At 43.0% G+C, this 57671-nt stretch carries 51 protein-coding genes (2 of these 51 running past the window's edge); 18 read left to right on the top strand and 33 right to left on the bottom strand.

The features are described 5' to 3' along the window. The 4 genes from A8O23_RS13625 to A8O23_RS13640 form a co-directional block, all read right to left on the bottom strand. Positions 1-584: the 5' portion of a LytR/AlgR family response regulator transcription factor gene (locus A8O23_RS13625; protein WP_066622131.1), read on the bottom strand. It extends 175 nt beyond the left edge of the window; only the first 584 of its 759 coding nucleotides appear in the window; it begins with the start codon at positions 582-584; the stop codon falls past the left edge of the window. Next, positions 581-1654 (bottom strand): sensor histidine kinase, encoded by a 1074-nt coding sequence (locus A8O23_RS13630; RefSeq protein WP_066622132.1) that lies wholly within the window; start codon positions 1652-1654, stop codon positions 581-583. Before A8O23_RS13630 ends, A8O23_RS13625 begins: the two co-directional genes overlap by 4 nt. Before the next feature lie 193 nt (positions 1655-1847). Then, positions 1848-2852 (bottom strand): Kelch repeat-containing protein, encoded by a 1005-nt coding sequence (locus A8O23_RS13635; protein ID WP_066622133.1) that lies wholly within the window; start codon positions 2850-2852, stop codon positions 1848-1850. Positions 2853-2870: 18 nt separating this feature from the next. Beyond that, positions 2871-4187, bottom strand: coding sequence for a DUF4270 family protein (locus A8O23_RS13640; protein WP_066622138.1), 1317 nt, complete (start codon positions 4185-4187; stop codon positions 2871-2873). Between the two features lie 779 nt (positions 4188-4966). Here A8O23_RS13640 and A8O23_RS22100 point away from each other — a divergent pair. Beyond that, on the top strand, positions 4967-5278 hold the full coding sequence (locus A8O23_RS22100) for a site-specific integrase (protein WP_394365315.1): 312 nt from the start codon (positions 4967-4969) through the stop codon (positions 5276-5278). Positions 5279-5797: 519 nt separating this feature from the next. Here the strand turns inward: A8O23_RS22100 and A8O23_RS13650 are convergent. The 4 genes from A8O23_RS13650 to A8O23_RS13665 form a co-directional block, all read right to left on the bottom strand. Beyond that, positions 5798-7714 (bottom strand): DUF4365 domain-containing protein, encoded by a 1917-nt coding sequence (locus A8O23_RS13650; RefSeq protein ID WP_066622142.1) that lies wholly within the window; start codon positions 7712-7714, stop codon positions 5798-5800. 259 nt (positions 7715-7973) lie between these two features. Further along, positions 7974-8798 carry a hypothetical protein gene (locus A8O23_RS13655; protein WP_066622144.1) on the bottom strand — a complete coding sequence of 275 codons (825 nt, stop codon included), beginning with the start codon at positions 8796-8798 and terminating at the stop codon, positions 7974-7976. 97 nt (positions 8799-8895) lie between these two features. After that, the gene (locus A8O23_RS13660; protein WP_066622146.1) at positions 8896-9717 is read right to left on the bottom strand and encodes a hypothetical protein; all 822 of its coding nucleotides are present in this window, start codon (positions 9715-9717) and stop codon (positions 8896-8898) included. A 122-nt stretch (positions 9718-9839) separates the two neighbouring features. Next, entirely contained in the window at positions 9840-10589 is a 750-nt protein-coding gene (locus A8O23_RS13665; protein ID WP_066622148.1) for a hypothetical protein, read from the bottom strand. A gap of 745 nt (positions 10590-11334) precedes the next feature. On the opposite strand from A8O23_RS13665, the gene A8O23_RS13670 reads away from it, so the two are divergent. Further along, the gene (locus A8O23_RS13670) at positions 11335-13011 is read left to right on the top strand and encodes a hypothetical protein (RefSeq protein WP_066622150.1); all 1677 of its coding nucleotides are present in this window, start codon (positions 11335-11337) and stop codon (positions 13009-13011) included. Positions 13012-13361: 350 nt separating this feature from the next. Here A8O23_RS13670 and A8O23_RS13675 read toward each other — a convergent pair whose 3' ends face one another. From A8O23_RS13675 to A8O23_RS13735, 13 genes are all read right to left on the bottom strand, one after another. Further along, positions 13362-13802 (bottom strand): hypothetical protein, encoded by a 441-nt coding sequence (locus tag A8O23_RS13675; protein ID WP_153042206.1) that lies wholly within the window; start codon positions 13800-13802, stop codon positions 13362-13364. 53 nt (positions 13803-13855) lie between these two features. Continuing rightward, positions 13856-14491: a recombinase family protein gene (locus A8O23_RS13680; RefSeq protein WP_066622153.1), complete on the bottom strand. Its 636-nt coding sequence runs from the start codon at positions 14489-14491 to the stop codon at positions 13856-13858. A 224-nt stretch (positions 14492-14715) separates the two neighbouring features. Beyond that, positions 14716-15366 (bottom strand): helix-turn-helix transcriptional regulator, encoded by a 651-nt coding sequence (locus A8O23_RS21335; RefSeq protein ID WP_082883053.1) that lies wholly within the window; start codon positions 15364-15366, stop codon positions 14716-14718. After that, on the bottom strand, positions 15366-16445 hold the full coding sequence (locus A8O23_RS13690; RefSeq protein ID WP_066622155.1) for a site-specific integrase: 1080 nt from the start codon (positions 16443-16445) through the stop codon (positions 15366-15368). The genes A8O23_RS21335 and A8O23_RS13690 overlap by 1 nt, the downstream gene beginning before the upstream one ends. Positions 16446-16605: 160 nt before the next feature. Then, positions 16606-17985: a tRNA uridine-5-carboxymethylaminomethyl(34) synthesis GTPase MnmE gene (gene mnmE / locus A8O23_RS13695; protein WP_066622157.1), complete on the bottom strand. Its 1380-nt coding sequence runs from the start codon at positions 17983-17985 to the stop codon at positions 16606-16608. Between the two features lie 119 nt (positions 17986-18104). Further along, positions 18105-18608: a thioredoxin family protein gene (locus tag A8O23_RS13700; protein WP_082883054.1), complete on the bottom strand. Its 504-nt coding sequence runs from the start codon at positions 18606-18608 to the stop codon at positions 18105-18107. Between the two features lie 322 nt (positions 18609-18930). Continuing rightward, positions 18931-19830, bottom strand: coding sequence for a metal ABC transporter permease (locus A8O23_RS13705; RefSeq protein ID WP_066622165.1), 900 nt, complete (start codon positions 19828-19830; stop codon positions 18931-18933). Next, positions 19827-21119 (bottom strand): metal ABC transporter permease, encoded by a 1293-nt coding sequence (locus A8O23_RS13710; protein WP_066622170.1) that lies wholly within the window; start codon positions 21117-21119, stop codon positions 19827-19829. The genes A8O23_RS13705 and A8O23_RS13710 overlap by 4 nt, the downstream gene beginning before the upstream one ends. Further along, positions 21116-21919 carry a metal ABC transporter ATP-binding protein gene (locus A8O23_RS13715; protein ID WP_066622172.1) on the bottom strand — a complete coding sequence of 268 codons (804 nt, stop codon included), beginning with the start codon at positions 21917-21919 and terminating at the stop codon, positions 21116-21118. Before A8O23_RS13715 ends, A8O23_RS13710 begins: the two co-directional genes overlap by 4 nt. A 92-nt stretch (positions 21920-22011) precedes the next feature. Then, on the bottom strand, positions 22012-22959 hold the full coding sequence (locus tag A8O23_RS13720) for a metal ABC transporter solute-binding protein, Zn/Mn family (protein WP_066622175.1): 948 nt from the start codon (positions 22957-22959) through the stop codon (positions 22012-22014). 20 nt (positions 22960-22979) lie between these two features. Then, positions 22980-23639, bottom strand: a complete 660-nt coding sequence (locus A8O23_RS13725) for a metal-dependent transcriptional regulator (RefSeq protein WP_066622176.1) — start codon at positions 23637-23639, stop codon at positions 22980-22982. A 12-nt stretch (positions 23640-23651) separates the two neighbouring features. Next, entirely contained in the window at positions 23652-24662 is a 1011-nt protein-coding gene (locus tag A8O23_RS13730) for a 3-oxoacyl-ACP synthase III family protein (protein WP_066622177.1), read from the bottom strand. A 69-nt stretch (positions 24663-24731) separates the two neighbouring features. Continuing rightward, positions 24732-25871: a glycosyltransferase family protein gene (locus A8O23_RS13735; protein ID WP_066622179.1), complete on the bottom strand. Its 1140-nt coding sequence runs from the start codon at positions 25869-25871 to the stop codon at positions 24732-24734. Between the two features lie 46 nt (positions 25872-25917). On the opposite strand from A8O23_RS13735, the gene A8O23_RS13740 reads away from it, so the two are divergent. Continuing rightward, a complete protein-coding gene (locus A8O23_RS13740; protein WP_066622181.1) occupies positions 25918-26736 on the top strand; it encodes a 2,3,4,5-tetrahydropyridine-2,6-dicarboxylate N-succinyltransferase in 819 nt (272 codons plus the stop codon). Positions 26737-26974: 238 nt separating this feature from the next. Here A8O23_RS13740 and A8O23_RS13745 read toward each other — a convergent pair whose 3' ends face one another. Then, on the bottom strand, positions 26975-27865 hold the full coding sequence (locus tag A8O23_RS13745; RefSeq protein ID WP_066622183.1) for a 3-hydroxyacyl-CoA dehydrogenase family protein: 891 nt from the start codon (positions 27863-27865) through the stop codon (positions 26975-26977). 230 nt (positions 27866-28095) lie between these two features. Between A8O23_RS13745 and A8O23_RS21465 the strand changes: the two genes are divergently transcribed. Both A8O23_RS21465 and A8O23_RS21470 read left to right on the top strand, forming a co-directional pair. Next, positions 28096-28248 (top strand): lmo0937 family membrane protein, encoded by a 153-nt coding sequence (locus tag A8O23_RS21465; protein ID WP_153042207.1) that lies wholly within the window; start codon positions 28096-28098, stop codon positions 28246-28248. Between the two features lie 51 nt (positions 28249-28299). After that, the gene (locus A8O23_RS21470; RefSeq protein ID WP_153042208.1) at positions 28300-28449 is read left to right on the top strand and encodes a lmo0937 family membrane protein; all 150 of its coding nucleotides are present in this window, start codon (positions 28300-28302) and stop codon (positions 28447-28449) included. 87 nt (positions 28450-28536) lie between these two features. Here the strand turns inward: A8O23_RS21470 and A8O23_RS13750 are convergent, their stop codons facing one another. Further along, positions 28537-30168 (bottom strand): ABC-F family ATP-binding cassette domain-containing protein, encoded by a 1632-nt coding sequence (locus A8O23_RS13750; protein ID WP_066622184.1) that lies wholly within the window; start codon positions 30166-30168, stop codon positions 28537-28539. 315 nt (positions 30169-30483) lie between these two features. Between A8O23_RS13750 and A8O23_RS13755 the strand changes: the two genes are divergently transcribed. After that, positions 30484-30948 (top strand): DUF4199 domain-containing protein, encoded by a 465-nt coding sequence (locus A8O23_RS13755; protein WP_066622186.1) that lies wholly within the window; start codon positions 30484-30486, stop codon positions 30946-30948. Positions 30949-31524: 576 nt separating this feature from the next. Next, entirely contained in the window at positions 31525-32082 is a 558-nt protein-coding gene (locus tag A8O23_RS13760; protein WP_066622193.1) for a hypothetical protein, read from the top strand. A 57-nt stretch (positions 32083-32139) separates the two neighbouring features. Here the strand turns inward: A8O23_RS13760 and A8O23_RS21475 are convergent, their stop codons facing one another. Continuing rightward, entirely contained in the window at positions 32140-32370 is a 231-nt protein-coding gene (locus tag A8O23_RS21475) for a hypothetical protein (RefSeq protein ID WP_153042209.1), read from the bottom strand. Between the two features lie 489 nt (positions 32371-32859). Between A8O23_RS21475 and A8O23_RS13770 the strand changes: the two genes are divergently transcribed. After that, the gene (locus A8O23_RS13770) at positions 32860-33519 is read left to right on the top strand and encodes a murein L,D-transpeptidase catalytic domain family protein (protein ID WP_153042210.1); all 660 of its coding nucleotides are present in this window, start codon (positions 32860-32862) and stop codon (positions 33517-33519) included. 76 nt (positions 33520-33595) lie between these two features. Here A8O23_RS13770 and A8O23_RS13775 read toward each other — a convergent pair whose 3' ends face one another. Next, entirely contained in the window at positions 33596-33802 is a 207-nt protein-coding gene (locus A8O23_RS13775) for a hypothetical protein (protein WP_066622199.1), read from the bottom strand. A 469-nt stretch (positions 33803-34271) separates the two neighbouring features. Here A8O23_RS13775 and A8O23_RS13780 point away from each other — a divergent pair, with 469 nt between their 5' ends. Continuing rightward, on the top strand, positions 34272-35153 hold the full coding sequence (locus tag A8O23_RS13780; RefSeq protein WP_066622201.1) for a diacylglycerol/lipid kinase family protein: 882 nt from the start codon (positions 34272-34274) through the stop codon (positions 35151-35153). Positions 35154-35166: 13 nt separating this feature from the next. Here the strand turns inward: A8O23_RS13780 and A8O23_RS13785 are convergent, their stop codons facing one another. Beyond that, the gene (locus A8O23_RS13785) at positions 35167-36360 is read right to left on the bottom strand and encodes a metallophosphoesterase (protein WP_066622203.1); all 1194 of its coding nucleotides are present in this window, start codon (positions 36358-36360) and stop codon (positions 35167-35169) included. Between the two features lie 109 nt (positions 36361-36469). Continuing rightward, positions 36470-37105: an LON peptidase substrate-binding domain-containing protein gene (locus A8O23_RS13790; RefSeq protein WP_066622205.1), complete on the bottom strand. Its 636-nt coding sequence runs from the start codon at positions 37103-37105 to the stop codon at positions 36470-36472. Positions 37106-37342: 237 nt separating this feature from the next. On the opposite strand from A8O23_RS13790, the gene mtgA reads away from it, so the two are divergent. Continuing rightward, positions 37343-38068, top strand: a complete 726-nt coding sequence (mtgA, locus tag A8O23_RS13795) for a monofunctional biosynthetic peptidoglycan transglycosylase (RefSeq protein WP_066622207.1) — start codon at positions 37343-37345, stop codon at positions 38066-38068. A gap of 122 nt (positions 38069-38190) precedes the next feature. After that, positions 38191-38526: a YybH family protein gene (locus A8O23_RS13800; RefSeq protein ID WP_239693407.1), complete on the top strand. Its 336-nt coding sequence runs from the start codon at positions 38191-38193 to the stop codon at positions 38524-38526. 59 nt (positions 38527-38585) lie between these two features. Here the strand turns inward: A8O23_RS13800 and A8O23_RS13805 are convergent, their stop codons facing one another. Continuing rightward, positions 38586-39791, bottom strand: a complete 1206-nt coding sequence (locus A8O23_RS13805; protein WP_066622209.1) for an App1 family protein — start codon at positions 39789-39791, stop codon at positions 38586-38588. An 86-nt stretch (positions 39792-39877) separates the two neighbouring features. Further along, a complete protein-coding gene (locus A8O23_RS13810; protein WP_066622212.1) occupies positions 39878-40720 on the bottom strand; it encodes a M48 family metalloprotease in 843 nt (280 codons plus the stop codon). Positions 40721-40926: 206 nt separating this feature from the next. Between A8O23_RS13810 and A8O23_RS13815 the strand changes: the two genes are divergently transcribed. Further along, positions 40927-41991 carry a DNA topoisomerase IB gene (locus A8O23_RS13815; RefSeq protein WP_066622217.1) on the top strand — a complete coding sequence of 355 codons (1065 nt, stop codon included), beginning with the start codon at positions 40927-40929 and terminating at the stop codon, positions 41989-41991. Between the two features lie 147 nt (positions 41992-42138). After that, the gene (locus A8O23_RS13820) at positions 42139-42654 is read left to right on the top strand and encodes a GNAT family N-acetyltransferase (RefSeq protein WP_066622219.1); all 516 of its coding nucleotides are present in this window, start codon (positions 42139-42141) and stop codon (positions 42652-42654) included. Between the two features lie 57 nt (positions 42655-42711). On the opposite strand, the gene A8O23_RS13825 is transcribed toward A8O23_RS13820, so the two are convergent. After that, a complete protein-coding gene (locus A8O23_RS13825; RefSeq protein WP_082883055.1) occupies positions 42712-44259 on the bottom strand; it encodes a hypothetical protein in 1548 nt (515 codons plus the stop codon). 261 nt (positions 44260-44520) lie between these two features. On the opposite strand from A8O23_RS13825, the gene A8O23_RS13830 reads away from it, so the two are divergent. Beyond that, complete coding sequence (locus tag A8O23_RS13830) at positions 44521-46035, top strand: hypothetical protein (protein WP_066622222.1); 1515 nt, start codon at positions 44521-44523, stop codon at positions 46033-46035. Positions 46036-46211: 176 nt separating this feature from the next. Here the strand turns inward: A8O23_RS13830 and A8O23_RS13835 are convergent, their stop codons facing one another. From A8O23_RS13835 to A8O23_RS13845, 3 genes are all read right to left on the bottom strand, one after another. Further along, positions 46212-47612 (bottom strand): exonuclease domain-containing protein, encoded by a 1401-nt coding sequence (locus A8O23_RS13835; protein ID WP_066622226.1) that lies wholly within the window; start codon positions 47610-47612, stop codon positions 46212-46214. A 185-nt stretch (positions 47613-47797) separates the two neighbouring features. Continuing rightward, on the bottom strand, positions 47798-48268 hold the full coding sequence (locus A8O23_RS13840) for a ferritin-like domain-containing protein (RefSeq protein WP_066622278.1): 471 nt from the start codon (positions 48266-48268) through the stop codon (positions 47798-47800). 160 nt (positions 48269-48428) lie between these two features. Then, on the bottom strand, positions 48429-49529 hold the full coding sequence (locus tag A8O23_RS13845) for an AI-2E family transporter (RefSeq protein ID WP_066622228.1): 1101 nt from the start codon (positions 49527-49529) through the stop codon (positions 48429-48431). Positions 49530-49843: 314 nt separating this feature from the next. Between A8O23_RS13845 and A8O23_RS13850 the strand changes: the two genes are divergently transcribed. From A8O23_RS13850 to A8O23_RS13865, 4 genes are all read left to right on the top strand, one after another. Further along, positions 49844-51724 carry a DNA topoisomerase IV subunit B gene (locus A8O23_RS13850; RefSeq protein WP_066622230.1) on the top strand — a complete coding sequence of 627 codons (1881 nt, stop codon included), beginning with the start codon at positions 49844-49846 and terminating at the stop codon, positions 51722-51724. Next, on the top strand, positions 51717-54479 hold the full coding sequence (locus A8O23_RS13855) for a DNA gyrase/topoisomerase IV subunit A (protein WP_066622232.1): 2763 nt from the start codon (positions 51717-51719) through the stop codon (positions 54477-54479). The genes A8O23_RS13850 and A8O23_RS13855 overlap by 8 nt, the downstream gene beginning before the upstream one ends. Before the next feature lie 66 nt (positions 54480-54545). Further along, on the top strand, positions 54546-55334 hold the full coding sequence (locus A8O23_RS13860) for a tetratricopeptide repeat protein (protein WP_066622234.1): 789 nt from the start codon (positions 54546-54548) through the stop codon (positions 55332-55334). A gap of 425 nt (positions 55335-55759) precedes the next feature. Further along, positions 55760-57671, top strand: partial view of a DUF5686 family protein gene (locus A8O23_RS13865; RefSeq protein WP_161486739.1) — the 5' portion only. 563 nt of this gene lie beyond the right edge of the window; only the first 1912 of its 2475 coding nucleotides appear in the window; its start codon is at positions 55760-55762; its stop codon lies beyond the right edge, outside the window.

Here is a 57671-nt window from a genome sequence, read left to right on the forward strand (position 1 = left end):
CAAATGGCCTCCATCTCTTCAAGGTTGTGGCTCAGCGTAAACTTTCTCTGGTCAAAAGTGAGCACGTGGGTGATTAGGTTTTGGGAGTAGCAAACGGCGATCTGGTCTACAGGCAGCGGAATGATCTTGTCGCGCTGAAACACCAACACGGAGCTGGGCTTCTGGGAAAGGCGGTTGTCGAGCATCTGCAGGAGTGCTTGGTAGTCTGGTTTAGAAGTGGCTAAACTGGCCTGCAGTTGCTTGAACTTCTGCAGGGTTTTCCGGACGGTGTCTTGGCTGAACGGCTTCAGAATATAGTCAATGCCGTTGGCCCGGAAAGCGTCTAGGGCGTACTCGTTGTAGGCGGTGCAGAACACTACAGGCTTGGAGATTTCCATGGCGCTGAACACCTCAAAGCTCAACCCGTCGCCCAGCTGAATATCTGAGAAAATAAGATCTGGGGCGGCGTTTTCCTTAAAATAAGCAATGGCCGTCTTTACAGAGGGTAATTTGGCTTGGATATTTACACCCGGTTCAACTTCCAAAAGCGTATCAGAAAGGTCCTCGGCCATCAGGGCCTCGTCTTCAATGATAACAATGTTCATGAAAATATTAATTTAAGTTCTACTGAAAATGACTTATCCATCTCAATAACTTTTATGCCATGCCCACTAATGACTTGGTACCGCTCCATCAGGTTTTTGAGTCCGATCCCTGAGCTTGGCTCCAGAGTTTGCTTTGGCTTTTTGTTGTTCCAGACCAAAATGGTGTCATCTGTTCTGTAAGCGATCCGGATGGTGAGGGGTTCTTCTACAGTAAAGGCATTATGCTTGATGGCATTTTCCACTAGCAGCTGCAACGAAAAAATGGGTAGGCAGCCGGTGAGCAGAATGGGCTCAGGTATGTCAATAATGTAAGAAAAAGAATATTTGAAACGCACTTTCTGCATCTCCAGGTAATCAACGCAGAGCTTTAGTTCCTCTTTCAGCGGAATGGTGGTTTCGTCCTGTCCGGTGATGGAGGCCCTGAGCAAATCTGACAGCCGCACCAGGTATTCCTCGGCCTCGGGCCGCTGCTTTTTAATGAGCGATTTCAAGGTGTTGAGCGAGTTGAACAGGAAATGCGGCTGCAGCTGGTGTTTGAGGTGCTGGTGCTGGGCAATGGCGTGGTTCATCTTCAGCTGGCTGTTCTCAACGGCTATCTGGGCACTTTTACGCTGCAGAATGAGCAGGTCCATGAGCACTAGAATAATGGTGTTGTTGGTGAGCGCTACCACTAAGGGAAACATACGGGGGCGTCCACCTTCATAGAATGCCAGGAGCAAGGCAGAATGACCGTAGTAAATACCGACAGTGAGCAAGTAACTGGTTACATACCGGATACTGTTCTTTACTTTTTCGCTGCGGTTAAACCGTTCAACCCAACCGTACAAGTACATGTTGATGAACCATAGGCTAAACATTAACAGTGAAATGCCCGCCACAACAAGCAGGATTTCCTGATTGGAAGGCTCAAAAGGGAAATTGGGGGGACGGTGAACTCGGAGAGGGCGTCTCTGCAGAAATAAGGGTTTGCCAGCGTTAACCAAAGGGAAAATACTCACCACGCCCCACGCCACAGAAGTAATTAACGCTATTTTCCACAAGCTCTTCATATGGCCTTCGGATTTTAACATAAGATTCTGGCTTTTTGTCTTGAAGGTAACACTTGGTTGCTAACTTGCCCATAGTGCCGGAACATTTTGAGCAGGATATAAAAGAAGAGCCCTCTTGTATAAGGGCTCCTCAGTAAATGAACAAATTGGGATGACAGCAAGCCCTTTTTATTTTCTACAAGGGTAAGTAGTCAGATATTGAATAGTGAGGAGGTTATTCGTTGTCCATGGTGGGGTCAAACTGCCATAGATCATCAAAGCGGGTAGAGCCGTAAGCACCGGTGGTGACGAAGCCGTAGTTACCGATGGCAAAACCGACGGCTCCTTCGCGGGCGTACCCTTCAAAGGCGTTCATTGCTGTCCAGCTGTCGCCGGAGGCATCATACTGCCATACTTCTGAAAGGGTTGCGCCGTTTGTACCCACGCACAGATACGCTTTGCCGTTGATGGTAAAAGGAACTGCTGAGCCTCTAGGCGTTGGATAGGCTTCATCCTCCCGGTCTGTGGAATTCAAGGCTTTCAGTCTCGTCCAGGAATCGGCGATTGGGTCATATTCAAGGAAATCATCTTCGTAAAGACCGTTATTCTGACCACCGCCTATGTAGCCTTTTCCGTTGAGTGAAAACGCGAAGCCGTTAAATCTTTTGGCACCGCCCAGCCCAACTTTCTCGGTCCAAGCGCCGGTGGAAGGGTTGTACTGCCAGAAATCTTTTTGATAGTTTCCGTCATAGCCAGCCCCTACATACCCATTCTCATTGATGGAGAGAGCAAGAGCTCCGTAACGGGCTGAGCCCGGAAAATCTGCTATTTGGGTCCAGGTATTAGCTTCTGGGTCATACTCCCAAAAGTCTTTTAAATAAGTTTCACCGTTGTAGCCGGTGCCTACGTAGCCTTTCCCGTTCGCGCTGAAGCTGACTGCCGCGCTTCTGGCCACCCCTGGAAACTCTGCTATTCTGATCCAGGCGCTCTTGCTGGGGTCGTACTGCCAGAAGTCTTTGAGCCTGTTCTTGCCGTCATAGCCGGTGCCCACGTATGCTTTATCGCCTATGGCAAACCCAACGGCACCGCTGCGGGTAACGCCGGCAAATTCAGACTGCCTGATCCAATCACCCATCACGTTGTCGGTATCAGAATCGTCAGAGCTGCAAGCGGTGGTCAGGAAAAGGGTACTGAGGAATAGGTACACGTAAAAGCTTATTCTGTTAATAGGTTTTCTCATGGTTGGGTTTAACTAAAATTAAAAAGATTTGGTGTAGAAGATGCGAAGTCTTACTTTATTACTGGCGTGCGCTGGGCCGCCCACGCACAGTCTGTTCACGGTAGAGATAAATGATTCTGGCGCGGCAGCCAGCAGAAGGCCATTGTTCTCAATGTTTCCACTGAGCAACTGCGTCAGGTAATCAGTAATCTGGAACTGGTACTTTGACATCATGTCATATTCCATATCCGGGGCGTAAATAGCCGATTGGTATTCTGACCCTGAGAAGTCTTTCAGGAGCTGTCCGGCAGGTACATTGGTTTTGCTGGATTGGTACAAGACAATAGTTTCCGGCGGCAAGGTGGGGTAGCGGTTGGTGTTGGTGACAGGAACAATTTCCAGAACCGCCTTATTGATTAAGTTTAACTTCATCTCGTCTTTCAGGCTGGCCAGATTTGGGAAATCCAGTTTTACCATAATGCCCGTACCAGATTGCGTGAAGCTTATGTCATTGGTAAGGCTGCTGCTGATGGACTTTCCTCGCTTCAATTCCTGAAAAGCCGTTTGGCTGAAGTTACCTTTTATCTCATTGAACTGCGTACTGCCGGTGATTAGCGGAAAATCATGAATAGCAGCAGTGGTGGTAGCCGAGGTAGAGGAGTAGTAGAGCCGTATTTTTACGCCGCTAGCCGTTCCGCCTAAAATGACTTTCTGCCCCATCCCGCTAATTCGGAAACCATTTAAGAGGGGAGCATAGTTTGGGGTGTTTAAGAGTGAGCTGCCGTTTTTCTTGAGTTCCGTCAGTTGCTGGCCTAGTGCTGCGGGCAACGGTATGGCTATGCTGTCTCTGCCTACTGGCCGGGGTGAGAAAGTATAGGTAGCCAAAGGTTGGGATTCAGTTTTAAAACTGGAGGCATTGTACAAACCAGAGGAGGCGTAGAAATAAGAATTGGGAGCCTCCGTGCCTATGTAAGGCGGCAAGGCCTTGGCTTCAAGAATCTCTTCCAGCAGCTGCAGCTGCAGTGTCATGCTGGCGGTGGTATCTCCGTAGGAATAGCCTGAGTAAGGCAGTATAAGCTCGGCGGAGTCATAGGTGGCGCTTGCATCTGTGAAGCCGATAGCAGAAAAGTCTATATAGAAATATGAATTGGCGGTCACTTCTCCGGTCATTGCGTCTGGATAGCTGCCGAATAGCATGGTGCCGGTTCCGGAGGTCATTACAGAGTCGAGGTAAACGGTAGAAACGCCAACAGTGGCCGTGTCTGTATACAGCACTTTCACACTGCCGTCTTCCAAAGCCAAGCCGATGCTGGTATTGTCATCGCAGGAGGAGAAAAAGGGTAGTGCCAAAAACATCAATAGGCAGCTGAATCGGTATGTTTGGGAAAGGCCTTGTATTACCATGTAGTTAAGTAGGGTTCTAAGGCACAAACTTTCAATTTTTAAGCAGGCAGTACCATCAATAAAGAAGTGAAATGGACAAAAAGGCAGGTGAAGCGGACACGGTTGTCCTTAGAGAGAAATGCCTGTTGGATACAAGAGAAGTATCCAGAAATATTAATGGTACATGTAATTTCTAGACTAGAAGTAGTTGAAATGGAGCGAACCTGCAGTGGAGATAGAAATATTCCTAATCGGTTTTCAAAACGAAGTAACTCCGTTTTACTAAAATGTAAAGGACCGCTCCTTCAATTGATTACATATTTCTTTATTAAATAAACCTTAATTTGCTAATAAGTACTACATGTAGTAAAAGAGGAATTGCCTAAGCGGTTAAATTATTTCAAGACACGGCTTACTAAAAGATTTGTCTAATATAACGGCTACTTATTTTTACATTTTTCCAATTCATTATAAAGTTTAATTAAATGCCTTCACTAATATCTACTTGGTTTTACTGGGTCACGGTTTCGGATTATTGTATCAAGCGCCAATCTTGCTAATGATATGACCTTAAAAGGATCGAGCACAACTTGCAGTGGATTAGAGTGAAATACATTTCTCGGGCTGCTCCATTTTTTAAAATGCGACTAAACCTAAAGGTCTATTTAGTATTCTCTACTGAGTGTTATTTAGTACTTAGGGCTTAGGATTTGCTATCGCTTAGATGGAAAGACCTGCTTGGGAAAGATGATTTGATAATTGTAGAAAGAAAAATCAAGAAGAAGCGTTGCCTGATCATCAACCAGAACCTGAGGGATGCTTTGGCCCATTTCAAAGCAGAACTGGGAGAGCAAGGTAAGTTCAACCCGCATGAATACCAATTTAGGAACAGGAGAGGGGAAAAGTTTACGATACAGCACCTGAATGCGATTTTGAGGGATACCTTCACCCAATACCGGATAAGGGTACAGAACAGCAGTTCGCATACTCTACGGAAAACATTCGGGAACCGGGTTTGGGAGATGGACAGGAAATCGGAGAGGAGGTTAGTGTATTTATCGTAGGTTTTCTCCCGCTCTACCTTAGCAATTACAAAAAGGTAAATCGGCATTATCTAGGAGGACATCCAGAATGTCTATCTTAACTTATAATATAAAAGGCCTGTTCCTTTGGGACAGGCCTTCCTTCAACTCTTGTTATTTTTATAATGCTCTAAAGGTTTTGTTACATATGTGAAAGCAACTGCGTTTGCTGAAAAATGCTTCCGGAGTTCCTGGTTCAATAATACAGGTCATTTAGAGAGAAAGCCGGGAGAGTTACTCGAGGACCGAGTAACAACAGGGTAGCAAAAAATGGGCAACCATAGGCTAAATATAACAAACTAAGGCAAAGCTGATTTATTGTAACAGGTTGATTAAGTTGTTGTATATCATTGGCTGCCTCATTTTGCAAAACTTATTTACCGATGCAGAAAGTGAATAAAGGGGGTATATATTTAAAAATCAGACTGATAAGATTGTTAAGGTAACATAAGGGTAACAAGAATTTACTGTAATGCCCTTCCATATTACCTTTTTAAGGAGCTATTTATCACCAAAAAAGCGCATAACCATGGGTGACGGTATATAAATATTATCCACCACACTCTCATTCAAATCTTTGGCACTCTCTAAAAGATTGTCAATGAGTACTTCTTTTTGTTTGAAAGGTATGTCTGTAGAATTACTTAATAAATCGTTTATGTCATTTAAAATAGAATCTCCAAACTGGAACAGAAGCTGAACAAACACTAAGTTGAAAAATTCAGCCTGTTCAGCACGTATACACATAAAGAAAAAATGAACCCATGTTTCTCTATCTACTTCACTTAAAATAGCAGCGTTTTTCAGAGCATAAAATGCCTCATAGAATTCACCCTTACTTTCATATAAATACCCTAATTCCCTCCAAGCATAGTAATTAAGTGGGTAAGCTTCAATTGATTTTTTATATATATCTATGTCTTTAGACTCATAAGCATTATGATATAGCTCATTTGAAAGTGACTTATCTAAAGCAGTTTCATTAAATCCCATTTTGATAAATTCGTTGCACATATCATGTAGCATAGATTGGTATGGACTTGGCATTTTATCCATTTCAACTACTTCTTTCAAAAAGTAATGATAAGATTCTTTTGCATCCTTATACTTACCTTGCCACAGCAAACAATCCGCATACAAAGCATGTGTGAAGGGTAAATTTAATTTTTCTGTATCCAGTTCAATAGATTTTTTATAAAAACGTTCTGCATAAAAATAATGTTCACTAACGAATAGCATACCTGCAAATTCATGCCACCAGTAATACCTATTCAAATATTCTGGATTATGTTTCCTTGCTAAATTATAATAATGAACAGCAAAAAGGAATTCATTCTGAATCCTATATACATTTCCTAAATTATAACTAGTAACACCTTTATCTTCTGAATCTGGGAAGATATTATTTGCGCGGATAAGGTTATCCTTGTAAGACTCGATAGTTATATTATTTCCAAATAGTGCAGAATTTAGACAATTGAAATCTTTTATTAGTTTTTCTTTAAGTGTTACTTCTATTAATTTCTGTAATTCGAACATATAGTTCTTGCTAGCTGCAAAATACCCAATCTCTAATAGTGTAAACTCATTTTTATACGCTCCATTATACAGGGCTAAAATCTTTTGCAATAATTGCAAACTACTTTGAGGGGATAAATGTAAGAAAGCAGAAGTTATAAAGAATAATATCTCAGATTCAGCTTTGTTCATTGCGCTACTATCTACAATTGGGCTAGTAATAAAGCTATACTCTTTGTCACTTATATTTTCTAAAACATATTTGTCTCCATTTATATCAATCTTTACTTTTAAACCTTTGTCATACTCGTTTAAGCTTATACTAATCTTAAAAGGATAATACGCGCAATCCAAACCATACGAATTCGGATAATATTTTTCAATCCATCGAATGATTCTACGTTCAAATGCTTTCTCATAGTTACTTTTAGAATTAAAAACTACTTGAATACGTTTAGATATTTCCTTAGTAAAACTACTTTCCAATCTGTTAAAAAAATCTCTATCTATAAAATGCTTTGTATCCAATTTTATAAGCACAGTAGCTTGACCTTCTTTTATTTTTAAGCAGTCAAGTAGGTTATTTGCCCAAATACCCCAAAATCTTTTTTCATTAGTACTATAAAAGACAAGCAATACTGGGTAGTCTAAGCTTTTGTAATAAGAAAGCATATCAACAGCTAATGGTATAGCTATTTTCCCTTCTTTTATATTTTGGCTTGTTCCTTTTAGTTGAACAATGAAGGTTTTACCAGTAGAATTGTGGTTTGTAAAGATTTCAATATGGATATCTTTGCCATAGTCCTTTGTAAAGTCATTTGCTACCCAAGCATCTGGAACTAATAATGCAAAGGCCTTCCTTGACTCTTCTTCTATGATATGTTGTTCTACTCTTTTCATTTAATTCATTAAATATTATAAATAATTGTATGCCGTTTTCTCTTATGTATTTATCTTAAAATGCATTGAAAAAATTTATAATTATTTCACAACCTTCATGATAAAAGAAAAATAAAGTTAAATTCTATATGGTAATAATATGAATGCCCCTACAACTGCCCTTTATTGGAGCGCTTGGAAGGGCATTTTCTGTTCCATTAAATTATTTAACGTGCGAGGCCGTCGGCCAAAGCATGGCTTATGCACCTTGTTACAGAAGTTATTTTTTATAAATTATATCCTTTGGGATAAATTTTTGTTTATTGAATTCTGCTATTGATTCTTCTATACCCTCTATTTGCTTAAATGCTTTGGGTTTATGTCCAGTTTTTAATGTCAAAAACTCTGTAAGAAATTTTTCTCCAAAAGTATTTACAAAAGAATAAAGTTCATCAGATACGATTGTCTCCCCTTGGTCATCCACTTTAGTATAGATTGGCACCCAAATAGTGTGGTCCAACTCGGAATCTTCTTTGTAAGTTGCTTGATTGATTGTTAAATAAATTATTACATCAAATGAAGACTCCTTGAATTTTCGTCCTATCAAGTCAGATATCACGGCAAGGAACCCTTGATTTGTAAAAAAATAATTTCCATCATTTATCAAGAATACAATTCCATTTGCGTTCTTTTTATTTAATGTCTTTTTAGTTTCTTCTATTTGTTTGTTTGCTTTGTAAATGGCACGCTCGATTGTTTTAGATGCTCTTTCAATCATATCATCAATACACTTCTGAGGTAATTGATTACCTCTAAAAGTATATTCTTTCAGGTCTTCTCCTGTCATCAAACCATTTGCTATCCATTTTTCAAATAATTCCATTAAACGAGGAATATCTTCAGGCTCTGAAAAAATGTCTTTTTCAAATGTCTTTAATTCTGCAACAATTACTGGATGTTCAAAAAAGAAATCTGCATTCTGTCGGTCTGTTTTATAGCTTTCTAATTTTTCTACTACTGTACCGCCATAATATTCGACGTATTCTGAAAATAGACTTTCAACATCAGGAAAAAAAGGTCTGGTAAATTCTTGAGGTTCGTTCATATAATTTCTGCTAATGGTTAGGCTAAACGGCGGCGGAGACCGTCGTGAGATGCTGCCGTTTAGGTGTCGTTATACGATATTTTTTTTCAATAACAAATTAACTTCTCAAAAGGCGATTAGTCCAATTTGCATCAAGTGAACTAAGTCTGCTCTTTTTAATTCCAAGCCAGTTACTTCTTGAAAAGTATTCTGCTCTTAGTAAAAAGCGACTAAGCTTAATGGCTAATAATAATTTAGATAAGCCATTTATTCTGATTGTTTCAGAAAACACACGAGTTCTATTTAATTTGCCAGTAACTTTTTTTGAGTTTGCAGCACTCTGCATTTCATCAGGAGGTAAATCTTCTAATCGAGCTGCTTCCGCCCATAACAAGTCTATTAGAATTAGGCATCTTCTGCGAAGCCCGTCGTGGTATACAAGCCAATCCTGCATTTCATTTCTAATTGAGCTATGCTTTTCTGACTCTAATTCTGATGAGAAATAATGTTGGTAACTTGGTTCTAGCAACTGCCTTAATGGTCTACTTTGTCGTAAAAAACCAGTCCCAAAAATTGGATATGTATCTGAAACGGTTAAATGACCCTGTAATATTCTGGTTGAAACTTCTCCTAAAAGGCCGAAAATATTTTGGACACTTTCAAGTGCCCAAATTGTTGGGGCTGAATAACTATGTTGGTCGGTAAGTTCTTTAAGTTTGCTTAATCTTTTATTATTAACTACTTGGTAATATTCTCCTTCAACTCTTCCTATAAAAATAACATTTCCCCAATAGGGCTTTAATTTATTCCAAAGTTGTCTGTATTCTGTAATTAATGCTATTCTTGTTTGACGTTTTTGAGATATAAGAACAAAAACCTGTGCAAGTCCAACAATTACTAATAATACGGTTGCTAAGGCAGTCAATGTAGCGTCACTCATTTGCTTATTCTATATTTTAGTAAGCTTTAATTATTTAAATACCGCATAATGGCCTAGTTAATGAGTCGTGCAAGACCTTCGGCTGTAGCATGGCTTATACACCTTGTTATAGGCTGTGCTTTTTATACGTACTTTATTAATTTTTCTGTTGTTAAATTAGCGAGTTCCCCGTTTTTAATTGTTATAAGAAAGCGGTAATTTATATTTCTAAAACAAACAACTTCTACGCCAGTCTTATTCTTGTTATAACTTTCAAGAAATAAACTTTCAGGTAGTATGTTGTATTCATTAGCAATTTTTTTTCTAATTTGTGTTGGCAACTTAAATCGCTGTATGCTGCTTTTAGGAAAGCCCAAGGATACTAATTTATCAATTATCAAAACCGACATACTGGAGGCAATACCAATTAAATAATTATCCCAAAAACCAGTTGCACCCCATTCATATAAATATTCTGATTTAATAACAGTCTGCTGATAGTCATGTAGAAAATCTAAATCCTTTTCTGAATAGTGCCCAGCGACAGCATCATCTCCAATAATTAAATAATCTGGTTCATGGTCCGTTGTGAATAGATTATCAATTAATTGTTCGTTAGTTACAAGTAAGTCTTGGCTCTGATAAATTAGTTCTTTGAAATAATCACCCTCTCTAAAAAAGTCTATTAATTCTATTATTGTATAATTTTCAAAGTTGTAAGTTATAATTTGAATTCCTTCAATTGCCATTTGTCTACCTGCGTGGTGTAAGAAGTCTAAAACCCAACTCCTTTCCATTTCTGTTTCAAAAACGATGCTTCCAAAATATATCTTGTCACTTGAATGTGAGGCCTTTTCGGTAAGTGTATAAATGTCTATCTTAAATTTATTCATATTAGTTTGTAATCTTTAGCCTTGGATATTATTACTGGATAAACGGAGTTCGTTCCTGTTATTGGCACAATGCGCGGAAATTGCTTTGCCACTGGTTTCAATGTTTCTTTTTTGCGATTCGCCTAAACCAATTTTCAATGTAACGATTTATCCCTGCACCGCAAAATATCCTTCAAAATGGCTGTGAAAGGGTTTTTCTTAAGCCTTTTTTAAGTTGCTAATCCCAAAGGCACATGTTAAACATGGTTAACAAAGAAGCGGCTATCCGTTTATAAAAGTTATTGACCATATATCCCTGAATAGCCATACCTTCTAAATTTTTTAAATTTAAAAAAATCTGTTGTTATACCGTTTTTCTGAAAGGCTTGGTCACGTGCCCCTGTATGCAGTTGAAACACTCTGCAAAAACATTTCAAATAGGTTTTCCATCACTCTCCTTTAAAAACGGCACTTAAACAGGTAGGGTAAAGCTGTTTAAGGCGGTTTGACACACATACATATTGAAAAGAAAACCTTAGGTAAACAGGTGTAAACCTAAGAAGAACAGACTTCTCAAATGGCCTTTTCACCATTTAAATCAAACGGCAGGACAGTGTTTTGCAGGTATTCCTCTTGGATTTCCGTCGCAAAAGGTAAGTTCTACTTTTTTTTAAATCCCCTAAAAATACCTCCCCAAACCTACTTTCACTTGCACGAGTCGTGGGTATCTTTACTGTACAATTAAATTTCATATCAAATACAGTAAATGACATTGGAAAAGACCACTTCAGAGCCTCTAGTAGCCATACCAGAGAATTTCAACTTAAAAGAGTTTATAACAAAGAACAGTACAAACGGCATAAAGCCATTCAAGGAAAACATTTTATTGTATTTCATGGGTCTTCTCACCTCAGTGCCCTCACAGGACTTTGACCTTATCACGGAAAGCGGCTATGTGCGCCTTTCCTCTAAGCTTTTGCAGGGCATCGCGCACAACTACCTACAGTACATAGACTACATGGTGAAGTACCGCCTTATTGACCGCATGGAGCAGTATCAGAAGGCAGGAATGCAGACCATGAGGGGAGGCAAGGTGGTGACACTGGAAGGTAAGTGTATGGGCTACCGCTTCATGCCCCACTACCAGACAAAGGTAAAGTATGTGGCCTTGAAAGACCAAAGCTTCATCAAACGCCTCTCCAGTAAGGCAGAGGCAAAGACGGACGGGAAGGACGTTTACCCCTTCCTTCACCGTTGGCTAAATGACAAGAGGCTAAACATAGACATAGAGGGCGCTGAAAAGTTTTTCATGGTGAATCTGGGAATAGAGGGCAATGCTTACCCAGAGCCAAACGCACGGATGAAGTTCAACGCCTACATGCACCCTCTGCGGATGCTAAGGGAAGGAAACGGCAACTTCACCTTTACCATTGACGAGACAGGCAGGAGACTTCACACCCCCTTCACCTACATGAAGCGAGAGGCAAAGCAGTTCATTACGTGGGGGAAGGACAAGAGGAAACTCGTTAGCCTAGATATCAAAAATTCCCAACCTTATCTTCTATTGGGTCTTTTAAGTGGCAGTTTGTACGGACTGGATAAAGAGTTTACAGGGGCGTTAAATAATTTAAGAGAAACAAGGGCTGACTATCCTTCGCTTGCCGACCGAAAATTAAATTTAAAATCATTTAATAATTCCGCAAAGGCGTTTCTGGATAGAATTTCTATGTTAGACAATAGTTCCTCTTCTAACAGGGCTTCCTCTAAGTCTGTATCTATGTCCTTTACCACCCCTTTCTCTCTTAAATGCCTACACAGTGACTACCAAAGCATCATAGGGCATGTCTTTCTAAGAAGTTCCTCTTCTATGTCTTCCAACATATCTTCTTCCATAATGTTAGTAGATATGTTCAGCAATGACATGAAAAACAATGATTCCAGTGTTCTAGAGGACATAATAAGATATCGTGAGGGGGTCACAGACGGTAGCTTTTACCCGAACCTGAGGAAGTGTTTTGAAGAGGAACTAGGGGTGCCCTACAGCAGCATGAGGGCTTTTAAAGATGAAGTTCTGGCCGTGCTTTACTCAAAGGTGAACGCGGGTGCCTACCTCAATGAAAGGAAGAGAATATTTGCCAAGCACTACCCCACAGTCATAGCCTTCCTTGACTTGTTGAAGGGGAAGAACTTCCTTGGTGAGAAAAGCTATACTTTGCCAGTGACCCTGTTGCAACGGTTAGAGTCGCACATGATGCTTGACAGGATTGGCAAGCGCATTGTATCGGAGAAATGTAATTGCCCCATGTTCTTCATCCATGACAACCTAGTTGTTTTGGAAGAATACGAGGAATTTGCCACGCGCATAATTAAAGAGGAAATGGAAAAGTGCATTGGGATTGCCCCAATGGTAAACGTAGAGCCTTGGGCAGGGAAGGAGCTTTAAACACTGTTTGTCAAAAGTATGAAAATAGCCTGTTTTAGCCTCTGTTTCTGTTTGACCCCACCGTAGGATTACTGAAGAAAGAAGTGCGCTAAAACAGGCTAATACAGGCTTAATTCAGGTATGTTTGAGGGTGCCCAATAGGTGTGCAGAACCTCTAAAATAAGCAGTAGCCTAGGCAGATGGAAAGGATAGTTACGTTGGTGGAAAGTCAAGAATCTTTAAATATAAAATAACGCGTAATAGGCGTTACTAATCTTCCTTTGAATAAAGCTTACCGTTTGCTCACTTCACAAGAAACGATAGCATGACGAGGCTAAAACAGGGGCAAAACAGCAATCAATAACAGCGCCTTAGAACTGTGACAGCACCCAACCCGACTTCTTGGAAATGTAGGCTACCCCGTCTTCCAATTCAAGCTGAATTTTGGCAGGGTCTGTGTCTGGAACGTCTTTCAATGTGGCCTTTGTAAAAAGGGATTCAGAGTTCATCTTTTCACTGAGGCGCTTTTCTTCCACCGTCATTTCGCCGCCGTTTAAAAAATAGTAAGCCCTAATCATATCAATCACCTCTTCAACAAACTCTGCATAAGTGTATAGGTCTTCGTGGCCGTAGTAGTACGCCTCTAAATATAAGCCCTCTATGTCTAACAAGAAGTCTTCCTTGAATCGGTTGCGGCACCACTGTAGCCACTGGTCTTCTGGATAATACCTTATTCTACTTTCACACCAGTAGATTGCCCCCTGCATTTCTGGAGATTGCCCCTCTGAAATCATATCCTTGAATCTAGGCATTGGTTGCGGCTTAGGCTGTTTTTCCATGATTTTAAATTTAAATTATTGATGTTTTAGGCTTTTGCGGTGCTCATGGCCTTCTTCACCTTCTGCACTGTGGCTGTACTAACGCCGCATATCTTAGCCGCATTTCTCACACTCTGGCCTTTATGTATCTGCGCAACCACTGTCTTGTACTCTGCCAGAAGCGCATCATTGTTCTTTGTAGTGCCTTCCCTGCGGCCTAACTTAACGCCCTTTCTTCTGGCTTCATCTAGGCCTGAATTAATTCGCTCTATCAATGTCTCTTTTTCCATTCTCGCGAATTCCGAGAGAAGAGTAAGGAACATTTGCGACATTGAATTGGCCTTCCCGTCCGCGTTAAGGGTTTCAATCTGGTGGTTCATGATAAAAGTGGATACACCAGATTCTTTCAGAGCGTCAACCACCTTCAACACTTCTGTGGTATTTCGACCAAGCCTAGAGACCTCTGCTACCAGTACCTTCTTTATTGCCCCATCCTTTGCCAATTTTAGTAAGTCAACAATGCCCTGCCTTTCCTCATTGGTCTTTGAGCCAGACACCTTCTCATTGATGGAGTCAACCACCTTATAGCCCATGGAAGCGGCGTACTTTGTTAGGTCATTTATCTGTCTGTCAAAATCTTGGCTTGTCTTGCTTACTCTGGTGAAAATTGCTACTGGTGTCATTGTCTTTCGTACTGTTCAGAAGGACAAACTTATAAAAGTGTATCAAATAAAACAAGTGATTATTGTGATACATTAAATGGACACTGGATAGTGCTTAGAGGTGCTTGAAATAAGGGGTAAAAGGGGGAATGATTATTTTGATACAGTTAGTGTGGATTTATGTTCTCCCTAAACTACCGTGAATGACTTTCACAGATATTATAATAAGCTACTTAAAAGCTAAATTAACGTTTCTTTTTACTCTTCAAAAAAGTAGATGCTTCCTTTTCTATCTCTTCTATAGTTTTACTACGACCTGAAAGCATCCACTTATCTAGTTCTTCTCTGCGGAAGAAAAGTTTGTTGCCTAATGGGTTATAATGAGGTATTTTATTAGAGGAAGTTAGTTTGTATAGATATGATACTGAATAACTTGTGTGAGTTGCGGCTTCTTCAATGGTTAGAATTTCTTTTTGTAGGATTACGGACTTTTCTAACGCTTTTTCAATGTTTGCTAACCTTTCAGAGTCGTTGCTAATAGTTGGAAGGATTTTTAGCTGTTCTTCCCAAAAGGATATTGTTTGAGGCAAAGTTTTCTGGATAGCTAATAAGGATTTTTCCTTTTCACCTAACCATTCTGTCCACAATTTGTGACCTATAACATTATCTTCTGTTCCATCATGGAATTTAGAAAGACCAAATTGCTCATTTGCAATGCTTTGCATGAAGTAATTTACCCCTAAAGTTTGTAGCTTGTGGTTTGCGTATTTTAGCAGTGATAGCTTTTCAGGCATTTGTGTTTCTGCAATACCTTCATTGAAAGTTTCTTCAACATGTTCGCTTAAAAACACTTTCCAAAGAAAGGTGCTAAAATGCTTTTCAATGTTCGGATTCATTAAGAGAGGCCTAGGTTTACTAAAGAAATAGCCGGAATCATATTTACTGCTTCCTTCTTTTTACTGTCTACTATCTTAGTGTAAATGGCTGTAGTCTTTATGTGGCTATGACCAAGCAACTTTTGTATTACGTACAAATCCGCTCCTTTGGTTAAGGCCAATGTTGCAAATGTGTGCCTTGAACAGTGAAATGTAATATGCTTCGTGATACCTGCTCTTAAACACCATTGCAGTAACCGTACATTGTTATAGGCACTGTATTTTATGTTGAAAATCTTTTTGTTAGGTTCAGAAGGTTGCCCTGCAAGGGCTAATGCTGTTTGAGATAAAGGAAGGTGAACGAATTTGTTTGCTGTTTTTAAAGGTCTGAATTTCAAATTCTCACCATCTACTATGTCCTTCCAATGTAATGCCTCTACGTCAGACCAACGTAAGCCAGTATAGCATGAAAAAAGAAAAGCCCTTTTTAACTCTTCTGATTCACATTTTGCGTCGGCTAAGGCTTGTACTTCCTCATAGGTTAGATACTCTCTATTGGTTTCAGCTTGACCAACCCCTTTTACCCGAGAAGCAGGGTTCTCAAAAATTATCCTGTCTTCAAATGCTCTTCTGAGGGTAGCTTTAAATTTATTGAAATAAGAATCTGCACTATTTTGGCCTACCTCTTTAGTAAGGAAGGTTTTAAATCCTTCAACAAATTTTTTGTCTATGTGACTAAACTGCAAGGAGCCATTGGAATATGTTTGAAGCTGTTTTATTGAACTTACCCAAACTGAATAATTTCCTTTGCTAGCTTTTTTCTCTTCTGCATATTCCCAAAAGTAGGCAATGAAGTCGGTTGGCTTAGATTTTAGGTCAATTAGACCGTACTGGTCATTAACAAGTTGCTGTTCAACCTTTAGACGAGCGGCTTCTGCTATCTTTCTGTTTTCCTTATCTTCCTTTTTAGAGGTAGCGTCTTTTCCATTAGTGATTGTAAATGGAAAAAATTTTGTCTCTCTTTTACCATTGTGGTAAATGTCCAAGTAAAGCTTTTCTTTTCCTTCTTTGGTTTTCTTAGCCCTTAAAGCAACCCCCATCTTTGTTTTTATTTGTTACCAAGTTAAACAAAGGTAACAAATGAGTAACACTCAAACAACAAACAAAGGAAAAGGAAGGAAGATAAAAGTATATTAAACTGCTGATTTGCAGTAACTTGTTTGACTTTGTTAGGATAACGTTTTCCATTGTTTTACCTGTTTACTTTCCGATGCAAAACTTTGTAAAAATATTATCTAATAAATCATCTGTCGTGATCTCACCAGTAATCAATCCTAGCTCATAAAGCGCTCTTCTTATGTCCGCGGCCAGCCAATCGCCGGTGAGGCCGTTATCCAGCCCTTGCAGTACTTCCAATAAGGCATTTGAAGTTTTTTGGAGGCTTTGGAAGTGGCGGAGGTTGGTAACGATGGTTCGGTCACCGGTGATGGCCTCGTTGGCGTGTACCTGTTCCAGTAGCGTCTGTTGCAGCTCATCTAAGCCAGCCTTAGTGCCTGCCGATAGAAAAATCAGATGTTCGAACTCCTGAAACTGAGCCAACTGTTCGGGGGTGGCCAAATCTTGTTTATTGCCCAGGAGCAAATATGGCACCTGGGGCAGTTGCAAAGCTTCTAACTCGGCTTTAAGTTCAGCAGGAGAGGTGGAGGTGACATCGAACAGATACAGCACCAATGATGCTTTTTGTAGTTGCTGTTTTGTGCGTGCCACGCCAATGGCTTCCACGGTGTCAAGTGTTTCGCGGAGGCCGGCGGTGTCAATGAATCGGAAGCGGAGGCCGCCAATTATAGCCTCATCCTCAATTACGTCGCGGGTGGTGCCAGGAATATCAGAGACAATGGCTTTTTCCTCGTTCAGCAGGGCATTGAGTAGGGTAGACTTTCCTGCGTTGGGCTTACCGGCAATCACAGTTGGTACTCCATTTTTTAATACGTTGCCCATTTCAAAAGACCGCAGCAAATCCGTCACCAGCCGCTGCAGTTGGGTGATGAGGTTGCGCAGGGCGGAGCGGTCGGCAAACTCCACGTCTTCCTCGCTGAAATCAAGCTCCAGTTCAATCATTGACGCGAAGTGAATGAGCTGTGCCCGCAGCGCCTTTATTTCCTGAGAGAATCCGCCGCGCATCTGGTTCATGGCCACTTGGTGCGTGAGGGCAGAGTCGGAGGCAATTAAATCGGCCACGGCCTCGGCCTGGGCTAAATCAAACTGGCCGTTCAAAAAGGCGCGTTTGGTGAACTCACCTGCCTCGGCTAGGCGTGCTCCTTGGCGCAGGAACAGCTTTATAAGTTGCTCCGTAATGTATGGCGACCCGTGGCAGGAAACTTCTACCACATCTTCTTTAGTATAAGATGCGGGGCCTTTGAACAGCGAAACCACCACTTCATCCAAAATTTTTTCCCCGTCCCGAATGGTGCCGAAGTGCAGCGTGTGCGACGCCTGCTTCTCCAGATTCTTACCTTTGAAAACGCCATTTACCATAGAAATGGCTTCAGGTCCGGACAAGCGGATAATGGCAATGGCACCGTGTCCTGAAGCCGTGGCCAGCGCAATAATGGTGTCTTTGGAAAGGGTAGAAGGTATCAAAACAAATGAGGTTCTAACGTAAAAGCCGTTTTAGGCCTGATTTTGCAAATTTAGACTAAAAACGGCAGAAAAGCTGAATTGCTTCTTGGTCTGATGAAGCAGGTAAGGAAGTAGAAAGGCTACTTCTGTGTAGCAATGTATTCCAAGCCTTGCAAGAAATCTTTAGGGGGAATATAACCAGCCACGCGCTGCATGACTTGCTGCTGTTCGTTCAGAAAAACCGTAGACGGATAACTCAGCTCCCCTTGTAATAGTGCCACCGCCAGCTCATGCGCTTTGTATTCCGGCTTAAAGCGGTAAGTGGTGCCGTTTATAGTAATAGGCTGCCGCGATTCTGCATTCAGTTTCACCACGTAAAAATCACGGTTAAGTTTGTCTACCACTGCTACGTTCTGGTACACCTGCTTATCCATTTTCTTACAGTAGCCGCACCAGTCAGTGTAAACGTCAATCAGAATCTTCTTCGGGTGCTGCTTACTTTTCACCAGCGCCTCTTCCAGCGTGAGCCACTGCAGGGCAGGCTTATTATCCAAATTTGCCAATTCTGCTTCCGATGAATTTTCCCGAAAGGTCATTCCACCAGAAGTAAATAGAACCAGTAAAAGGAAAAAAAGAATTCGCATTGGCTTTAGGTCGATATATCTATTTAAACAGCGCCTAGGAAAGTAGGTTCCATTAAAGTTGCAGCTGCACTATATACTTCTATAAGTACGTAAAGCAGGAGTAGGTATTGTATTGAGCATCAGGGGATATTTTGATTGGTTTTACTAAAATCAGGGCAAAAAGACTTGCACAAAAAACCTTGATGCGTATTCTAGACCTGCGATTGTCTGAGCCAGTAGCCAATGGTAACACTGTAATGCTAATCAGGAGATTGGCTATTCAGCAGTGCGTAGAGCGCTAGGCTTACTCTCCGCACAACACTACATAAATAAAGGCAGTGGCTTAAGCTGAAGCAGGCTGTGGCGTAGTCACAACTAAATGCCGTCTTCTTGACACCAACCCATGTGTGGGTGAAAACACAAAGGCCAACAGGAACTCCAAACCAATAATGACTGAAATAGCACCGGCCACTGATCCATCCAGCCATAGCGCCAGGTAATAACCGGCAAAAGAAGCCACAACGCCAAACACGGCGGAAAGTATCAGCATGACCTTGAGTTGGTCTGTAAGCAGGTAAGCAGTAGCGGCAGGTCCTACCATCAAGGCCACCACCAAAATGGCCCCCACTGATTCAAACGAAGCCACGGTAGTGAGTGAAACAGCACCCATGAGCAGGTAGTACCACAATGAAGTTGAAATCCCAATGGCGGCGGCAAATGCAGGATCAAAGGAAGTGAGGTACAGCTGCCGGTAAAACAGTGTTATAAAAGCCAAAATAACCAATGTCACGCCCGCCATCATCCAGACGGTGCGGGGACCAAGGGATAGTCCCGATTCAGTTATCCAAGTATCTAAGGGCACATAGGCAATTTCGCCGTACAGCACGCAGTCCTGGTCTAAATCTACCTGTCCCGCATAAACAGTAATCAGAATTATGCCCAGCGCGAAGAGCCAGGTAAAGGTAACACCAATAGAGGCATCGGCTGGAACTCGGGCTTTCTTGTGGAAGAACTCAATCAGGAAAGTACAGACCACGCCCAAGGCTGCGGCGCCAAAGAGCATAGACCAGACTTCGCGGGTGCCGCTGAACAGAAAAGCCAACACAATACCCGGCAGCACGGCGTGCGATATGGCATCGCCCACCATGGCCATGCGGCGCAGAATCAGGAAGCAGCCCAGTAAACCGCTGCTGATTGCCACCAATGACCCAGTCATTATTATCCAGAATGCATCTAGGTTCATGGTTGTTGCGGAATAATGGTTTGGTGCGGGTCTTGTGTAGGGTAGTCCAGGAGTTCCTCAAGGCGGCGCTCCAGCTCAGGTGTAAGCACATGTTCAATAGATTCGGCATCTTCATGCACGTGGTCTGAGGCCACTTGAAGGTACTGCGTGAGGTACAACTCCCAGAGCCGGTGCAATCGCACTACCCGCTGCGCCTCTTTCTTGCCAGCATCGGTTAAAGCCCAGCCTTGGCTGCTCTTGGTCACCAGCCCCTGCCGACGGAGTACCAGCAATCCTTCCTTCATCCGGAGCAAGGGCAGTTCACGGCGGTCACGAATTTGCTTGTTTGAGTAGCTGTGGCTGTAGTTATCCTGCGCCTCGCCCAAGAGAAACAAAGTTTTTAGAATATTCTCACGCATCATCTGGCGGCGCACTTTACGCTGTAGCAGCAACCGGGCAGCCAGTCCAGTTTTAGGCGCTAAGACGAAGGAGAAGATGGCCAGAAGCGAAAGCAGCATCACTATCCAAGGTCCGGTGGGCATGGCGGGGGCGGTGTAGGAGACAAATGCCCCGGCCGCTCCGCAGAAGGCACTCATAGCCGCCGCAATGACCACCATCACACCTAAGCGGTCGGTCCAGAAACGGGCGGCGGCGGCAGGTGTAATGAGCATGGCGCTCATGAGTACTACGCCCACGCTCTGAATGCCCACTACCACTGCCAAAACAGTTAAGGTAGTAAGCAGCAGTTCCAGCCCCCGTACTGGCAACCCAATGGTGCGAGCATACGCCACATCAAAACTGATGAGCTTGAATTCTTTGTACAGCAGCACCACGCTCAACAGCAGCAGCACCGCCACAATACCAAAGGTAACTAAATCTTGGCCCACCAAAGCAGCCGCGCTCCCGAACAGGAACTTGTCCAGCCCACTCTGGTTTTCGTTGCCTGAGTGCTGAATAGAGGTCAGGAACAGAATGCCTACCCCGAAGAAAACCGACAGCACCAGCCCAATGGCAGTGTCTTCTTTTATTCGGCTCTTGGCAGTAATAAAATCAATGACTACCAGCGAAAGCCAGCCAGTGAGAAAGGATCCCAATAACAGGATAAGTTGATTTTTTTCTCCGGTTAACATAAAGGCCAGACAAACCCCTGGGAGAACCGCGTGGGCCACGGCATCGCCTACCAAGGCGCGTTTGCGGAGCACAGTAAAGCAGCCCACTACTGCCGAACTAGCCGCCAGTAGTATAGAACCTAATGTGACGTAGCGCACATTGGCATCAGACATGCTTAAAAACTCCCACAGTGTGTTCATGGCCGAACCGGTTTTTTCTCCCGAATAGGGAAGTTCTTTTTGTGGAGCAACTCGCTTACCCGGCTAAGCTCGGTGAGGCGGCCGCCATAGGTTTTTTCCAATAGGGCAGGAGTGAGGGTTTCAGCAGTGGGGCCAGAGGCGACTAAGCGCATGTTCAACAGAATTACCCAATCAAAATAATCTTGGGCACTCTGCAGGTCATGGTGCACCACCACCACTGTTTTGCCCGCCTCGCGCATTTGCCGGAGCAGTTCAATAATAGCCGTTTCAGTAGCAATGTCTACTCCCGCGAAGGGTTCATCCATGAGGTATAAATCAGCGTCTTGGGCAAGGGCTCGGGCCAAGAATACCCGCTGCTGCTGCCCACCCGATAGCTGTGAAATCTGCCGATTAGCGAAATCCTGCATGCCTACTTTCTCCAGCGCCTCCAGGGCCTGCTGCTTCTGTTTCGCGCCGGGTCTGCTAAACAGCCCTAATTGGCCATAGGTGCCCATCATAGCCACATCCAGCGCAGAGGCCGGAAAATCCCAATCCACCGACTCCCGCTGCGGTACATAACTTACCTTTTTGCGAATCTCATCTAAAGACTTTCCGAACAATTGCACATATCCGCTGTTAAGCGGCAGCAATCCCATAATGGCTTTAATCAAAGTCGATTTTCCGGCGCCATTGGGACCTATAACTCCAACCAAAGATTTATGGGGAAGGGTCAGGTCCACATCCCACAACACTGGCTTTCGCTGGTAACTCACCGTCAAATCATGCACCTCCAATACCGGGTCTGTCACGTGTTGTATCATCTCTTTTTGTAATGATTAATGAACAATGAGTAATGATTAATAGGTAGTTAACAATGGGTATTAATAAATGAGCAGATATTAGTCATTAATCATTACTTAAGCGCTTCAACTATCTTCTGCACATTGGCTTTAACCATGCCTATGTAAGTACCTGCTGGGCCGCCTGCTTCGCCGAGTGCGTCGGAGTAGAGGTTGCCGCCAATTTTCACCTGTTGACCGCGCTGTTTACTTCCTTCCTGCACGGCTTCTATGGCTTTGTTAGAAACGGAGGTTTCTACAAACACCGCTTTTATTTTCCGCTTCGTGATGAAATCAACCAAAGAGCTCACGTCCCGCAGGCCGAATTCTGACATGGTGGAAATTCCCTGTAAACCCCGCACTTCAATGTTATAAGCGTCGCCGAAGTAGCCGAAGGCATCGTGGGCGGTAATCAAGATGCGCTGTTGGGCTGGAATAGAGGCAATCTGCTGCTTTGCCCATTGGTGCAGGCTGTCCAACTGCTGCAGGTACTTCTGGGTGTTTTGGCGATACTCTTGCGCATGAGCAGGGTCATGCTTCTGCAGTCTCTCAGACACATGCGCTACCAGCTTACTCCAGAGTTGAACATCAAACCAAACGTGCGGATCGTGGGTGTCGGGGTAATTAGGGCTGTGGCGGAGCTTGTTTTTAGGCAAGCCCTCAGCGGCGGCCCATACGGTTTGTTGCCGCGATAGCTTCTCCAGTACTTCGCCCATTTTGCCCTCCAGGTGCAGGCCGTTGTAGATGATAACATCGGCTTGCCGCAGTTTCTGCAAATCACCTAAGGCAGCCTTGTACAGGTGGGGGTCTACGCCTGAGCCCATGAGCGCTTCTACCACGGCTCGTTCACCTGCCACGTTTGCTACCGCATCTTGCAGAATTCCCGTGGTGGTGACAATGTACAGTTTCCCTTGTTGCTTAGCCAGCTCAGCAGTATCTTCCTGCGGAGTGCAGGAAGAAAACAGTAGAAACAAGCACATGAGCCATCCAAAAATTATTCGCCATTTTTGAGCTGATTTCATAAAAACAGGCCTAAAACAACTTACGGTTTAATGACAAAAATTTTTGATAAAACATCAGAAGAAAGAATGACAGTTTTGTTTCTGTTGATGTTTATTTCTAACGAGTTATCATACGCTATTTTATCCAACACTTGAAGGTGAGATCCTATTTGAATACCCACTCTGTTCAGGTACTGTAAAAAGGCTGGTTGTGAATCTTTTACCCGGCACACAATGCCTGTTTGTTCAACCTCCAAGGCTGACAGCGCTTTTTGCTCTACCTGCGGAATCTCGCCATTCTCGGTCGGGATTGGGTCTCCGTGTGGATCTACCCTAGGGTGGTTCAGGAAAGTGTCTAACCTGTTCACGAGTAACTCAGACTTCACATGTTCCATCTGTTCAGCCACCTCATGTACCTCGTCCCATGCGAAGTTAAGTTTCTGCACCAGAAAGACTTCCCATAAACGATGCTTACGGATGATCCTCAATGCAACCCTTCGGCCATCGTCGGTGAGCTGTACGCCGCGGTATTTCACGTAATGCACCAAGTCTTTGGCGCTGAGTTTGCGCAGCATGTCGCTCACCGATGCAGGCTTGGTATCTAAAGCATCTGCCAGAGCATTGGTACTCACACCGTGGGCACCGCCGCCTGACAGTTTATAGATGGCTTTGATGTAATTCTCTTCAGCGGTACTATGCATTTCCTTTTTTAACTACCAGCGGATTAAGGCTGAGGCCCAAGTAAAGCCACTACCGAAGGCGGCTAAACAAACCAAATCACCTTCTTTCACGCGTCCTTCCTCAAAAGCTTCAGAGAAAGCAATGGGTACTGAAGCAGCCGTGGTGTTTCCGTATTTCTGTATGTTGCTGAAGACTTTCTCCTCACTCAGCTGCATCTTCTGTTGAATAAACTGAATAATGCGCAAATTAGCCTGGTGTGGCACCACCAAATCAATATCGGCGGAAGTATATCCGTTCTGGTCCAAGGCCTCCATAATCACCTCCGGAAAACGGGTAACTGCATGTTTGAACACAGTGCTGCCGTTCATGTACGGGTATATAGAGCCGTTGTCAATCATTTCATGCGTCAGGCGCTCAGGCAAGTTGCTGGATGGCATGGTGGCTGCCAGTTCTTCGGCAAATTCGCCCTCTGCGTGCAAGTGGGTAGATAGAATTCCTTTGTCAAGGCTGTCAGAAGGAGTGAGTACGGCAGCACCGGCACCGTCGCCAAAAATTACTGAAACAGCGCGACCTCGGTCATTAAACTCTAGGCCTGATGAGTGAATTTCAGAGCCCACCACCAGTACATTGTTGTACATGCCAGTTTTAATGAACTGGTCGCCCAGGGAAAGGGCATAGATAAAACCGGAGCACTGGTTGCGTACGTCAAAGCAGGGAATATCTTTCAAGCCCAACTCACGCTGCAGCAACACGCCTGAGCCTGGAAAGAAATAGTCAGGACTCAGAGTAGCGAATACAATCATGTCCAGTTCCTTTGCCTCAAGTCCGGCCTGCTCCAGCGCCTTATGGGCAGCTTTAGCGGCCATGTTGGCGGTGGTGTCTTTGCCTGGTTCAAAATAACGACGCTCTTTGATGCCGGTGCGCTCCTGAATCCAGGCATCAGAGGTGTCCATGAGTTTCTCCAGGTCTGCGTTCTTCACAACCTTTTCAGGTACATAATGGCCGAGGCCAGCAATACGGGAATTTCTTAGTTGTTTTGTCATAGCTGCACAAATATACGTATGTATAAATAAAAGTTTAGGTTTGTCTAAATTTTGTTTCTGTAGCTGTTATTATGTCAGTAGCTGCCTAATTACCTGCTGCAAAACTACCTCTTCCTGCTCCCATAAAACCAGTTGTGGTGCCCCTTTTAAGTAGAACTGTTGGTTTAATAAGGTGTATGCAAAGTGTTGATCAACAGGCATTGAAAAATTTAATGATAGCCCAGAAGAATTATCTGTGATCATCGTTTCCCATAGCGGGTTTTCCTGCGCTACAATGACCAGTCCGTTTGCCTGATACTCAAATAACTTAGTAGGTATACAGCTGAATGTACTAGGGTGCGGCTGGTACGGGAGCAAACCAATGTGGTGCGTCTGCTCAAGTTCCAGAATCTGACGGTGGGGCAACAGCTCACTTCCTCCCACTAATTTTATGTACGGCAATTTGGATATCTGCTGCTGTAGTTCTTTTAAAAATGAGGCATCGGCACAGTAGCCAGCTATGGTTAACTCAGCATTCGGCACCCACTGTCGCAATTCAGATATGAACTTTACCGCCTCTAATACACCATATAGTTTGGAGATGGTACCGGAGTATAACAGGCGCAGAGGGTTCTTGTTTTTTAAAACCACAGGCATGATTCTATGCATTAGCTTTTGACCATGCGGGTGAATGTATTTATTCTGCAGCACCGTAAACCTGCTGTCCAGAAATGGCAGCTCATTGATGTAGCTTTCTTCGGCTAAGAAAAAATGATCAACCTTAGGCGCTATATTTTTTTCAATTCCCCTTATGGTATGACCAAGTATGTTGCCCAACCCGTGCCTGTAAATGTTTTGAGTTGTTAGGTTGAGGAAGTAGTTTTCCTGAACATCGTACACGAGCTTAGCTTTGTGCTGGCGGCAGTACAGCCAAGTGGTGAATAGTAATTCATGAGTGGCAACCACCACTAAATCAGGCTTCAGCTCTTTTAGTAAACGCCAGTACTTTATTTGTGCCAATAATCTTTGCGCAGACAGTCGGGGGAAGTAGAATATAGTGTGGAAGGTGATGCCGTAGGCCTCTTCTGTGGGTGGCAGGGGGGCTAAATAACCAGCCACATGAATTTCCAGCTCCGGCAGTTTTGCCAAACTTTTACCTATTTTTTCAAACAAACGGGTGTCTGTAGCAGGCTTTAGGAGGGAGGCCAGCAGAATTCGTTTTCGAATCATCGAGGTAATTTAATAATTTTGGCGTTCATACCTTCATAAAGAACAAATGAGCGATTTACGTACTACCATAGAATCTGTTTGGGAAGACCGTTCCCAATTACAGTTGGCGGCCTCACAGGAAGCTATCAGAGAAGTGATCCGTTTACTGGATAAAGGAGAGCTGCGGGTGGCTGAACCAACTGGTGGAGAGCGCTGGCAGGTGAATGAGTGGGTGAAAAAGGCGGTACTGATGTACTTCCCTATCCAGACCATGGAAATCATTGAAGCCGGTCCTTTCGAGTTTCATGACAAAATTCCGCTAAAGAGCGGTTTTGCAGAGTTGGGTGTTAGAGTTGTGCCTCATGCTTTGGCCCGCTACGGCTCCTATATCTCTAAAGGAGTAATTTTAATGCCATCTTACACTAATATAGGTGCGTACGTTGACGAGGGAACCATGGTAGATACCTGGGCTACTGTAGGTTCTTGCGCCCAAGTGGGCAAGCACGTGCACCTGAGCGGTGGCGTAGGTTTGGGAGGAGTTCTGGAGCCTGTACAGGCCGCTCCGGTAATTGTGGAAGACGGCGCTTTTATTGGTTCACGGAGTATATTAGTGGAAGGCTGCCACATAGGCAAAGAGGCCGTGATAGGAGCCAATGTTTGTATTACCGGCAGCACCAAAATTATTGACGTGACTGGCTCAGAGCCGAAGGAATACAAAGGATATGTGCCGCCAAGGTCAGTTGTAATTCCAGGTTCTTATACCAAAAACTTTCCGGCTGGCTCTTACCAAGTGCCTTGTGCCTTGATCATTGGCCAAAGGAAGGAAAGCACAGACTTGAAAACTTCATTGAATGACGCACTGCGTGAAAACGAAGTAGCTGTTTAAGAGCTGTTTTCCGGAAAAAAGCCTAAAACAGGAAGAGCCGGCAACTTTGCCGGCTCTTCCTGTTTATAATATATTGCGTCGTTCAGAGGAACGATGCTACGTCTGTTTTAGGTCTGATTTTTCAAAAATGGGCCTAAAACAGAAATACTGAAAATTGGAAGCTTGGCCATTTCCCCATTTCCAAATCCTTACATTCCCAAATTCAAGTAACAGCACATTAACAAATTAGCACATTAATTTACCTCTTCTTAAAAGTGTCGGCTACAACTAAATCTTTTGTACCGTGGCTATAGCTGTAGAAGCCTTGGCCGCTTTTCACGCCTTTGTGGCCAGCCTGCACCATATTGACTAGCAGTGGGCATGGTGCATATTTTTGGTTGCCGAAGCCATCATGCAATACACGCAGAATTGAAAGGCAAACATCTAGGCCAATGAAATCGGCGAGTTGCAGCGGCCCCATGGGGTGTGCCATGCCTAATTTCATGATAGTGTCTATCTCTTCCACACCGGCCACTCCTTCATATAAAGAGTAGATGGCCTCATTGATCATGGGCATGAGAATACGATTGGCTACAAAACCCGGATAATCGTTGGCCTCAGCAGGAATTTTGCCTAACTGCTTTGACAAGTCAACGATTTTATTTGTCACTTCATCTGATGTGGAGTAGCCTCTTATTACTTCCACCAGTTTCATGACCGGCACCGGATTCATAAAGTGCATGCCTATCACTTTATCGGGGCGTTTAGTAACGGAGGCAATCTTAGTGATAGAGATAGAGGAAGTATTGCTTGCTAAGATGCAATCTGGTTTGGTATGTTCCTCTAACTGGCGGAAAAGGTCTAGTTTGATCTCTACATTTTCAGTGGCCGCTTCTATGACCAGATCAGCATCTTGCACGCCTTCTTTTAAGTCTGTAAAAGTATTGATTCGCCCCAGCGTTTCCTTTTTCTGTTCTTCAGTGACAGTCCCTTTTGCCACCATGCGGTCCAGGTTCTTGGAGATGGTGCCCAATGCGCGGGTGAGGGAATCTTGTGAGATATCAATGAGTGAAACGGCAAAGGAGTTTTGGGCGAACACATGGGCAATGCCGTTGCCCATGGTGCCAGAACCTATGACGGCTATTTTCATAGTAGTGGAGTTAGTGTGGTTTGTTCTACAAAACTAAAACAATTCTTGTTGCCCACAATTGCAGAAATGGGGGAGGTGATAATAGTAACTGCTTGTATTATAGGTTTATAAAAATATTATATAGTTCTATATAAATCTTTTGTAATGTTGTTCCGTACAAGCAAAAACAAATTGATGGTGGCACGTTTGCTGCCTCAAAACAATAACTAAAACCTAACACAACTAAAACTATGGGAAATCTATTGTATATCATCGCGGTAGTGCTGGTGATTTTATGGCTAATCGGATTCTTAGGATTCGGAGATTCAGTGGGTAGTATCATTCACGTATTATTGGTGATAGCCGTAATTGCTGTCATCTTAAGATTGATACGCCGGGCGTAAAGCCTTTTATTCATTTGTTTCACCTCTGTTTAACAGACAACAAGTAATACCATGGGAAATTTACTGTATATCATAGCCGTAGTGCTGGTAATACTTTGGCTCATTGGGTTCCTGGGCTTTGGAGATTCAGTGGGTAGTATTATACACGTACTATTAGTTATCGCCATTATAGCAGTTCTGCTTAGATTAATAAGGGGATAGCATTGGTTGTATAAAAAAAGAGGGCGCTACCGAAATGGTAGCGCCCTCTTTGCGTTTATAGCTTATTTTTTTGAAAACAGTTTATAACTACAAGGCTACAGCCTTTACGCCATACATTTGGGCGCGAAGCTCTTTGATGCTGCTGTCGGTCAAATAATCATCATAGGTCATGCGCTTGTCAATGATGCCGCTAGGGGTCAGTTCTAAGATGCGGTTGGCAATGGTGTCTACAAACTGCAAGTCATGAGAACTGAACAACAAAGACCCTTGGAATTCTTTCAAGCCATTGTTCAGAGCGGTGATTGACTCCAGGTCCAAGTGGTTGGTTGGCTCATCCAACACCAGCATGTTTCCGCTTTGCAGCATCATGCGCGACAGCATGCAACGCACTTTCTCGCCACCAGATAAGACACTTGCTTTCTTCAAAGATTCTTCACCAGAGAAAAGCATACGTCCCAGGAACCCGCGGATAAAACTCTCGTCTTTCTCAACTGAAAACTGACGTAGCCAGTCAACCAGATTTTCATCAGTGTTGAAAAACTCACTGTTGTCTTTCGGGAAGTAAGCGGTGGTGATAGTGGTACCCCACTTGAATTCTCCTTTGTCTGCCTTAGCCTCATCCATTATTATCTTGAAGAAGGTAGTGGCAGCTAGGTCATTGCGACTGATAACGGCAATCTTGTCGTTCTTGTCCATCATGAAGGTGACATCTTTGAAGATGACTCCTTCTTCGTTGCTCTTGGTTAAGCCATCAACCTGTAGTAACTGATTTCCCGCCTCACGCTCTTGTTTGAACTGAATGTATGGGTAGCGACGGCTAGACGGTTTGATGTCGTCAACGGTTAGTTTCTCCAGTAATTTAGCTCTAGAGGTGGCCTGCTTTGACTTTGAGGCGTTCGCGCTAAATCGGGCAATGAACGCCTGCAATTCTTTGCGTTTGTCTTCGGTCTTTTTGTTCGCGTCTGAGCGTTGCTTTAAAGCTAGTTGACTTGACTCATACCAGAACGAGTAGTTACCAGCATATAACTGAATTTTGCCAAAGTCAATGTCAGCCACGTGCGTACAAACGGCGTCTAAGAAGTGACGGTCGTGCGATACTACTATTACTGTATTCTGGAAGTTGTCCAGGAAATTCTCTAACCACATAATAGACTCAGCATCCAGGTGGTTGGTAGGCTCATCGAGCAGTAGAATGTCAGGGTTTCCGAACAAAGCCTGGGCTAAGAGCACGCGAATCTTCTCATTACCACCCAAATCTTTCATGAGCGTGTAGTGTAGATCGGGCTGTATGCCAAGGCCGCTCAATAATTCACCGGCTTCATATTCAGCATTCCAGCCTTCCATGTCGGCAAATTCAGCCTCTAATTCAGAGGCGCGCATGCCGTCTGCTTCAGAGAAATCTTCTTTAGCGTAAATGGCATCTTTTTCGGTCATTATCTCATAGAGCCTTTTATGGCCCATGATTACCGTTTGTAACACCGGGTACTCATCATACTCATAATGGTTCTGCTTTAGCACCGCCAGACGGGCTTTGGCAGGAATATCTACCGTTCCTGTGTTAGGGTCTATTTCACCGGATAATATTTTAAGAAAAGTGGATTTGCCGGCTCCGTTGGCTCCAATGAGGCCATAGCAGTTGCCAGGAGAAAACTTTATTGTAACGTCTTCAAACAGGGTGCGCTTTCCGTATCTAAGACTAACGTTGCTGGTGCTGATCATGTAATGCTAAATATCTTGTTTTGGGTATGCTGGCGCAAAGGTATCAAAAGAACTTAAAACAGCCTATTTCAGCTTATGTGTTCTGCCTCTCCTTGCAAAGCCTTATAATCAGACAATCAAAAGCTTAAATGAGTTCAGAAGAATTTCATGGCAGCCAAGTGCCTCAATTGAGGAATTTTTGTTATAAAATTTTGCCAAAAGGCACAACACCAGTTCAAATATTCAAGTATATGATAAATCATATCTAATATGATAAAAGGAGAGGGTGAGAGATCTCCTTATTTGAAATAGACGTAAACATAATAAAACTAGAAAATGGAACAACGTAGAGTAACGGTACAGAGAACAGGTACCTATTATGGAATCATGACAGGTATTGCGGCTGTTATCTATATGGCAATTGTGAAGATGATAGGCCAAATGGAAAATTCCACCTTTCACTTTTTGACCGGAGTGATTTTGGTTGTTGGGGTGGTCTGGGCAATCAAAGGGCATAAAGAACGCCTGAACGGACGCATCAAATATTTAGAGGGAATAGGCGTGGCCTTTTTTGTGGGGCTGGTATCCTCAGTGATTTTTACCATAGTCCAGGTATTGGTAGACTCACTCTTTGATATGGCGTACAGCTACCCGTATTATGCTGACAATGGGGCTGAAGACTCCAGTGCCATTGCCTTAATAGCTATCACCTGGATCATATTTGGAATAGTGGTAGGCCCTTTCGTGGGTTACTTGGCTATGCAATATTTTAAATCACCTGACCATAAATTAACAGATTGATTTATCTTATTTTTAATATTAGAGGCCTGAAGCTTACGCTTCAGGCTTTTTTTGTGTCTGTGTGTGTACTCTCTTCTGCCTTTGCATTACTGGTACAAGAACAATACTTAAGAGGCTTTCTCTACATCTCCACTTATTATATGTGCTGCTAATCCTCTGTTGCTCTTCTGTATTCAGCTTCAGCATAACCTATATCTACTGATAATCTTTAGCCTATTATGCAAAATGGGTGTAAAGGTGTGATATTATCATATGGATGAGGCAAGTCTTTTGACTCATTTAATATGAATATATAAATTATTGTCTTTGTTTTGTCTATAGCTGGCTGATGTATATAATTCAATAAAGTATTATAAAATGAAATCATAAGTTATTTTATTAGTCATGTAACTAGTTGATTAATATATAATTAATAAATAATAAATATAAATAATCATATTATAATATTATTAAAGTTTAATTTATTGTAAAGTAATGCAATTTATATTATAAAATAAGTGCAATAAAAAAATATTAAATTTCCTATAACCTTTAAATTTTAATGCCCGTTTAAGAAGGTATAAACAGGAACAGAAAATGAAGAACAACTACTTTAAGCGTCAGAACATTATGAAAAAGTTAATCTTATCCGCCTTCTTATTTAGTGCCTTTTACACCGCACAAGCTCAAACAGAATTAACAGGTGCTGCAGCGGCTAGCCGTGCTAATCTTGCCACAATGAGCGCGACAGAAATGACACGACAAATGTACAACGACCTTGAGTTGAACGAAGGTCAGTATATAAAATTGAAAGCTTTAAACCAGTCTAGAATTGACCGGTATAATGAAATTCAGAGAATGTACTCTAATGACACGCAAATGCGTGATGCCAAAATGAGAGAGGTAAATGAGCAAATAGATAAAGAATACGCTCAGATACTTACTCCTAAACAATTCACCGCTTATCTTGAAAATGAAGGCCGCCTACCCGAGGGAGCTGCTGGATCTTCAGAAACTAACCGGTCAAGCACTAATGCGTCAGCTGGTTCAGCGGAATCTGAAATAATAATGGAAAAAGGTAACTCCTCTCAAGATTCAATGAGAGTGAAAGATGATAAAAGAAAACAAAAGTCTAAAAAGAACAACAAGCATTAAGATTTGACGCTTGCCTAGAAAGCCGTTCCCTTATTTGGGGGAATGGCTTTCTTTTTTCTACTCTTCCAGAATATTTGATTCTATTACAGTGCCCAAGGCGTCAATACGTACAGCCAAAGCAGCAACATCTCCTGCTCCTGACGGGTTTGCACATTTAGGGCCAGGATTAATGTAGTAGATATAAATCTTGTTGCTTTTCTGCAGTAACTCCTCGGTGTCTGGTTTACCTAGCAATGATCGGATAGCATGTTCTTTTAAGCCAATAAGCTGCAGGCGGATTTCTTCCACCTGAGGCTTTAATTCTTTTCTACTGCCTTTGCATCCGCTCAAATCGTTTTTCCACAGTTCAGAGTCAAATTTTATGTTAGAAGTGTCAGTTGTGCAGCTAACAGAGCCAAAAAAAATGAAGCAGCATGCAAAAACAAGGGGCAAGTGCTTTAAAAGTGCTTTAATTGCCATAAAACGCAATATTTAAAAGAGTTAGATCGTAACTTTAAAGTCTGCAGTCGTTAAAATATAAGAAGTGCAGCGGTTTTATTAACTACTTAGGGAACAAAGGTAAAACTACAGTAGTTATAAATGTGGAAGTTGTAGTGAAAATAGAATAGACCAGTAAAGATATACGATATGAATAGATTAATTCTAGCCCTTTCGGTCCTGACCACCCTGTCCTTTGTGTCTCCGGCAACAAGTGATCCTTCAGAATATGTGTCTGCTCCTGAGCCTACTCCCGTTGAAGTGGCCTCTTTAGTTTCAGAAACTGTAGTGACTCCGGCTATGGCTTTTGATATTCATTTAGAAGAGCTTTATGAAGATGCTGAACTTGAGGCGGCCGGTCTTAATTTTGATTTGTTTGCCAAAGCGGCAACTGGCTTTTATAATTTGAAAGAACAGCACAAAATTAAAAGTGATAAAAATGTTTTATCTATTGTGAATTTTGGACTGTCAAGCAACAAGAAGAGACTTTGGGTGATAGACTTAGACAAAAAAGAAGTGCTTTTTAAAACTCATGTAGCGCATGGGCGTGGGTCTGGCAATGAGAAGGCAGTTAATTTTTCAAATATAGAGAACTCTCATATGAGCAGCCTGGGTTTCTACGTTACTGAAAATACCTATTATGGAAGCCACGGATTATCCTTAAGGCTAGAGGGCTTAGATCCTAATTTCAATTCTAAAGCCAAGCAAAGAGCTATAGTGGTGCATGGTGCTGATTATGTGAGCGAAGCCTTTATCAAGCAGCATGGCCGTTTAGGGCGTAGCCACGGTTGCCCAGCTCTTCCTCAGGAACTTTCTCCTGAAATCATACAAACTATCAAAGACGGCACATGCTTATATATTGATGCTCCGTCTAAAGAATACAAGTCAGCTTATTTAGACACTAATTCTGCCGTAAAAACTTTTCAGGCTTCCTTAGCGCAAAGCCAACCTACTATATAAACATTATTCATGTTAGTTATAAAGCACAAAGCCAGCCCCTAGGGGGCTGCTTTGTGCTTTATAACGGTTTAATAGGCTAGGCGTTGTCTCGGGTAGTTTTTACAAGGCTTATGCCTGTGAACAAGAAGATAAGTCCAACAACAAAGGGTACAGCAGCAGAAAACTGGTTCATTGAAATATTTCCTACAGAATCGCCGCCGGCCAAGAAAGCATAGGCTCCCCAAATTACGCCCACAATCCCTAGGACTGTTAAAATGGCGCCGAATGTTCTTTTAAGGTTCATGTTCTTTCGTTTTAGTTTTAACCGTACTAAGTACGATACGTCTCTTACGTAAGTGCAATATAAAAAGATATAGATACTTGTTTGTTTTATGAAATTTGACAGGTGGTGATTATGTGTGATCATTATATAATGAGCTGTGTCTTAAATAAATAAAGCTAAAATTATGTTTAAGATTTCCGGTTTAAATTTTAGATAGTTAAAAGTAATTGTTGTAATAGTATAAATTTCAGATAATGATGTTTACTGTTTAAACAATGATTGTCACCATCACCAATTTATGCTCATTTTAACTGTACTTGAATAAATTCCAGTAAAAAAGAATTAGAGGCACAAGAAGAAACTCGGGTTACTTCTTGTATATATTAGCGTATAAGCCGCAATAGGTAAGCAGATAATACTTATGTAAATCTGTTTTAAACCTGTTTTTTGAAAATTAAGCCCAAAACCACTTAGAGGGTACCGTTGAACCATGGCTAAGATACTTTTTGCTATAAACCCAATAGCTGGAGACATTGATAAAGAGGAGCTAGAGCAAGATATGTTTATCTTCTGCCAGCGGCAAAAGGTGGAGTCTATCTTTTTTAAAACAACGGGACAGAAAGATGAAGAGCGCCTGCGGGAGCACATAGATTCTTTTCAACCTGATATAGTAGTGGCCGTTGGGGGAGATGGTACTGTAAACATGGTGGCTAAACTTCTAATTAACACCGCTATGGCATTAGCCATTATTCCGCAAGGTTCAGGTAACGGACTGTCTAAAGATCTGGATATACCGCAGGATTTTATTGAAGCCCTTGAGGTGATAAATCATTACAAAATAAAATCAATAGATACGCTGCTCGTGAATGAGGAGCCTTCCATCCATTTATGTGATCTAGGATTTAATGCGCTGGTGGTAAAGCAATTTAATGAAGGAGATACCCGTGGCCCCGGCGCTTATGCCTGGATTGCTTTACAGCAATTTATGGCCTATGAGCCCAAGAAGTATACAGTTCTGATAGAAGGGAAAGAGGTTTTTTCAGGTGAGGCATTCATGGTAACTGTTACAAACGCGAAGGCATTTGGAAGTAATGCGGCTATCAATCCTAACGGAGTGATTAATGACGGCTTGTTCGAGATATTTATACTGAAACCATTCCCCAAGACTGCCAGCTTGGGTATTCTATATCAGATGTATACCGAGAATATAGATGAAAGTGAATTTACCCAAAAGTTTAGCTGTCAGGAAGCAACTATCATCAATCATTGCCGTGAAGTCTGCCACATAGACGGAGAGCCTGTACCTTGTTCAGAGGTAATTCATTTCAAGGTGTTGCCGAGCAGCCTTAAAGTAGTTTTGCCTGCAGAGTAACTATGGAATGGGCCTATGTTTTGTAGAGGCACTTCTGAAATGCTATAATCGTTTTTTTTGGAGTCTCCTCTGAGGGTTCTAAAACGCGGAGCCATACAGAACCATCTTGATAATGGTCTAAGACCATGAAGCCTTTGTTTTCGTGACTGAAGGTTGCTTTGCCGCCCTTCGCTACAAAATTGGTTTTGCTGCCAGATCCGCTGACTGCGTAGTGGCCTCCTTTTACCTGAAAGTACTGCAGATTATGATCATGGCCGCCCACATAGAAGAAATTTGAGTACTGGTGAAGTAACTTAAGTATTTTCTTCCTAAAACGCTTAAATGGCGGGAAAGACATATCTTCTGTAGCTCCAATGTATTTACGGTACAACCTAAACGCCAAGCCGGCCATGGGCAACGGCAACATAGCCTTTTTATTGATGAAGGTTAGCGGAAAGAGTTGCTGCTTTACAGTGAATTTACCACCGTGCAGAGCGTTGCTATACAATGGATGATGGGCGGCAATGATTACAAAGCGATGCTTGTTCTTTTCCAGAAGCAGTTGTAATGCAGAGAAGAACGCTTCGGGATTAGTCTCTTCCTGGTCCGGATACAGGCGGCGGGGCTTTTCTCCTTTTTGAACCCACCATTGTGTATTGATGACAATGAGCAGCAAATGGTCATTGATTTCAAGGGGCACAGGACCTAATGTGGCATTTTTTGGTAAAAAAGCTAAAGGATCATTAAGAGCCTCGCAAATAGTTCGCTCTTGCCGAAGGGCATACGTCAATCCGTTTCTGCGCCCTTTGTTCCAGTCATGATTTCCGCCAAGGTACACCACTTTGCCCTCGTAGCTTTTAAAGAGCTCTAGCTGGTAATATAGTTTTTGTAAGGCATTCTGATGGTGACGATGCCCCTCTGGCGGAAGACCAACCGGATATATATTATCTCCCAGAAAAACTATAGTGCTTTTAGCGCCTTCTGTGTCTAGCCAGTCTTTGATTGACTGCATCACGCTGTCGGTCTCTACAGGGCCGGCATTTCCTATATCGCCCACTAAGGCTACAGAGTGTATTCTACTTTCAGTAGGAGGGGGCTGAATGGTTCGCCACCCAATATCAGCCAGACCATAAAAAGGTTTCTTTCGGTACTTACGCTCCCGCAGGTAGGACCAAACGGTGTATGCTGTGAACAGAACAAAAAAAGTCAGCGCAAGTTTTAGAATCATGATGTGGTGTTAGGCCTGGCTGCTCTTAGAAACTTCTGTAACATCTAATCTTTAAAATAGAGTGTATGTTCTTTCTAAGATACCTACTTCTTAATACTGCATAAAAAGTTTAAAAGTTTGGAGGAGTCAAATTCTTAAAATGGCCGTTCAGCTTAACCCGTTCCTTTAGCTTTTCTGTTTGCTGCACAACAGGCAAAATCTGCTGCAGATGAGATAAAATTATTTCTAACCGCTCGCTTTCTTTTAGACATTGCAGTAAGGCATATTCCTGCTCCAAGGTAAATCCTATGTGGTGGGCTATGTCATACGACCTGAAGTTGTCACCAAGCTTCAGCATAAGCGACTGAATGCTTAGAGCGCTGTAAAGTTCCTGTAGCATTTCCTTTACTTGTAAATGCTGCCATTCTGCATTGTCTTGCTCAGGTGTGAGATCTTCAATTTCACCGGAAGGGTACAGTCTGTCTGGGGCCTGACGCTGGAAATCTTTGATTTTGAAAATGCCAAGTCCTTGGGTTTTTACATCCATCTCCCCGCCTGGGTATTTTTTCTCTATACCTAACAGCTTTATTTCTGTACCGTACTCACCAATGCCGCTGTTCAGGTATACCGGAATACCAAAAGTGGTGCCATTGGTATGGCTCTCTGTTATGAGCTGGCGGTAACGCATCTCAAAAATATGGATGTTCAATTTCTCTCCAGGATAAACAACAATGTTAAGGGGGAAAAGAGGCAGAAATCTGCTCATATGTAAAAAGGCAAGGTAGAGGCCACTAATTTATAATTATCAACTACACGCTGCCACTATTTGTTTATTTTTGTGGCTCCGGAAGTAAAGTTATAATATCTTATAAACTGGTTTTTAGGATGATATGACTCTGTTTTAGAGTTGTTTTCAGAAAAATGGCTCTAAAACAGAAATAACTGAGCATTTCTGGTTCTGAATAAAAAATTAAAGTAAAAAACTGTAGAAACTAGGTCAGGCATGTCAGGCAAGCAAATCAATTTTACTTTTAAAGAAGTTCTCAGGGTATTCTGGAAGCTTTGCCTGAGCCTTTTTTTGATTTCTATTCTATGGGTATTGGCCTATCGTTGGCTAGATCCACCGGTCACGTTGCACATGCTGAGCAAACGGTCAGAACCTTCGCCAAAGACAGAGCAGGTAGAGGTAATTCAATATAAGTTTGTAGAGTTAGAAGATATGTCGCTACAGCTTCCGTTGGCTGCTATTGCTGCAGAAGACCAACTGTTTCTGGTGCATAGCGGGTTCGATTTTGAGGCTATAAAGAAGGCATTTCAAACCAACATGTCCGGAAAAAAAACAGTAGGGGGCAGCACCATTAGTCAGCAGGTAGCAAAAAATGTTTTTCTGTGGCACGGGCGTAGCTATGTTAGAAAAGGCGTTGAAATGTATTTTACTTTTCTCATAGAACTGCTGTGGGGGAAAGAGCGGATAATGGAGGTTTACTTGAATATTGCTGAAATGGGAGACCATATTTTTGGCGTACACGCTGCCAGCAAGAAGTTCTTTAACATAACCCCAGATAAAGTAGGCCGGCAGCAGGCGGCTTTGTTGGCAGCGGTGTTGCCTAACCCAATTAAATTTTCTGCGGCAAAACCCTCTGGCTATACCTTGCGCCGTCGCAGGAACATTGTGCGCAACATGAACCGACTTGGCGGTACTGATTATATAAAAACTTGGATGAAATGAGAAACAGTGCCTATCTGACCGCCGTATGCCATGTTCTTCTCCCGGCTTTTTTCTTGTTGGTTAGCCAAAGTTGTAGTCCTAAGTTGCAGGCTAGACAGTATTATAAGGAGATTTCAGCCATTATGCTGCGTCAGAGCGAAGCTTGGAACCGCGGAGATTTAGAGGCTTTCATGGAGCCTTACTGGCAATCAGATTCATTAGTGTTTATTGGTAAAAATGGCCCCACATACGGCTGGAACCAAACTCTGCAAAACTATAAAAGAGGGTATCCTACTCCAGAGGCAATGGGTAAGCTCACTTTTACTTTGTTGCGTACTGATATCATCAGCAAAGACGGACTATTCGTAATTGGTAAATGGCACCTTCGCCGCACTATTGGTGACCTTGAAGGCCATTTTTCGCTTGTTTTCCGGAAAATAGGCGGAAAATGGAAAATAGTAGCCGATCATTCTTCTTAGTGAGTCCTGAGTCTTGGGTAAAGAAATTAAACGTGCACTTGAGCTTTATAATTCATAACTCAAGACTCAGAGCTTTTTCTCCTGGTGTCTTTGCTAATAGGAGCGGGAGCTTGTTGTGTGGCTGTTCCAGGGGCATCGCTTTGGTCTATTACTGCCTGCTCTTCTACTTTTTCTACTTCGTCATGGAAAATATATCCATTTTGGGCAGCGTGTTGGGCGGCTTCAGCAGTGTCTTTCACCAGAATCATTTCTACGGTTTCCTTTAGCTCTTCCTGTACCTCCTGAACTATTTTGGCACGATCAGGCAAGTTTACATCTCTTATATAAGAGCAGATAATCCGACCTGGAAACTCTTTAATGACTTCACGGTAAATTTTAGGGTCTTCTTGTCCGCTGTCGCCAATCAAGATAAAGTTAAGGTGAGGGTAAGTGAGCAATATATTTTTTATCTCCTTAAACTTATGGCTCATGTGGTCAGACCCAAAGAACTTGTTTTGCATAAGCCCAAAGTCACGGAGCAGAAGAGGGCCAGCCGGTATGTCGTGAATGTCTAAAAAATCGTGCAGTAGGTCGTACAGGTTCCAGGGGCTGCTGCTCACGTAAAAGAAGGGGTTGTTACGTTTGCCATTGCGGCCTAGTTGCAGCGAACGGTAGAAAGCAGACACTCCCGCAAATGGTAATCTAGTGCGGGCATTGTTCATAAACGTGTGCTGCGACATTTTTATCAAATCTGTAGCAGAGGTGAGCACAATGGTATCATCAATATCTGAGATGATGCCGTATTCAGCGTCTGGGGGCGGAACAAGTACATGTGCTTCTGCCTTTACTCCGGGTTCAAATGATGATATGTTGGCATGAGTTAATTCAATCTCTACCTCATGCCAAATATCATCTAATTTAAGAGGTGCTTTAGGTTCAAGATTCAGTACATAATAACCCTCTCTGTCAGTGACTACCTGGTAATGCTGCTCGTTGAAAGACACCTGTAACACGGCATCGCGTACCTCGTCGCTTTCAAAACGGCGGTACATGTTCAGTAGGTTTTTCCAGAGGGTGTCATTTTCGGCTGCGGAAGAAATTCCTTTGTCTGCCAGAACTCGGCCTTTTACATATAGCCGGTTCACAGTACCATAGCTGCGGTAAGGCACAATATGCAAGGGTTTGTACAGGCCCAGGCGGTTGCGCAGACGTTGCATGAACAGGTCAAAGGTGTCATCAGCTTTTTCTAAGGATGCTCCCAGGCGTTTTTTCCAGTCTTGGCTCATGTGTAGAAGTATGTATATCTTTTCCTACGGATATAGCTATTTAGAGATATATATTAATGGATTTTTATCTACCTCTTGTGCTTCTTTTACCTCAGCAACTGTTTGAACTGTTCATAATTGGAACTACCTGATCTGGTGGTAGCACAGCCTTCTTGCTGCGCTTTTGTCTGGATATTTTGTACGCGGTTTCCTGGTGAAGGGTGGGTGCTAAGAAATTCAGGAGGATTGCCTCTTTGCTCCGCATTCTGCATTTTCTGAAAGAATCCGGCTGCACCATCACAGGCGTAGTAATCTGTACCACCTAAATACAGTACCGAATAATCATCTGATTCCCTTTCATAGTCGCGGCTAAACTTAAGCCCCGCCAGCTGACCAATGATCTGCCCAGTTATTCTTTCCAGTTCTCCTGAGTTGTCTCCCAAGGCCAGAGACAAAAGAAAAGAAATGCCGTATTGTTTTTGCAGCTGTTTAATGGTATGCCTCTGGTCTGCGTGGGCTATTTCATGCCCTAATACGCCTGCCAGTTGATCTTCTGAGTCTAAGTATTGAATGAGTCCAGTAAACACATAGATGTGCCCTCCGGGCGTGGCAAAAGCATTTAGGTTGTCAGGGTCCTTGATCAATTTAACATCCCAGGCAAAATCATCGCGGTGAGTAACCTGCCCTGAATTAAGAAGGCGCTCCACAATTTTATCTAGATAAGCATAGGCTCTTCTTGTGTTAGGGTTAGAAGAGTTGCGCTCTAGTAGCTGCCCTTTTGCCCGGTAGGTTGAGTCAACCTGTCGAGCTACCTGCTGGCCCAACGCAATGTCATCTTCAATAGAGAAGAAAACGTGGTCGCCGTTCTTGTCTGTGCCACAACCACCTAATAACAGCAGGGGCGGCACAAATAGAAAAAATAGTATTCTGGCTGTGGAAGTAAAAGTCATAAGTTCTGGAAGCGTATCAGAAAAGTAAAATAAACAAAACCTTCTACGCATAAACAATGCATTAGGTAGAACCGGATCAGAAGGAGTAGAGTACCTCCACAGGGTGATAGTAATCTTTTTAGGTATGTTTTCATAAAATCAGGTCTAAAACAGCACAACCTTTAACCACTGGCAAAGTTTAAGGATGAATACTTTACATCTCCTGTATGGAAAACAGTCTTTTTTCAGAAGTTAAACCCGCCGATGTGGCTCGTCAGGCAGGCTTGCGCTATATACCAGATACAAAGCCTGGCCTAAGTAGGCGACAGAAGGGCAAAAAGTTTGAGTTTTTTGACGCTAAAGGAGAAAAGATAACAGATGAAAAAGTATTAGAGCGCATAAATAAACTGGTGATTCCGCCTGCCTGGACTGATGTCTGGATCTGCCCTTCACCCAACGGTCATATTCAAGCCACCGGCCGAGACGATAAAGGCAGAAAACAATACCTTTACCATGCGCAATGGCAGGAAGCCAGAAGCCTCACTAAGTTTGGGAAGATGCTGGCCTTCGGCAAGGCGTTGCCTAAAATACGGGAGCAGGTAGAGAAAGACCTTCGGCTAAAGAAACTGGAGAAAAGGAAAGTGCTGGCGGTGGTTGTTGAGCTGCTGGATAATTCTTTTATAAGAATTGGAAATCGCCATTATGCAAAATCAAACAAGTCTTACGGACTAACCACGCTAAGAGACCGCCACGTTAAGGTTGAGGGAGATAACCTGCGGATTGAGTTTGTAGGCAAGAAAGGAGTGAAGCATGAAATCAGCATTAAAGACCGACGCCTAGCCCGGCTTGTGAAACAATGCCAAGACATACCGGGCTATGATTTGTTTCAGTATTACGACGAAGATGGGGATCGCCAGCCCATTGAGTCAGGTGATGTGAACGATTATTTGCGGGAGCTCTGCCAAGACGACTTCACCGCAAAAGATTTCAGAACTTGGGGCGGAACCGTGATGATGGTGGAGTGTCTGGAGCAAATTATTGATGAAAACCCCGAGATTGAGAAGGAAAAATCAGTGAAAGAGGCTGCTAAATTGGTAGCTAAAGAATTAGGCAACACCCCAACCGTTTGCAGTAAATACTATATACATCCTGAGATTGTGAGCTTATTCAAGGATGATAAATTGGTGGAATACCTAAGAAAGCATGACGCTAAAAAACGTAAAGTAAACCCGTATTTAAGCCGAACCGAGGAGTTTGTCATTGAGATGTTAAAGGAGGTGAAGGAGGGGTAAAATGCGAGCAGCTGAAAAGAATCCAGCAGATTTGCTGTTTTAGACCTGTTTTTGAAAAATTACACCTAAAACAGGAAAGGCGGGCAAATAACAAAGCTGTCAAATAAGCTTTATCTTAGGAGGCTAATACTCAAAAAAATATTACACATGTTTGTAATAGAGACACCTAGGCTAAAGATTCTACCTCTTACCGCTGAACAGTTGAAGTTATATTCCCTGAACAACGGTTCTTTAGAGGCTGCACTTGGTACAGAATATCAGCTCAGGGATATTTCATTTGATTTGAAACACACCCTAGAAAATTACTTCCTACCGCTGGTCAGCACCCACTCAGATCAATACTATTTTTATACTCTTTGGACAATGGTTCTGAAAGAACAGAATCAACTGGTAGGAGACCTCTGTTTTAAAGGTCCGCCTACTGAGGAGGGGCAAGTAGAGATTGGTTATGGAACGTATCCTGAGCACCAGGGCAAAGGACTCATGACCGAGGCTATAGCCGCCTTATTACAATGGTGCAAAACAAACCCAAATATCAATCTTGTATTGGCCCAAACAGAAACGGACAATCTAGCCTCAGAAAAGATACTGCAGAAGAATAATTTCCGAAGGTACCATCAAGGGCAAGACGACAGCTGGTGGGAAATAAAGGTAGACTCGTAAGACGAAAACATTTTATAATTAGAGAATGCTTGCTGGGTATATTGATCTGTACATTACCTATAATCCGTCGCGGTCAAATGCGTGCACTTCAGGGCCTTTCTGAAGCTTTAGCCTTGTCTCTTTCCCCTTTTCAACTTCAATGCCGCGTTTGGTGTCATAAACTCTCGTTTTGCGGCCCCAGCCACGAACATACGAGGAATCTATCAGTTTGTCTTCACCTTCACCTCCATAAATTTTCAACTCAATTCCTCTGTTCGCCCGGCCGCCTACCTTAAATTCATCTTCATGCCCAAGGCCGTACAATGAAATGATTTTAGTGTCTTTGTAATGAAACAAGCGTTCAAACACCAGTAGTGGAGGGGCATCTCCTTCTGCAGGTTTCTGATAAACTCTAACTAAAGTGTTGCCGTTCTGTTGCCTCTCTACTTCAAAAATGTCTTCTTGGTCTGTGCCGGGTATCAAAGCACTTTCTGACAAGTATTGGTACACTTTATTTGCCACTTGCGGAAGCTGCTCTCTTCTTGATTTCAGCTTTTGTAGAATCTCGGGGCCATTTAGCTCATAAACAGCTGTAGGTAAAGTAGCAACCGCTTGGGCTAGCACACTGTCTGTTAATTGTGTTTGTAATTCTTGGGCAAACTGTTGCCATTCTTCAAGGGTAATTTCATTCAGGAACCGAGAGTCTATGAACTCCGAGTTTTCAAGATAACCCTCTACAGATTTTATGTCAGCTTTGAAAGTCTTCATCTTGCTTAATGGAGCCCAGCTGCGGCTAAACAACCACGGAACAATTCCATCATCGAACTTAAAAAAAGCTTGATCCCGATCTTTGGGTACAGGTGAGTAGGAGGTAACGCTGCCAGTATCATACACTGCCCATTGCCATTGACCTTCATGTCGGTCCCAGTCTCCAATCAGTATATCAAAAAGCCTTGCTTTGGCAAAGGCTTTTTGGTTCACCCTGTGTCCGTGGGTTGAAAACCTCTTCCTAAGAAAGTCCTCTGAGTCAACTAAATCTTTGGCATTGCCAAAATACTTGGTTAGTGCCTCGGGCCCCTCAAATTTTTCTTCTAGTAAAAAGATCTTGTCGCTGAATGCATCTTTGTTTTCCTCTAGTCCTTCAGGGTCTTTTGGAATGTAAACAAACTTTGGATGGCTGTGGGGGATTTTTGCACCCATGGCCAAAGCAGAAACTACCACCGCGCCATAAGGGTGTGCCGCCGAGGTCTGGTCGCGCAGCAAGTTGGTGATAAAGCTTTTCCGTAAACCTTTGGGTAAGACTTCTACCGGATTTTTGTCTACTGACCTAAGTGCATATTTTTTTCCGTTTTCATCTTCCAGGGTTAGACTGGTGGTCTGAAATCCTCCACCTAATTCATTCGGGCTGAGGCCACCATGCATGCGGCTTAAGTCTAGAATAGGTAAGGTAACGGGTGTCGCCCAGACTTTACGGTAGTGCTTGCCCCACCACAACCGGTGAAAAAAGCCTCGGTCATAATGTTTGCCTGCCACTACAATAGCTGAGTCCCATTTCCCCTGCAAACCGGATGCTGTATCAGACACCAGAGACGATTTTTGGAAATAGTCTTTTCTGGCACAGCTCATGCATAGCAGTAAACAAATTATACAGTAAAAAATATATCTAGGCATCTTCAAATATTGTCCTTTTGCCATACATACAGAAAGACTCAAAGGTTGTGTCTATGGCATTTATTTAAGCATCAAAAAGTAAATCGCCAGAGAGATAAGTGACAGAACATACATTTTGTTTTATAAGTATATGTACTGATTATGCAACAGAAAAACACTTATACAGGGAAGCGGAGACTTCTGAGAAGGAGTAGCTGCTTTTTACTCTTCTTTTGGATGCTTTTTGTGATAGAGGTAGTAGGGCAAAAGAAAGATTCAACCATTACGGTTACGGCCGGAGAACACTATCTAAAAAGTGGGTTTCACCAATTTTGGTGGGGAAAGCACTATCGTAAAGTATGGGCAGAACCCGTTGAGGCACCTCTGTTTTGGGTAAAGGAATTTAAAGGCGGTGTAACACCTATAAAGCAGGGAGGAAGTTTTCAAACTAAAAACCTTAGACTCGAAGACAGCTTAGGACGTGAATTTGTGCTCAGATCTGTCGACAAAGATCCATCCAAAGCTTTGCCAAAGTCACTTCAGAATACTTTTGTGGCGGGGCTTATGCGTGACCAAACCAGCGTTATTCATCCGTACGGAGCTTTTATTGTGCCTGAACTGGCCAATGCGGCAGGTGTATACCATACAAATCCGAAGCTAGTGTTTATTCCAGATGATCCGGCTTTAGGCAAATACCGCCAAGAGTTTGCCAATACACTGGCACTGCTGGAAGAGCGGCCTGATGATGCGAACTGGGCTAATCTGGCAAGTTTTGGAAACCCTGCCAATATAGTTTCTTCTAAGAAAGCAATTAGTAGTTTACTGAAAAAGCCGCTGCATCAGGTGGATGCCAAGCGTTACCTGCGCTCCCGCCTGTTCGACATGTGGCTAAGTGACTGGAGCCGACGTGAAGATCAATGGCGGTGGGGAGTGGCCGAAGGGGAGATTGTGACGTATGAACCTATTCCTAGAGATCGTGATCATGCGTTCTTTAAGTTCAACGATGGTGTACTCACCAGCATAATCTCTATATTCAAGCCAAACTACCAGAGTTTTGACAGAACCATTGTGGGCAAGAATGTAAAGGGGCTTATCAGCGCATCCAGGCAGATGGATTCTTACCTGTTGGCATACTTATCTTTAGAAGATTTCAAAGAAGTAAGTCTTGATTTACAGCAGAGACTAAGTGATGATGTCATTGAAAAGGCCTTGATGCAGTGGCCTCCTCAGATCAGAGAGCTGACAGCTCAGGAATTCAGAAAAAAGTTAAGGGCTCGCCGTAAAGATCTGCCTAAAGCCGCTTCCACTTTCTACCATGAAATCAACAAAGAAGTGAAATTGGCTGGTTCAGATGATGATGACATTTTCAAACTTCATTTTACTTCAGATGGAAGTGTACTGGTGCAACACTGGTCAAATACAAAAGACAGTGCTCCTGTTTTACTTGATCAAAAAACGTATTCTCCTTCAGAAACAAAATCCATAGCTATTTATGGATTAAGCGGGGCTGATGTATTTCAATTATCTGGCCAAGGTAAAAGTAAGATCAAAATTCAATGGTTCGGGGGCGAAGGAACAGATAAGCTGCAGGTTGAGGATGACTGGAAAGTGACAGGTAAGAATATCGTCTTGTACGACGAAGATGATGGAAACGAATATAAAAAGGTGAAGAAGCTAAAAGTGAAAGACCATAGCCCAAAGGCAGATGAGTTTTCGGGTGACGGTTGGTTACTCAGACACCGGCTTCATTGATTTACCATTGTCATTTAGAGCAATCAACTCTCTGCGTAATACTGTAATACTGGAAGTACAAAGGGTAAACTTACAGCAACAAAGCCAATCTCTTAAAATGGATGAGATTGGCTTTGTTGCTGTAACCGTAGATGATTTGTTTTGAACCTGTTTTTTAAAAATAGCACTAAAACGCTCTAATTGAACACTAGTAACTTGTCTCCGTGCTTGGTACGTAAGTAGCCCCTGATAATCTGCTGCGTATCTTTGTTGTCGTTGTAGGGCTTTATTACGTTTTTAAAATCTTCTAGCCCGCAAGCGCTAAAGCTCTCGTCAAAATAGCCAAAGCCAAGGTAACAGCCGTTCTCCACGCACACCACAGACTTTTCATCTGCGCTACGGCCTTTACCTATTATCACAAAACTCTCGTGATCATACTTGAAGGCATCCATGGCCTCTATCACTCTTTTGTTGTAATCCTCTGGTGATTCCTTGCCTATGCAAGCACCTTTGCACTGGTGTACCTGGTAATCAAAACAAGCGCCATTTGATTTGTACAAGTCGCACAGTTTCTGGCAGAGGTTGTATTTAGCCACCCGGCTGAACAGAAAGTTCTTGGCCTGAAACTGGTTAGCCATGGTCAGCATAGGTGCCACCGCCGACTTAGACTTTTGAAAGGTAAGGCGCATGTAGCCATCCTGGTCTACGAAAGAATAAATGCCGGAGTGGTAGACGCTTCTTCGCTGGGCACGGTTGTAAAAGGGCTTTCTTTTTTTGATTTCATCGCTCTCATAAAGCAGAGCAACCAATTCTGAACCCGTTAACTCATAGGTTATGCTGGCAATACGGTTTTTAAATTCTACAGATTTCTTGCTCTTCAGGTCAATGTTGAAGTGCTGAATAATTCGTTTTCTAATGCTCTTGCTTTTACCCACGTAAATGATTTCGCCATTCTCATCATGGAAGTAATACACGCCTGCCTCTAGCGGTAAAGCATCTACCATTTCCTTGCTGATGGCAGGGGGCAGGAGCGAAGTTTTTATTTCTTTAGAGATGGCTGATTTCTCATGATGCTTTTCCTCCTGATCTGCGTTTACCTTGTCTGCGTCAATTTTTAGCAGACGGTCAAACAGTACCGCCGTTGCCTCGGCATCGCCAATAGCACGGTGCCGCATCTGTAGCGGAATGTCAATGCTTTTGCAGAGTTTTCCTAAACTGTAAGAAGGTAACCCTGGCATTAATTTTCTGCTTAGGCGAACGGTGCACAAAGTCTTCCGTTGAAAGTTGAAGCCTAAATCTGAAAACTCCTTCTTCACAAAAGAATAGTCAAAACGCACGTTATGAGCTACAAACACATTGCCCTCTGTTATCTGAACAATCTGCCTAGCCACCTCATGAAATTTAGGTGCATCGCGCACCATTTCATCCGTGATTCCGGTAAGTTGTGAAATGAAAAAAGGAATGGGCCTGCCGGGGTTAATGAGGCTATGGAACTGGTCCACCACTTGATTCCCGTCATGAATGAAGATGGCTATCTCAGTGATGCGGTCTTCTGAAGGCTGTCCTCCGGTAGTTTCTATATCTATGATGGCGTACACGCTACTCGTATAAAATGATCAGCGGCTGGTGCCGCCAGTCAAATAACTAAAATTTTTAGATTTTCGTTTCAAAATATCCAGTAGGAGTAGCAAATCAGGTGTAGTTTTGGGTAAACAAAAAAAAGTAGCCTATTGGCTACTTTTTTTCTTTCTCTGCAAATAGCAGAGAACACTATAATCCAATCTTATAAAACTTGTTTCAGAGAGGAAACAGTTTGCTTGGCAGCTTGTATTTCTTGGTACTGACGCTGTATCATTGTTTTTACATCAACGGGCAGCCCTTCTTCGTGCAAAGCGTTGTCATAAGCTTTAAGTGCGGCTTCGTCACCGTTTTCACACTCGTTCAAAATAGCCTTGCTGTCATTGGCGCCTACGGCAGATTTTAAGTTTATCCATCCGCGGTGCACAGCGCCTGCGGCTTGCATGGCGGCTCCCTCAATTGTTGTGGTGTTGGTGGTGCTGCCGCCTAGTTTTTGGGCAGTGCTTTCCAGCTCACTTACAAAGATGGCCCGCTGCTGGGCAAAGCGCTCTAATTCAGATTTTACCCGTTGGCTGTCTACGGCGGTGGCAGCAGTCTCAAAGCCTTTCTGGCCGTCTTTGGCAGTTTCTACCAGGTCGTTTAATACGTTCAGGATATGCTTATTTGAATTGTCCATAGTCTTAGTAGTTTTAGTGTGGTGTGAGTTTCTTAGATCTGAACCATTGCTTTGAAAAAGGCAGCCCATTGGCTGAGGTTCAGAAACATATACTAAGGCTGCAGGTAATTTGTTGCAATGTTTTAGACCTGTTTTCACAAAACCAGCCCTAAAACAGGAGTTACTTTCCCTTCTTTCGTTTTCGTATCTTCCGGAGGAAATTATGCTCTTTAGGTTTCTCGCTTATATCACAGAGCAGAAACCCAAATGGTTTTAAAGGCTCGTAGGCATCAAATAAAACTTTTAGGATAGCGATAAACGGAATGGCTAAAATCATACCTGCGGCACCCCAAATCTCTCCACCCAAAATTAAAGCCAAAATGGCGGCAAACGGGTTAATACTCACTTTAGAGCCTACCACATACGGAGTGATAAAATTACCCTCCAGAAACTGAACAAATGCGAAAATGCCCACTACTATCAATGCCTGCCCTATAGAGCCGGTATTGATGAATACAAACAAAGACGGCAGTAGTGCACCAATCAAAATGCCTATGTAAGGTATTATGGTAAGAATAGAGGCAAAGACACCAAAGAAGATGGCGTACTTTACTCCCATGATCAGCAGTCCCATTGAATTCAGGAGTGATACGATCAGTATCACAATGAACAAACCTGAGAGATACCCCTGTACCACCCGCTGAATGTCATCTACGGTTGCCATGACATAGCCACGTCTATCCTGCGCTACAAACTGAAACATAAACTGCCGCAGGTGGTCGCGGTAGTACAGCATACAGAATACATAGATAGGAATGAGGGTGAGAACTGTAAAGGCCCCAGTGGTAAGAGAGATGGTGCTGCCTAAAAAGGCGGTTCCTGTCTCTGTAATGTTTCCTAACGCTTTTTGAATGAACGTGCTTTTGTTTGTGGGTTCTATGCCGAACCGGTCTTGCAGGTACAACTGAAACTTGTTGATGAGCAAAGACAGTTTCGCATTTATCTCTGTTAACTCAGAGGAGAAACTGGCAATCTGAGCCGATAAGAACCACACCAGCAGCCCCAGTATGATAATAACAATGATTAGCGAAAGTGTGATAGAAAGAGGGCGAGGCATCTTTTTCTCCAAGCTCTGGGTGAGCGGTAATAGCAGCAAAGAGAACAACCCCGCAAAACTTACTGGTATAAGTACCGACTTGAATGTCTGTAGAAAATACAACAGCAGAAACAGCCCTAAAAGAATGACGGTGTATTTGAAGTAGTTAGGAAATTTAAAACTCATATAACGGCAAAAGCAGGAGTAGATTTATAACTCATTAATGCTAATAATAATAGCATTGTATTATGTATTTTTTACTTTTGTAATAATTTTAGCTAAATTTATAAGCAAAATAAGCGGTATTATGTGAACTGCAAAGGACTGTTTTTGGTTACAATATAGAAGAAAACAACACAGCATGCCATGCTTCCGGAAGCCTTTTTAATCTTTATCTTGCAGCTTCTTTCTTTTTAAAAACCTAACTTAGGCGTTACTGACGGCAAAGTACCGCTTAAACTCTTATATTTTACCTAATTCTACTAAACCCAAAGTTCTCTATGGCTGAACTGACTAATGTATCTTACAACGAGGACAGTATCCGCTCGCTCGACTGGCGTGAACACATCCGGTTGCGGCCGGGTATGTACATCGGTAAACTCGGCGATGGTTCCTCTCCCGATGATGGGATTTACATTCTTGTGAAAGAGGTGATTGACAACTCCATTGATGAGCACATGATGGGGTTTGGTCGCACCATTGAAGTAAAAATATCTGACCACAAAGTAGTAGTGCGTGACTATGGCCGTGGTATTCCGCTAGGTAAAGTGATTGACTGCGTGAGCAAGATCAACACCGGTGGTAAATATGACAGCCGCGCCTTCCAGAAATCGGTAGGTTTGAATGGGGTAGGTACCAAGGCGGTGAATGCTTTATCTGCTCAGTTCAGAATACAATCAGTGCGTGATGGCCAAACCAAAGTAGCCGAGTTCGTGCGTGGTGAGTTGGTGAATGACGAGCCACTTCAAGAAACCAGTCAGCGCAACGGTACCACCACCACCTTTGTGCCAGATGATACCATCTTCAAAAACTACCACTTTATACCGGAGTTCCTGGAAAACCAGATCTGGAACTATGTGTACTTAAACGCTGGTCTTACCATCCACTTTAACGGTCAGAAATACTACTCTGAGAATGGTCTGAAAGACCTTTTAAGCCGCAAGATTGATGAGGAGAGCATGCGTTACCCAATCATTCACCTGAAAGGCGAGGATATTGAATTAGCGCTTACACACGGAAGTGACTACGGTGAGGAGTATTACTCCTTTGTGAACGGTCAATACACTACCATGGGTGGTACTCATTTGGCTGCTTACAGAGAGGCCGTGGTGAAAACAGTGAAAGAATACTTCGCAAAAGAGAAGAAAGATTTTGATGGGACAGACATTCGGGCCTCCATTGTTGGCGCCATTGCCATTAGAGTGCAGGAACCGGTGTTTGAGAGCCAAACGAAAACGAAGCTCGGTTCTATTAATGTAGGCCCTGAAGGACCTACTGTTAGAAACTTCATCATAGATTTTGTCAAAGAACATCTAGACAATTATCTGCATAGAAACAAAGATGTTGCCGAGGCATTGCGGAAACGCATTGAGCAGAGTGAGCGCGAGCGTAAAGACATGGCTGGTATTAAAAAGCTAGCTAACCAGCGCGCCAAAAAAGCAAACCTGCACAACAAAAAGCTACGTGATTGCCGCTTCCATTTTGGCGAGAGCAAAGATCAGGAAAAAGAATCGTTAACTACTTTGTTCATCACTGAGGGTGACTCGGCCTCTGGTTCTATCACAAAGTCTAGAAACGTGGAGTTAGAGGCGGTATTCAGCTTGAGAGGTAAGCCTTTGAACTGTTTTGGTCTGAAAAAGAAAGTTGTGTACGAGAATGAGGAATTCAATCTTTTACAGCATGCTTTGAATATAGAAGAAGGCTTGGAAGGGCTGAGATACAACAGAGTGGTTATCGCAACCGATGCTGACGTGGACGGAATGCACATTCGCCTGTTGCTCATGACATTCTTCCTCCAGTTTTTTCCTGATTTAGTGAAGAACGGTCACCTATACATTCTGGAGACGCCATTGTTCCGGGTGCGCAATAAGAAAGAAACCATCTATTGCTACAATGACCAGGAAAGGCAGCGTGCAATTCATAAGCTGGGCAAAAACCCAGAGATAACACGCTTTAAGGGATTGGGTGAAATTTCCCCGGATGAGTTCGGGAAATTCATTGGCGAAAATATTCGCCTGGAGCCGGTAATTATGGGTAAGACGGAGCAGAATATCCAGAAGATTCTGTCTTACTACATGGGTAAAAACACCCCTGACCGTCAGCAATTTATTATTGATAATCTCAAAATAGAGAAAGACTTAGTAGAGGAGGTATATGCTTAACGAAGAATTGGAAAACGTAAACGACGAAAGCCTGGAGCTGGATGGGCAAATGGAGGGCGATGAAGCCATTCATGACATTACCTCTGTTTCTGGCCTGTACGAGAACTGGTTTCTAGATTACGCCTCTTACGTAATACTAGAGCGGGCTGTGCCTGCGCTGGAAGACGGTTTTAAGCCGGTGCAGCGCCGAATCATGCACGCCATGAAGGAAATGGATGACGGCCGCTTTAACAAAGTTGCCAACATCATCGGCCAAACCATGCAGTACCACCCGCACGGTGATGCTTCTATTGGTGATGCCATTGTAAACTTAGGTCAGAAAGACCTGCTCATTGAAACCCAGGGTAACTGGGGCGATGTACGTACCGGTGACAGTGCCGCTGCTCCGCGTTACATTGAGGCCCGTCTAACAAAGTTCGCTCTGGATGTGGTATTCAATCCACAGACAACGGAGTGGCAATTGAGCTATGACGGCCGTAAGAATGAGCCGGTGACCTTGCCGGTGAAATTCCCGCTGCTACTAGCGCAGGGTGTGGAAGGAATTGCTGTTGGCTTGTCTACCAAGATCATGCCCCACAACTTCCGTGAGTTGATCAAGGGTTCCATTGATGTGCTAAAAGGCCGCAAAACTCAGTTACTACCAGACTTTCCAACGGGCGGTTTGGCTGATTTCAGCAACTACAATGGTGGGGGCAGAGGCGGTAAAATACGTCTGCGCGCCAACATTGAGAAAGTAGATAAATCGCTGCTTATTATCCGTGATGTGCCTTATGGTACCACCACTACGGCTCTCATGGACTCCATTGTCAAAGCCAGCGAGAACAACAAGATCAAGATCAAGAAAGTAGTAGACAATACTGCGGCCAATGTAGAGATTCAGGTGCATATTCCAACAGGTATTTCTCCTGACCTGACTATTGATGCACTATACGCCTTCACTGATTGCGAAATCTCTATCTCGCCGAACACCTGCGTAATCATTGAAGACAAGCCCCGTTTCTTGTCAGTAGATGAGCTGCTGCGCCTGTCTACAGTAAAAACTGTGCGGTTGCTGGAGCGCGAGCTCGAGATCCGTATGGGTGAACTGGAGGACAAATGGCATCAGTCTTCTTTAGAGAAAATCTTCATTGAGAACCGCATCTACCGCGACATAGAAGAATGCGAAACTTGGGAAGCGGTACTAGAAGCCATTGATAAGGGCTTAGATCCATTTAAGCCTCTGCTGCGCCGCGAAGTAACGCAAGATGACATCATCCGCCTGACAGAGATAAAGATTAAGCGTATCTCTAAATTTGATGCGTTCAAGGCTGATGAGTTCATCAAAAAACTGGAAGCTGAAATGGCGGAGGTAGCCGATAATTTGGCTAACCTGACACGCTACGCCATCAGTTATTTTGAAGGCTTGCTGGCTAAATACGGCAAAGGCAAAGAGCGCAAAACTCAAATCAGAACTTTTGATGTGGTATCAGCGCAGAAAGTTGCCGTGGCCAACCAGAAACTGTACGTAAACCGCAAAGACGGCTTTGTGGGGTACAGCCTCAAGAAAGATGACAATGTGGAGATGGTGTGCGAGTGTTCAGACATGGACGACATCATTGTCATCCGGAAGGACGGGAAGTTCATGGTGAGCCGCATCTCCGAAAAGCTCTTCATGGGCAAAGACATTATTCATGTGGGCGTTTACAATAAGAACGACGAACACATGGTCTACAACATGATATACGTAGATGGTAAAACTGGTGTGGCGTATGCTAAACGCTTTGCGGTAACTTCCATCACCCGTGACAAGGAGTATGAGCTTACCAAAGGGGAGAAAGGTTCTAAAGTAGTTTACCTTACAGCTAACCCTAACTCTGAGTCAGAGCTGGTTACTATTACCCTTAGCCCTAGCAGTACCGCTCGCGTGAAGCAATTTGACTTTGATTTTGCAGATTTGCTGATCAAAGGCAAGGGATCGCAAGGCAACATTGTAACCAAGTACGCCATTAAGAAAGTTGTTCAGAAAGCATTGGGTGAATCTACCCGTGGGGGCCGTGAAATTTATTATGATGAAGTAATTGGTCGCCTGAACACCGAAAGCCGTGGTCGTTACCTAGGTTCTTTCAATACTGATGATACCATTTTGGTCATCTTCAAGGATGGAACCTATGAACTTACCTCCTTTGAACTTTCGAACCACTATGATGTGCCGAATATTGAGGTGATTCATAAGTTCACGCCGGAGTTGGTTGTTTCTGCGGTGTATACTGACGGAGACACCAAGACTACCTATGTTAAACGGTTCAGTGTTGAAACCAGTACTGTAGGTAAGCGCTTTCCTTTTATCTCAGAATCGAAGGGTACTAAGTTATTAGCTGCTACCGTAATCGCTGAACCTAAGGCCGAAATCAAATTCCAACGCGACAAGAAATCAGAGAAAGAAACAGAAGTGTTGCTGCTCAATGAGTTCATTGACGTAAAAGGATGGAAGGCTATGGGAAATAAGTTAAGCTACTATAAAATCCATAGTGTACAGATTGAGCCGGAGGAGGTAAATGAGGTAATTGCTTCCAAAAATAGTATTAAATCAATAAAAAGTGTAAAGGTGGAGCCAGTAGTGGCGCCAGAAGTAGTCAATGCCTTTACCAGTGGAGATGAAATATCGCTAGAAATTGCTACTCCAAAACCTAAAATGGTAGAAGCCGTAGAAAGTGAACAAAACGGGGATCTACCACTTCAGCCCAAGAAGGAAAAAAGGCAGCTAAATCTTTTCTAGGTTTTGTAAACTAAAATTTGTAGATTACCCTGAAGTTGAACTATTTAAAAGTAACAAAAGGGGAGCATGCGAAGCATTTACAGAACTATTTGGTTGCTGACCTTGCTCATTAGCATACCGACCCTTTCTGCCTACTCAGGCGGAATAGGGTCGGAAAAGCTACTGTGGGAGGCGAATCAACTTTTCAAGGAATATAAAGACACCGAGGCCTTAGCTAAATACGAGCTTCTGTTGGAGAAAACACCCAATCATTTAGAAGCGCTGTATAAAACAAGTATTCTATTTGGCCGGATTGGAAACCGTTACTCAGACGACACCCATAAAAGCCTTTATTTCCAGAAGGCTTTGGCTCATGCTCAAAGAGCTTTGTATGTTGACAGCGCCAATGCTGATGCCAACTATGCCATGGCGCTTGCCTTGGGCTATCTTTGCCAAACAGGAACATTGAAAGAGCGGCTAGGTTATCTTGACCAGATAAAATTACATGTAGACAAGGCGCTAGAATATGAACCAAATCATGCTGGTGCCTGGCATCTGAAAGGAAGATGGGCGTATAAGGTGGCTAATTTGTCTCTAGGGGAAAAAGCCGCAAGTAAATTATTCCTCAATTCTTCTTTTCCGGAAGTAACAAATCAACAAGCCATTGAAGCTTTGAGCAAAGCTGTTGATTTGTCTCCCTCCAATTTGCTGTTTTACTATGATTTGGCTAGAGTGCAAAAGGACGCTTCTATGAAAGGAGAGTGTATTTTAACTCTACAGAAAGCATTAGACCAAAAATTAGTGACGTCAGAAGATCTTGAGCTAAGCCGTAAATGCAAAATACTGCTGCAGGAAGTTTTAAAAGTCAGATCGTAACCTCAATAGTATACACAAGAAGCCCCACCTGGCAAAACTGGGTGGGGCTTCTTGTGTATATGCCCCTCCCGTTGAAGTGCCATCATTTCTTATCTTTATTTAAGGTAGTTTGTCTGCTGCAGTAAATCATGCTGTATGTCAATTTAAACGCAATGCCGCTGCTTTCATAAATTGTGTAAGATTTTTTAGAGAAGACAACACCTTATCTATACTCATTAAATCTAAAGAAAAGGTGCTAACGCTACGTTTATAATTTTTTTTCAGAACCAATAGGGGAAATGGATACTTGTTTGTCTTTTATGGGAAATATTAGTAGTTATATAAATTAATGAGCTTGAATTTGCTCATTTACATTAAATTAGGTAGCTTACTGAGTATATAATCCCTTATATATTCAGTATTTTCGTGTTTTCAAGACTTGTGTAGTGAGAAGAATAATCCCTTTTCTTTTTGTATTGTTCAATGCAGTTTCGGTTTGGGCTCAAACTAACTCTCCTATTAAGGGTAAAGTAGTTGATTCTGAAACGCAGAAACCCCTGGACTTTGTCACGGTGCATTTGTACAAAGCAAAAGTTCCGGTTTTTACAGATGAGGCAGGGAAATATGAATTAAGGAATTACTCTATCTCAGACTCTGTAACCTTTACTTTACTGGGTTACAAACCTCTCACCAAAACAATCCGCCAATTGCAGCAAAACGGTGACATTGGATTGGAGCGCCAGAGCTACGTGATACAGGAAATTGTAGTGCGTCCTAAAGAAAATCCGGCATTTAAAATTGTAAGGGCCGCAGCACGAAACAAACATAAATATTTGCCAGAGAACCAACCGGCAGTACAGTTTGAAACCTATACGCTCATGAAGGGTTCTATTCTGGAGCGTGAGGCCAAAGACACCAAGAAAGGATTTTCTAAACGGTATGCCCCATATTTAGATAGCCTTACGCTCGCAGAAGGAAATGGAAGAACCGCCTCATTGCCAATTTTCCAGTCAGAGACAGTAAAAGAAACTTACTTCACCAGTGACCCAAACCGATCAAAAGAAGTTCTGGTAGCCAGTAAAGTAGTGGGAGTGGGCATTGAAAAAGAAGCCCAATTGGCGCAGTTGCTTAACGCGCAGGCAGAACACTTCTCGCTCTACCAAAACTTTATGAGAATGTTTGACAAAGATTTTGTCAGCCCCATTGCCAACCAGTGGTCAAACTACTACGACTATGATTTGGAAGACAGTGTGGAATCTGAAAGCGGGAAAGTCTATCGACTAAAGATAATACCAAAGAGGCCGCAGGATCTCACTTTTGAGGGATATATGTGGATCGCCGATAGCTCATTTTCTTTGCGCAGAATCGAGTTGAAAATGAACAAAGATGTGGGGCTGAACTTTGTTAGTGATTTACAGATAGTGCAGGCTTGGGATGCCAAGAATCCGAGTATGCTGCCGCTCTCCAGTAAGCGGAAATTCCAGATTTCAGGTCTGCCGGGCACTGATGTAAGGTTGTATGTAGAAACTACCACTACCTATACTGATTTGGTATTGGGCGAGCCTAAAGATTCAGAATTCTATGCATTAAGCCATACTATTAGTGATTCTGCTTTAAAGCACAAAGAATCATTTTGGCAGGAAGTACGGCCGTATGAGTTCTCTCAGGAAGAAGTGAAGAGGGTAGAGGCCATTAAGCAGATCAATAAACTTCCGGAAATACAGAGTGCCGTTAAGCTGATAAGAATTGTGGTGGAAGGGCACATGCCGATCAATGACAAGTTTGAATGGGGGCCTGTGTTCGGGGCCTATGTGTTCAACAAGGTAGAAGGGCACCGGTTCCAGTTTGGAGGACGAACCACAGAGTTTTTTCACCCAAACTGGATTTTAAATGGCTACGCCGCTTATGGCACCCATGATAAAAATTTCAAAAGCCTTTTAAACGTGAGGTATGTGGCTGACCGTGAACAATGGACGGAATGGGGCGTCAGCTATTTAAATGATGTAGGACCAGCCACCATGGATCTGAACAATACAAGGGTAAATAGTTTATTCTTCTCCGCTTTTCGGTGGGGAAAGCTCAATTTCCCTTACCAGCAGGAGCGAATTCAAATGTGGGCAGAACGCGAGTGGTTTCAGGCCTTCCGTCAGAAAATCACCCTCCGGCACACTAATTTTGTGCCGGATTTTGAGGTTGCCGGAGTAGGTTCAGAAGATTATGATTCAAAATTTTCACCATTCCGTAGCACTGATGTTACGCTTAACATCACGTATACCCCTGACCGTAAGATGCTGATCAGGCACCATGAGAAAATAGCAATTTCCAACTCTAATTCACCAATAATCGGGCTAGAGCTTT

This window comes from Rufibacter roseus, from assembly GCF_001647285.1.
GTDB classification, from domain to species: domain Bacteria; phylum Bacteroidota; class Bacteroidia; order Cytophagales; family Hymenobacteraceae; genus Nibribacter; species Nibribacter roseus.

What these genes read in the sequence shown, in the direction of transcription:
- A8O23_RS13630 (WP_066622132.1), bottom strand. Translation starts at nt 1,654, where the DNA reads ATGTTAAAATCCGAAGGCCATATGAAGAGCTTGTGGAAAATAGCGTTA.
- A8O23_RS13635 (WP_066622133.1), bottom strand. Translation starts at nt 2,852, where the DNA reads ATGAGAAAACCTATTAACAGAATAAGCTTTTACGTGTACCTATTCCTC.
- A8O23_RS13640 (WP_066622138.1), bottom strand. Translation starts at nt 4,187, where the DNA reads ATGTTTTTGGCACTACCCTTTTTCTCCTCCTGCGATGACAATACCAGC.
- A8O23_RS13650 (WP_066622142.1), bottom strand. Translation starts at nt 7,714, where the DNA reads ATGAAAAGAGTAGAACAACATATCATAGAAGAAGAGTCAAGGAAGGCC.
- A8O23_RS13655 (WP_066622144.1), bottom strand. Translation starts at nt 8,798, where the DNA reads ATGAACGAACCTCAAGAATTTACCAGACCTTTTTTTCCTGATGTTGAA.
- A8O23_RS13660 (WP_066622146.1), bottom strand. Translation starts at nt 9,717, where the DNA reads ATGAGTGACGCTACATTGACTGCCTTAGCAACCGTATTATTAGTAATT.
- A8O23_RS13665 (WP_066622148.1), bottom strand. Translation starts at nt 10,589, where the DNA reads ATGAATAAATTTAAGATAGACATTTATACACTTACCGAAAAGGCCTCA.
- A8O23_RS13670 (WP_066622150.1), top strand. Translation starts at nt 11,335, where the DNA reads ATGACATTGGAAAAGACCACTTCAGAGCCTCTAGTAGCCATACCAGAG.
- A8O23_RS13675 (WP_153042206.1), bottom strand. Translation starts at nt 13,802, where the DNA reads ATGCCTAGATTCAAGGATATGATTTCAGAGGGGCAATCTCCAGAAATG.
- A8O23_RS13680 (WP_066622153.1), bottom strand. Translation starts at nt 14,491, where the DNA reads ATGACACCAGTAGCAATTTTCACCAGAGTAAGCAAGACAAGCCAAGAT.
- A8O23_RS21335 (WP_082883053.1), bottom strand. Translation starts at nt 15,366, where the DNA reads ATGAATCCGAACATTGAAAAGCATTTTAGCACCTTTCTTTGGAAAGTG.
- A8O23_RS13690 (WP_066622155.1), bottom strand. Translation starts at nt 16,445, where the DNA reads ATGGGGGTTGCTTTAAGGGCTAAGAAAACCAAAGAAGGAAAAGAAAAG.
- A8O23_RS13700 (WP_082883054.1), bottom strand. Translation starts at nt 18,608, where the DNA reads ATGCGAATTCTTTTTTTCCTTTTACTGGTTCTATTTACTTCTGGTGGA.
- A8O23_RS13705 (WP_066622165.1), bottom strand. Translation starts at nt 19,830, where the DNA reads ATGAACCTAGATGCATTCTGGATAATAATGACTGGGTCATTGGTGGCA.
- A8O23_RS13710 (WP_066622170.1), bottom strand. Translation starts at nt 21,119, where the DNA reads ATGAACACACTGTGGGAGTTTTTAAGCATGTCTGATGCCAATGTGCGC.
- A8O23_RS13715 (WP_066622172.1), bottom strand. Translation starts at nt 21,919, where the DNA reads ATGATACAACACGTGACAGACCCGGTATTGGAGGTGCATGATTTGACG.
- A8O23_RS13720 (WP_066622175.1), bottom strand. Translation starts at nt 22,959, where the DNA reads ATGAAATCAGCTCAAAAATGGCGAATAATTTTTGGATGGCTCATGTGC.
- A8O23_RS13725 (WP_066622176.1), bottom strand. Translation starts at nt 23,639, where the DNA reads ATGCATAGTACCGCTGAAGAGAATTACATCAAAGCCATCTATAAACTG.
- A8O23_RS13730 (WP_066622177.1), bottom strand. Translation starts at nt 24,662, where the DNA reads ATGACAAAACAACTAAGAAATTCCCGTATTGCTGGCCTCGGCCATTAT.
- A8O23_RS13735 (WP_066622179.1), bottom strand. Translation starts at nt 25,871, where the DNA reads ATGATTCGAAAACGAATTCTGCTGGCCTCCCTCCTAAAGCCTGCTACA.
- A8O23_RS13740 (WP_066622181.1), top strand. Translation starts at nt 25,918, where the DNA reads ATGAGCGATTTACGTACTACCATAGAATCTGTTTGGGAAGACCGTTCC.
- A8O23_RS13745 (WP_066622183.1), bottom strand. Translation starts at nt 27,865, where the DNA reads ATGAAAATAGCCGTCATAGGTTCTGGCACCATGGGCAACGGCATTGCC.
- A8O23_RS21465 (WP_153042207.1), top strand. Translation starts at nt 28,096, where the DNA reads ATGGGAAATCTATTGTATATCATCGCGGTAGTGCTGGTGATTTTATGG.
- A8O23_RS21470 (WP_153042208.1), top strand. Translation starts at nt 28,300, where the DNA reads ATGGGAAATTTACTGTATATCATAGCCGTAGTGCTGGTAATACTTTGG.
- A8O23_RS13750 (WP_066622184.1), bottom strand. Translation starts at nt 30,168, where the DNA reads ATGATCAGCACCAGCAACGTTAGTCTTAGATACGGAAAGCGCACCCTG.
- A8O23_RS13755 (WP_066622186.1), top strand. Translation starts at nt 30,484, where the DNA reads ATGGAACAACGTAGAGTAACGGTACAGAGAACAGGTACCTATTATGGA.
- A8O23_RS13760 (WP_066622193.1), top strand. Translation starts at nt 31,525, where the DNA reads ATGAAGAACAACTACTTTAAGCGTCAGAACATTATGAAAAAGTTAATC.
- A8O23_RS13770 (WP_153042210.1), top strand. Translation starts at nt 32,860, where the DNA reads ATGGCTTTTGATATTCATTTAGAAGAGCTTTATGAAGATGCTGAACTT.
- A8O23_RS13775 (WP_066622199.1), bottom strand. Translation starts at nt 33,802, where the DNA reads ATGAACCTTAAAAGAACATTCGGCGCCATTTTAACAGTCCTAGGGATT.
- A8O23_RS13780 (WP_066622201.1), top strand. Translation starts at nt 34,272, where the DNA reads ATGGCTAAGATACTTTTTGCTATAAACCCAATAGCTGGAGACATTGAT.
- A8O23_RS13785 (WP_066622203.1), bottom strand. Translation starts at nt 36,360, where the DNA reads ATGATTCTAAAACTTGCGCTGACTTTTTTTGTTCTGTTCACAGCATAC.
- A8O23_RS13790 (WP_066622205.1), bottom strand. Translation starts at nt 37,105, where the DNA reads ATGAGCAGATTTCTGCCTCTTTTCCCCCTTAACATTGTTGTTTATCCT.
- mtgA (WP_066622207.1), top strand. Translation starts at nt 37,343, where the DNA reads ATGTCAGGCAAGCAAATCAATTTTACTTTTAAAGAAGTTCTCAGGGTA.
- A8O23_RS13800 (WP_239693407.1), top strand. Translation starts at nt 38,191, where the DNA reads ATGCTGCGTCAGAGCGAAGCTTGGAACCGCGGAGATTTAGAGGCTTTC.
- A8O23_RS13805 (WP_066622209.1), bottom strand. Translation starts at nt 39,791, where the DNA reads ATGAGCCAAGACTGGAAAAAACGCCTGGGAGCATCCTTAGAAAAAGCT.
- A8O23_RS13810 (WP_066622212.1), bottom strand. Translation starts at nt 40,720, where the DNA reads ATGACTTTTACTTCCACAGCCAGAATACTATTTTTTCTATTTGTGCCG.
- A8O23_RS13815 (WP_066622217.1), top strand. Translation starts at nt 40,927, where the DNA reads ATGGAAAACAGTCTTTTTTCAGAAGTTAAACCCGCCGATGTGGCTCGT.
- A8O23_RS13820 (WP_066622219.1), top strand. Translation starts at nt 42,139, where the DNA reads ATGTTTGTAATAGAGACACCTAGGCTAAAGATTCTACCTCTTACCGCT.
- A8O23_RS13825 (WP_082883055.1), bottom strand. Translation starts at nt 44,259, where the DNA reads ATGAGCTGTGCCAGAAAAGACTATTTCCAAAAATCGTCTCTGGTGTCT.
- A8O23_RS13830 (WP_066622222.1), top strand. Translation starts at nt 44,521, where the DNA reads ATGCTTTTTGTGATAGAGGTAGTAGGGCAAAAGAAAGATTCAACCATT.
- A8O23_RS13840 (WP_066622278.1), bottom strand. Translation starts at nt 48,268, where the DNA reads ATGGACAATTCAAATAAGCATATCCTGAACGTATTAAACGACCTGGTA.
- A8O23_RS13845 (WP_066622228.1), bottom strand. Translation starts at nt 49,529, where the DNA reads ATGAGTTTTAAATTTCCTAACTACTTCAAATACACCGTCATTCTTTTA.
- A8O23_RS13850 (WP_066622230.1), top strand. Translation starts at nt 49,844, where the DNA reads ATGGCTGAACTGACTAATGTATCTTACAACGAGGACAGTATCCGCTCG.
- A8O23_RS13855 (WP_066622232.1), top strand. Translation starts at nt 51,717, where the DNA reads ATGCTTAACGAAGAATTGGAAAACGTAAACGACGAAAGCCTGGAGCTG.
- A8O23_RS13860 (WP_066622234.1), top strand. Translation starts at nt 54,546, where the DNA reads ATGCGAAGCATTTACAGAACTATTTGGTTGCTGACCTTGCTCATTAGC.